Origin of the sequence: Bifidobacterium ramosum, assembly GCF_009299505.1 — a bacterium.
Taxonomy (GTDB): Bacteria; Actinomycetota; Actinomycetes; order Actinomycetales; family Bifidobacteriaceae; genus Bifidobacterium; species Bifidobacterium ramosum.
Window position 1 is genome coordinate 1 of the sequence record NZ_WBSM01000014.1, and the last position, 57,671, is coordinate 57,671.

Annotated in this window: 51 protein-coding genes and 3 pseudogenes (1 of these 54 running past the window's edge); 32 read left to right on the top strand and 22 right to left on the bottom strand. The window is 63.0% G+C overall.

The window, feature by feature from the left end:
- Positions 1-262 precede the first annotated feature (262 nt).
- Positions 263-2,296, bottom strand: a complete 2,034-nt coding sequence (locus DSM100688_RS10565) for an AMP-dependent synthetase/ligase (RefSeq protein ID WP_152359062.1) — start codon at positions 2,294-2,296, stop codon at positions 263-265.
- 271 nt (positions 2,297-2,567) lie between these two features.
- Here DSM100688_RS10565 and DSM100688_RS10570 point away from each other — a divergent pair, with 271 nt between their 5' ends.
- The 3 genes from DSM100688_RS10570 to DSM100688_RS10580 are packed head-to-tail and all read left to right on the top strand — an operon-like array spanning position 2,568 to position 5,502.
- On the top strand, positions 2,568-3,710 hold the full coding sequence (locus DSM100688_RS10570) for an NAD(P) transhydrogenase subunit alpha (protein WP_152359063.1): 1,143 nt from the start codon (positions 2,568-2,570) through the stop codon (positions 3,708-3,710).
- A gap of 22 nt (positions 3,711-3,732) precedes the next feature.
- Positions 3,733-4,050, top strand: coding sequence for an NAD(P) transhydrogenase subunit alpha part 2 (locus DSM100688_RS10575; protein ID WP_152359064.1), 318 nt, complete (start codon positions 3,733-3,735; stop codon positions 4,048-4,050).
- Positions 4,051-5,502 carry an NAD(P)(+) transhydrogenase (Re/Si-specific) subunit beta gene (locus tag DSM100688_RS10580; protein ID WP_152359065.1) on the top strand — a complete coding sequence of 484 codons (1,452 nt, stop codon included), beginning with the start codon at positions 4,051-4,053 and terminating at the stop codon, positions 5,500-5,502.
- Between the two features lie 213 nt (positions 5,503-5,715).
- Here the strand turns inward: DSM100688_RS10580 and DSM100688_RS10585 are convergent, their stop codons facing one another.
- On the bottom strand, positions 5,716-6,714 hold the full coding sequence (locus DSM100688_RS10585; RefSeq protein WP_152359066.1) for an alpha/beta hydrolase: 999 nt from the start codon (positions 6,712-6,714) through the stop codon (positions 5,716-5,718).
- A gap of 326 nt (positions 6,715-7,040) precedes the next feature.
- On the opposite strand from DSM100688_RS10585, the gene DSM100688_RS10590 reads away from it, so the two are divergent.
- The 5 genes from DSM100688_RS10590 to DSM100688_RS10610 all read left to right on the top strand — a co-directional run bounded on the left by DSM100688_RS10590 (position 7,041) and on the right by DSM100688_RS10610 (position 13,386).
- Entirely contained in the window at positions 7,041-7,670 is a 630-nt protein-coding gene (locus DSM100688_RS10590) for a 50S ribosomal protein L25/general stress protein Ctc (protein ID WP_152359067.1), read from the top strand.
- 332 nt (positions 7,671-8,002) lie between these two features.
- Positions 8,003-9,130, top strand: coding sequence for a branched-chain amino acid aminotransferase (locus tag DSM100688_RS10595; RefSeq protein WP_152359068.1), 1,128 nt, complete (start codon positions 8,003-8,005; stop codon positions 9,128-9,130).
- 134 nt (positions 9,131-9,264) lie between these two features.
- Positions 9,265-11,151, top strand: coding sequence for an ATP-binding cassette domain-containing protein (locus DSM100688_RS10600; protein WP_240811859.1), 1,887 nt, complete (start codon positions 9,265-9,267; stop codon positions 11,149-11,151).
- Between the two features lie 95 nt (positions 11,152-11,246).
- A complete protein-coding gene (locus DSM100688_RS10605; RefSeq protein WP_204316741.1) occupies positions 11,247-12,023 on the top strand; it encodes an SDR family NAD(P)-dependent oxidoreductase in 777 nt (258 codons plus the stop codon).
- 142 nt (positions 12,024-12,165) lie between these two features.
- Entirely contained in the window at positions 12,166-13,386 is a 1,221-nt protein-coding gene (locus tag DSM100688_RS10610) for a Fic family protein (protein ID WP_240811860.1), read from the top strand.
- Between the two features lie 582 nt (positions 13,387-13,968).
- Here DSM100688_RS10610 and DSM100688_RS10615 read toward each other — a convergent pair.
- The 3 genes and pseudogenes from DSM100688_RS10615 to DSM100688_RS10630 all read right to left on the bottom strand — a co-directional run bounded on the left by DSM100688_RS10615 (position 13,969) and on the right by DSM100688_RS10630 (position 16,717).
- The gene (locus tag DSM100688_RS10615; RefSeq protein ID WP_239519449.1) at positions 13,969-14,856 is read right to left on the bottom strand and encodes an ABC transporter ATP-binding protein; all 888 of its coding nucleotides are present in this window, start codon (positions 14,854-14,856) and stop codon (positions 13,969-13,971) included.
- A pseudogene (locus DSM100688_RS12290) lies at positions 14,853-16,100 on the bottom strand (CynX/NimT family MFS transporter). Before DSM100688_RS12290 ends, DSM100688_RS10615 begins: the two are co-directional and overlap by 4 nt.
- Positions 16,101-16,171: 71 nt before the next feature.
- Positions 16,172-16,717: a TetR/AcrR family transcriptional regulator gene (locus DSM100688_RS10630; RefSeq protein WP_152359071.1), complete on the bottom strand. Its 546-nt coding sequence runs from the start codon at positions 16,715-16,717 to the stop codon at positions 16,172-16,174.
- Between the two features lie 191 nt (positions 16,718-16,908).
- Between DSM100688_RS10630 and DSM100688_RS10635 the strand changes: the two genes are divergently transcribed.
- Positions 16,909-18,321 carry a DHA2 family efflux MFS transporter permease subunit gene (locus DSM100688_RS10635; RefSeq protein ID WP_152359072.1) on the top strand — a complete coding sequence of 471 codons (1,413 nt, stop codon included), beginning with the start codon at positions 16,909-16,911 and terminating at the stop codon, positions 18,319-18,321.
- 48 nt (positions 18,322-18,369) lie between these two features.
- Positions 18,370-19,389 carry a lipocalin family protein gene (locus tag DSM100688_RS10640; protein WP_152359073.1) on the top strand — a complete coding sequence of 340 codons (1,020 nt, stop codon included), beginning with the start codon at positions 18,370-18,372 and terminating at the stop codon, positions 19,387-19,389.
- 186 nt (positions 19,390-19,575) lie between these two features.
- Here the strand turns inward: DSM100688_RS10640 and DSM100688_RS12250 are convergent, their stop codons facing one another.
- Both DSM100688_RS12250 and DSM100688_RS10645 read right to left on the bottom strand, forming a co-directional pair.
- Positions 19,576-19,698, bottom strand: coding sequence for a hypothetical protein (locus DSM100688_RS12250; RefSeq protein WP_275575922.1), 123 nt, complete (start codon positions 19,696-19,698; stop codon positions 19,576-19,578).
- Positions 19,699-19,749: 51 nt separating this feature from the next.
- Entirely contained in the window at positions 19,750-20,628 is an 879-nt protein-coding gene (locus tag DSM100688_RS10645; RefSeq protein WP_152359074.1) for an SDR family NAD(P)-dependent oxidoreductase, read from the bottom strand.
- Between the two features lie 175 nt (positions 20,629-20,803).
- Between DSM100688_RS10645 and DSM100688_RS10650 the strand changes: the two genes are divergently transcribed.
- Both DSM100688_RS10650 and DSM100688_RS10655 read left to right on the top strand, forming a co-directional pair.
- On the top strand, positions 20,804-21,355 hold the full coding sequence (locus DSM100688_RS10650) for a DUF3592 domain-containing protein (RefSeq protein WP_163146963.1): 552 nt from the start codon (positions 20,804-20,806) through the stop codon (positions 21,353-21,355).
- 107 nt (positions 21,356-21,462) lie between these two features.
- Positions 21,463-22,221 carry a trimeric intracellular cation channel family protein gene (locus DSM100688_RS10655; protein WP_163146964.1) on the top strand — a complete coding sequence of 253 codons (759 nt, stop codon included), beginning with the start codon at positions 21,463-21,465 and terminating at the stop codon, positions 22,219-22,221.
- A gap of 304 nt (positions 22,222-22,525) precedes the next feature.
- Here the strand turns inward: DSM100688_RS10655 and rpsT are convergent, their stop codons facing one another.
- Entirely contained in the window at positions 22,526-22,786 is a 261-nt protein-coding gene (rpsT, locus tag DSM100688_RS10660) for a 30S ribosomal protein S20 (RefSeq protein ID WP_152359076.1), read from the bottom strand.
- Positions 22,787-22,961: 175 nt separating this feature from the next.
- Between rpsT and lepA the strand changes: the two genes are divergently transcribed.
- Positions 22,962-24,842, top strand: a complete 1,881-nt coding sequence (lepA, locus tag DSM100688_RS10665; RefSeq protein WP_152359125.1) for a translation elongation factor 4 — start codon at positions 22,962-22,964, stop codon at positions 24,840-24,842.
- A gap of 339 nt (positions 24,843-25,181) precedes the next feature.
- Entirely contained in the window at positions 25,182-26,435 is a 1,254-nt protein-coding gene (gene hemW, locus DSM100688_RS10670; protein ID WP_152359077.1) for a radical SAM family heme chaperone HemW, read from the top strand.
- Between the two features lie 4 nt (positions 26,436-26,439).
- Here hemW and DSM100688_RS10675 read toward each other — a convergent pair whose 3' ends face one another.
- The gene (locus tag DSM100688_RS10675; protein WP_152359078.1) at positions 26,440-27,075 is read right to left on the bottom strand and encodes a TetR/AcrR family transcriptional regulator; all 636 of its coding nucleotides are present in this window, start codon (positions 27,073-27,075) and stop codon (positions 26,440-26,442) included.
- Positions 27,076-27,299: 224 nt separating this feature from the next.
- Between DSM100688_RS10675 and DSM100688_RS10680 the strand changes: the two genes are divergently transcribed.
- On the top strand, positions 27,300-28,001 hold the full coding sequence (locus DSM100688_RS10680) for an ABC transporter ATP-binding protein (protein ID WP_152359079.1): 702 nt from the start codon (positions 27,300-27,302) through the stop codon (positions 27,999-28,001).
- 5 nt (positions 28,002-28,006) lie between these two features.
- A complete protein-coding gene (locus DSM100688_RS10685) occupies positions 28,007-31,444 on the top strand; it encodes an FtsX-like permease family protein (protein WP_239519450.1) in 3,438 nt (1,145 codons plus the stop codon).
- Here the strand turns inward: DSM100688_RS10685 and DSM100688_RS12395 are convergent.
- Complete coding sequence (locus DSM100688_RS12395; protein WP_240811861.1) at positions 31,433-31,705, bottom strand: FAD:protein FMN transferase; 273 nt, start codon at positions 31,703-31,705, stop codon at positions 31,433-31,435. The two genes, DSM100688_RS10685 and DSM100688_RS12395, sit on opposite strands and share 12 nt — an antisense overlap.
- Before the next feature lie 285 nt (positions 31,706-31,990).
- Positions 31,991-32,413, bottom strand: a pseudogene (locus tag DSM100688_RS12400) (FAD:protein FMN transferase); the annotation flags it as partial.
- Between DSM100688_RS12400 and DSM100688_RS10695 the strand changes: the two are divergent.
- The 4 genes from DSM100688_RS10695 to DSM100688_RS10710 all read left to right on the top strand — a co-directional run bounded on the left by DSM100688_RS10695 (position 32,301) and on the right by DSM100688_RS10710 (position 35,158).
- Complete coding sequence (locus DSM100688_RS10695) at positions 32,301-32,786, top strand: hypothetical protein (protein WP_239519455.1); 486 nt, start codon at positions 32,301-32,303, stop codon at positions 32,784-32,786. The pseudogene DSM100688_RS12400 and the gene DSM100688_RS10695 sit on opposite strands and share 113 nt — an antisense overlap.
- An 18-nt stretch (positions 32,787-32,804) precedes the next feature.
- Complete coding sequence (locus DSM100688_RS10700; protein ID WP_152359081.1) at positions 32,805-33,140, top strand: hypothetical protein; 336 nt, start codon at positions 32,805-32,807, stop codon at positions 33,138-33,140.
- A gap of 140 nt (positions 33,141-33,280) precedes the next feature.
- The gene (locus tag DSM100688_RS10705) at positions 33,281-33,718 is read left to right on the top strand and encodes a MarR family winged helix-turn-helix transcriptional regulator (protein WP_152359082.1); all 438 of its coding nucleotides are present in this window, start codon (positions 33,281-33,283) and stop codon (positions 33,716-33,718) included.
- Positions 33,719-33,781: 63 nt separating this feature from the next.
- Positions 33,782-35,158, top strand: coding sequence for a DHA2 family efflux MFS transporter permease subunit (locus DSM100688_RS10710; protein ID WP_152359083.1), 1,377 nt, complete (start codon positions 33,782-33,784; stop codon positions 35,156-35,158).
- Here the strand turns inward: DSM100688_RS10710 and DSM100688_RS10715 are convergent.
- Positions 35,094-36,095: a helix-turn-helix domain-containing protein gene (locus DSM100688_RS10715; protein ID WP_152359084.1), complete on the bottom strand. Its 1,002-nt coding sequence runs from the start codon at positions 36,093-36,095 to the stop codon at positions 35,094-35,096. The genes DSM100688_RS10710 and DSM100688_RS10715 overlap by 65 nt on opposite strands.
- Positions 36,096-36,282: 187 nt before the next feature.
- Between DSM100688_RS10715 and DSM100688_RS10720 the strand changes: the two genes are divergently transcribed.
- Positions 36,283-36,909, top strand: a complete 627-nt coding sequence (locus tag DSM100688_RS10720) for a sugar O-acetyltransferase (protein ID WP_152359085.1) — start codon at positions 36,283-36,285, stop codon at positions 36,907-36,909.
- A 28-nt stretch (positions 36,910-36,937) separates the two neighbouring features.
- On the opposite strand, the gene DSM100688_RS10725 is transcribed toward DSM100688_RS10720, so the two are convergent.
- Positions 36,938-37,516, bottom strand: a complete 579-nt coding sequence (locus DSM100688_RS10725; RefSeq protein ID WP_152359086.1) for a TetR/AcrR family transcriptional regulator — start codon at positions 37,514-37,516, stop codon at positions 36,938-36,940.
- A 100-nt stretch (positions 37,517-37,616) separates the two neighbouring features.
- Between DSM100688_RS10725 and DSM100688_RS10730 the strand changes: the two genes are divergently transcribed.
- The 3 genes from DSM100688_RS10730 (at position 37,617) to DSM100688_RS10740 (ending at position 40,448) form a co-directional block, all read left to right on the top strand.
- Positions 37,617-38,933: an NADH:flavin oxidoreductase/NADH oxidase family protein gene (locus DSM100688_RS10730; RefSeq protein ID WP_152359087.1), complete on the top strand. Its 1,317-nt coding sequence runs from the start codon at positions 37,617-37,619 to the stop codon at positions 38,931-38,933.
- 177 nt (positions 38,934-39,110) lie between these two features.
- On the top strand, positions 39,111-39,950 hold the full coding sequence (locus tag DSM100688_RS10735; RefSeq protein WP_152359088.1) for a class I SAM-dependent methyltransferase: 840 nt from the start codon (positions 39,111-39,113) through the stop codon (positions 39,948-39,950).
- Positions 39,951-40,088: 138 nt separating this feature from the next.
- Entirely contained in the window at positions 40,089-40,448 is a 360-nt protein-coding gene (locus DSM100688_RS10740) for a cupin domain-containing protein (RefSeq protein ID WP_152359089.1), read from the top strand.
- Positions 40,449-41,258: 810 nt separating this feature from the next.
- Here DSM100688_RS10740 and DSM100688_RS10750 read toward each other — a convergent pair.
- A complete protein-coding gene (locus DSM100688_RS10750) occupies positions 41,259-41,783 on the bottom strand; it encodes an NAD(P)H-dependent oxidoreductase (protein ID WP_152359090.1) in 525 nt (174 codons plus the stop codon).
- A 216-nt stretch (positions 41,784-41,999) separates the two neighbouring features.
- Between DSM100688_RS10750 and DSM100688_RS10755 the strand changes: the two genes are divergently transcribed.
- Positions 42,000-42,638 carry an SGNH/GDSL hydrolase family protein gene (locus DSM100688_RS10755; RefSeq protein WP_152359091.1) on the top strand — a complete coding sequence of 213 codons (639 nt, stop codon included), beginning with the start codon at positions 42,000-42,002 and terminating at the stop codon, positions 42,636-42,638.
- A 224-nt stretch (positions 42,639-42,862) separates the two neighbouring features.
- Here DSM100688_RS10755 and DSM100688_RS10760 read toward each other — a convergent pair whose 3' ends face one another.
- Positions 42,863-43,582 carry an SDR family NAD(P)-dependent oxidoreductase gene (locus tag DSM100688_RS10760; RefSeq protein WP_152359092.1) on the bottom strand — a complete coding sequence of 240 codons (720 nt, stop codon included), beginning with the start codon at positions 43,580-43,582 and terminating at the stop codon, positions 42,863-42,865.
- A 104-nt stretch (positions 43,583-43,686) separates the two neighbouring features.
- The gene (locus tag DSM100688_RS10765; protein WP_163146965.1) at positions 43,687-44,202 is read right to left on the bottom strand and encodes a flavodoxin family protein; all 516 of its coding nucleotides are present in this window, start codon (positions 44,200-44,202) and stop codon (positions 43,687-43,689) included.
- Between the two features lie 165 nt (positions 44,203-44,367).
- On the opposite strand from DSM100688_RS10765, the gene DSM100688_RS10770 reads away from it, so the two are divergent.
- Positions 44,368-44,820: a winged helix-turn-helix transcriptional regulator gene (locus DSM100688_RS10770; RefSeq protein WP_152359094.1), complete on the top strand. Its 453-nt coding sequence runs from the start codon at positions 44,368-44,370 to the stop codon at positions 44,818-44,820.
- A 76-nt stretch (positions 44,821-44,896) separates the two neighbouring features.
- Here DSM100688_RS10770 and DSM100688_RS10775 read toward each other — a convergent pair whose 3' ends face one another.
- Together DSM100688_RS10775 and DSM100688_RS10780 are read right to left on the bottom strand one after the other, a co-directional pair.
- On the bottom strand, positions 44,897-45,553 hold the full coding sequence (locus DSM100688_RS10775; RefSeq protein WP_152359095.1) for a sugar O-acetyltransferase: 657 nt from the start codon (positions 45,551-45,553) through the stop codon (positions 44,897-44,899).
- A gap of 123 nt (positions 45,554-45,676) precedes the next feature.
- The gene (locus DSM100688_RS10780; RefSeq protein WP_152359096.1) at positions 45,677-46,246 is read right to left on the bottom strand and encodes a DUF1349 domain-containing protein; all 570 of its coding nucleotides are present in this window, start codon (positions 46,244-46,246) and stop codon (positions 45,677-45,679) included.
- A 246-nt stretch (positions 46,247-46,492) separates the two neighbouring features.
- Between DSM100688_RS10780 and DSM100688_RS10785 the strand changes: the two genes are divergently transcribed.
- Together DSM100688_RS10785 and DSM100688_RS10790 are read left to right on the top strand one after the other, a co-directional pair.
- Positions 46,493-47,434 (top strand): AraC family transcriptional regulator, encoded by a 942-nt coding sequence (locus tag DSM100688_RS10785; protein ID WP_163146966.1) that lies wholly within the window; start codon positions 46,493-46,495, stop codon positions 47,432-47,434.
- Positions 47,431-48,000, top strand: coding sequence for a GNAT family N-acetyltransferase (locus tag DSM100688_RS10790; protein WP_152359098.1), 570 nt, complete (start codon positions 47,431-47,433; stop codon positions 47,998-48,000). The genes DSM100688_RS10785 and DSM100688_RS10790 overlap by 4 nt, the downstream gene beginning before the upstream one ends.
- 85 nt (positions 48,001-48,085) lie before the next feature.
- Here the strand turns inward: DSM100688_RS10790 and DSM100688_RS10795 are convergent, their stop codons facing one another.
- Complete coding sequence (locus tag DSM100688_RS10795; protein WP_152359099.1) at positions 48,086-48,526, bottom strand: GNAT family N-acetyltransferase; 441 nt, start codon at positions 48,524-48,526, stop codon at positions 48,086-48,088.
- Positions 48,527-48,728: 202 nt separating this feature from the next.
- On the opposite strand from DSM100688_RS10795, the gene DSM100688_RS10800 reads away from it, so the two are divergent.
- Entirely contained in the window at positions 48,729-49,526 is a 798-nt protein-coding gene (locus DSM100688_RS10800) for an aldo/keto reductase (protein WP_476727152.1), read from the top strand.
- Here DSM100688_RS10800 and DSM100688_RS12405 read toward each other — a convergent pair.
- The 3 genes and pseudogenes from DSM100688_RS12405 to DSM100688_RS10815 form a co-directional block, all read right to left on the bottom strand.
- A pseudogene (locus tag DSM100688_RS12405) lies at positions 49,511-49,738 on the bottom strand (aldo/keto reductase); the annotation flags it as partial. The gene DSM100688_RS10800 and the pseudogene DSM100688_RS12405 sit on opposite strands and share 16 nt — an antisense overlap.
- Positions 49,653-50,132, bottom strand: coding sequence for an aldo/keto reductase (locus DSM100688_RS10810; protein ID WP_152359101.1), 480 nt, complete (start codon positions 50,130-50,132; stop codon positions 49,653-49,655). The pseudogene DSM100688_RS12405 and the gene DSM100688_RS10810, both read right to left, overlap by 86 nt.
- A 154-nt stretch (positions 50,133-50,286) precedes the next feature.
- Entirely contained in the window at positions 50,287-50,934 is a 648-nt protein-coding gene (locus DSM100688_RS10815) for a sugar O-acetyltransferase (protein ID WP_204316744.1), read from the bottom strand.
- Between the two features lie 132 nt (positions 50,935-51,066).
- Here DSM100688_RS10815 and DSM100688_RS10820 point away from each other — a divergent pair, with 132 nt between their 5' ends.
- The 3 genes from DSM100688_RS10820 to gltB form a co-directional block, all read left to right on the top strand.
- Positions 51,067-51,963 carry a LysR family transcriptional regulator gene (locus DSM100688_RS10820; RefSeq protein ID WP_163146967.1) on the top strand — a complete coding sequence of 299 codons (897 nt, stop codon included), beginning with the start codon at positions 51,067-51,069 and terminating at the stop codon, positions 51,961-51,963.
- 367 nt (positions 51,964-52,330) lie between these two features.
- Positions 52,331-53,851: an aminotransferase class I/II-fold pyridoxal phosphate-dependent enzyme gene (locus DSM100688_RS10825; protein ID WP_163146986.1), complete on the top strand. Its 1,521-nt coding sequence runs from the start codon at positions 52,331-52,333 to the stop codon at positions 53,849-53,851.
- Positions 53,852-54,064: 213 nt separating this feature from the next.
- Positions 54,065-57,671: the 5' portion of a glutamate synthase large subunit gene (gene gltB, locus DSM100688_RS10830; protein WP_152359104.1), read on the top strand. It continues 965 nt past the right edge of the window; only the first 3,607 of its 4,572 coding nucleotides appear in the window; it begins with the start codon at positions 54,065-54,067; its stop codon lies off the right edge, out of view.

The window sequence follows — 57,671 nt, forward strand, 5'->3', positions numbered from 1 at the left end:
CCGAGGAAGACACTCGGATTCCGGAAGCCTTCCGAGGTTATCCTCGACCTGATCAACGCAGCATGATACGATTCACGCAATCAAATCAGAAGCAACACAGGTGTTGCAACGATCACTAGAACCCGCCCCTCACTACTTTGGCTCCCCTCTGTGAGGGGAGCTGTCCGCGTAGCGGACTGAGGGGAGTAATACCGACGGATAACAAATGTGGGTCGTGCGTTGCCGCACGACCCACAGCGATGTCGCCGTACGAGGCGAATGGCTACTTCTTCTTGGTGTACATCTGGGTGTTGAGGAGGGTGGCGTAGCGCTTGATGACCTTCGGGCGGATCACCTTGAGGGAGGCGGTCATCAGGCCGTTCTCCTGGGTGAAGTCCTCGGGCAGGATGATGAACTTGCGCACCGACTCGGCGCGGGAGACGCCCTCGTTGGCTTGATCGACCCACTTCTGCACCTCGGCGCGCACGGCCGCGTTGGCCGCCGCGTCCTCGAGCGACATGTCGCGGTCGAGGCCCTTCGCCTCAAGCCACGGGCGCAGCGTCTCCTCGTCCAGCGTGATGAGCGCGGAGATGAACGGGCGCTTGTCGCCGAGCACGAGTGCGTGCGAGACGAACTCGCAGCGCTGGATCACCTCTTCGATCGGACCGGGAGCCACGTTCTTGCCGCCTGCGGTGATGATGAGGTCCTTCTTGCGGCCGGTGATGTACAGGAACCCGTCGTCGTCCAGCCGGCCCAGGTCGCCGGTCGCATGCCAGCCGTCCGGCGTGAACGCGTTCTCGGTCGCCTCGTCGTTCTTGTGATAACGGTGGAACACGACCGGGCCGCCGACCTGGATCTCGCCATCCTCGGCGATGCGGATCTTGAAACTCGGGAACGGCACACCAACCGAGCCTTCGTGGAACGGCACGCCGAGCGGGTTGAACGCGCACGGCGCGGTCGTCTCCGTCAGGCCGTAGCCCTCGTAGACCGGGATGTTCGCGCCGCGGAAGAAGTTCATGAGCTCCGGGTCGAGCGGGGCGCCGCCCGAGACGATCCACTTGGTGCGGCCGCCGAGCGCCTCGCGCAGCGACTGGTAGACGATCGGATCGAACGAGGCGCGGCGCACGGCGGTGAGCTTCTTGGCCTTGCCGAACTCGCTGACCTCCTTCATGTACTGCTGCGCCGCGGTGACGGCCGCCGCGAACACGACGCCCCTCGCGCCGTGACCGGCCTTCTGCGAGGCCGCGTTGTACACCTTCTCAAGCACGCGGGGCACCACGATCATCACGGTCGGGCGCGCGACCTGCAGGTCGGCGAGCAGCGTCTTGATGCCGGTCGCGATGTAGATGCGCATGCTGCTGGCCACGCAGATGTAGTTGATCGCGCGTGCGAACGTGTGCGCCTGCGGCAGGAACAGCAGGATGGAACCGGACTTGTCGTGCTGCAGCAGGTCGGGCATGTAGTCGCGCAGGTTGAACGCGTCCGTGCAGTAGTTCTCGTGCGTCATCTCGACGCCCTTCGGCGCGGACGTGGATCCGGACGTGTAGATGATCGAGCACAGGTCGGTCTTCTTGAGTGAACCGATGCGCTCGTCGAGCTGCTCGTCGCTCACCGAGCTGCCGTAGGCCGCGATCTCGTCGAGGCCACCCGTCTCGATGCAGATGATGTGCTCGAGCGACGGGCATTCCTCGATCGCGCCGTCCGCCTTCTCGCGCATGGCGGTGTCCTGCACGATGAGCAGTCGGGCGTCGGAGTTGTTCACGATGTTGCGGATCTGCTCGGCCGAATCGGTGTCGTAGATCGACGCGAGCACGCCGCCGCACGCCATGATCGCCGCGTCGGCGAGATCCCACTCATACGAGGTGCGGCACATGAACGCGACCGCGTCACCCTTCTTCAGGCCGTAGTGGATCAGGCCCTTGGCGACCTTGCGCACTTCGGCGAGGAACTCGTTGGCGGTCTTGGTCACCCATTCGCCGTTCGCCTTGAATGTGTACAGCGGTTCGTCGCCCATGCGCTGCGCGCGGTCCTCGTACACGCTGTAGATGGTCGTGTGCTCGTCGAGCGGCGGGTTGCCTGCGGTTTCGGCGGTCAGCAGTCCCGTCGTCGGGTCGATGAACGTGGTGGTCGGGTATCCCGGGCCCCATTCGTCGGTGTGCGGCAGATCGCGGTTCTCGTCGACGATGTCGTCGGGGGAGACGTAGTCCGGCGCGTCGGATGTGTCGTCGCTGACCGGGTGGACGAAGTCGCCGCCCAATCGCAGCGCCTTCTGCACGAGACCGGCCGTTCGTTTGTTCAGTGAGGTGATGACGGACACGAAAACTCTCCTTGACGTTCTCAAACCATTGCGATGGTCAATCAATCTTCACATCTTAATCGTTCTTCGCCGACCCGTCACCTTACGGTAGCGTAGGGAAGGGCCATATCTCGCCGTTTTCGGATGACATACCGTCGCGCAGACGATTGGCGCGCGTCGTTGCAGCATGTTGCATACGTATTCACTACGTGGGACGTCCACGCCGAAGTTCCGCTGAACCGCTACACTGGGGCGGTGTAAGCAATGGTTGCTTAGGAAAGAAAGGGCTCTCATGGCTGAAACCCAGGAAGCCACCGTGTCGTTTGGTGTTCTCAACGAAACATCGGAGCATGAGTCGCGCGTCGCCCTGACGCCGGACATCGTCGCACGGTTGCGCAAGGCGGGCGTGTCCTGTCTGATCGAACGCGGCGCGGGACTCGCCGCACAATATACGGATGATGATTATACGAAGGCCGGTGCGTCCGTACTGCCGGCCGACGAGGTGATCGCCAAGGCCGACGCGCTCGGATTCGTCGACCGGCCGTCCACGGAACTGCTCGGACGGCTCAAGCCGGGCACGTGGGTGATCGGCATGCTCGGCTCCTTCACCGACGCCGAGTACGTGGCCGCGCTCGACAAGGCCGGACTGGTCGGTGTGGCGATGGAGAAGCTGCCGCGTCAGCTCAGCTCCGCGCAGTCGATGGACGAGATGACCTCGCAGAACTCCGTGATGGGCTACAAGGCCGCGCTCGTCGCCGCCAACGCCTACGGATCGTTCTTCCCGATGATGACCACCGCCGCCGGCACCATCCGCCCGGCCAAGGTGCTCATCCTCGGCGCCGGCATCGCCGGCCTTCAGGCCATCGGCACGGCGCGCCGGCTCGGCGCGGTCGTCACCGCGTACGACGTGCGCCCGGCCTCGCGCGGCGAGGTCGAATCGCTCGGCGCGAAGTTTCTCGATCTCGGCCTCGACTTTTCGGCAGGCCAGGGCGAAGGCGGCTACGCGCGCGCCCTCACCCCCGAGGAACAGGCCGCCCAGCAGGCGGCGGTCGACCAGAAGGCCGCCGGCTTCGACGTCATCATCACCACCGCGAAGGTGCCCGGCCGCAAGCCGCCGGTGCTGCTCACCAAGGCCGGCGTGGACGGCCTCAAGCGCGGCGCCGTGATCGTCGACTGCGCGGCCAGCGACCTCGGCGGCAACGTCGAAGGCTCCACGGTCGGCACGAGCGTCACCGACGGCGGCGTCACCATCATCGGCGCGCCGTATCTGGCCAGCGACGTCTCCAACACCGCCGCGAACCTGCTCGCCCGCAACGTCGGCGACGTGCTCGCACACTTCGTCAAGGACGGCAGGCTGAGCATCGACCTGAACGAGGAACTCGACGACGCGCTCATCGTCGCCGGTCGGCCCGCTGCGGCCCCGGCGCAGGCGTAAGGGAAGAAAGGGGAACCCAATCATGGATATCGTCGTAGCGATCACCCTGTTCGTACTGGCGCTGCTCATCGGCGTCGAGGTCATCGGCAAGGTGCCGGCGACCCTGCACACGCCGCTCATGTCCGGCGCGAACTCCATCCACGGCATCGTCATCGTCGGCGTCGTCATCGTCGCCGCGCACGCCACCAGCCCGCTCGCCTGGGTGTTCATCTTCCTCGCCGCGGTGCTCGGCACGATGAACGTCGTCGGCGGCTATGTGGTCACCGACCGCATGCTCGAGATGTTCAAGTCCGACAAGACCAAGAAGCAGGACGCCGACAAGAACGAGGAGGCCAAGTAAATGGGTACGCTGGAACAGACGCTGGGCACGCCGCTCGGCGTCGTCGAATGGTTCGTCTACCTGCTGGCCGCCGTCATGTTCGTCATCGGCCTGCACCTCATGAACTCGCCGAAGACCGCCCGCCGCGGCAACCTGATCTCCGCCGCCGGCATGGTCATGGCCTGCGTCATGGCGTTCATCGTGCTGTTCGCCGGCGAGATCGGCAACGGCTTCCAGCATGGCGTCGCCGTCGCGCTGCTCGTCGCCGGCATCGCGATCGGCGCGATCGCGGGCGTGTGGAGCGCCAAGAAGGTCAAGATGACCGACATGCCGCAGCTCGTGTCCGTGTTCAACACGGTCGGCGGCGGCGCGGCCGCGCTTGTCGCGCTTAACGACATCCTCAACTCCGAGGACGCCGCAGGCCCCGGCCTCGTCGTGCTCATCACCGCCGGTCTCGGCATCATGATCGGCTCGGTCACGTTCACCGGCTCGCTCGTCGCCGCCGGCAAGCTGCAGGGCGTCAAGTTCCTCAGGAAGCTCACCCTGCCGGCCAAGGGCGTGTGGAACATCGCGTTCATTGCGCTCACCGTCGTGGCGTTCGTCATGCTGTGCGTGCAGCCGTCCAACGCGGTGCTCTGGTGCATCCTGACCACCGTGTTCGCCCTCGGCTACGGTCTCGTGTTCGTCATCCCGATCGGCGGCGCCGACATGCCCGTCGTCATCTCCGTGCTCAACGCGTGCACCGGCACCGCCGTCGCCATGAGTGGCCTCGCGATCAACAACATCGCGCTCATCGTCGCCGGCGCGCTCGTCGGCGCGGCCGGCGTGACCCTGTCGCTCGCCATGAGCAAGGCCATGAACCGTCCGCTCATGAGCGTCCTCGCCGGCGGATTCGGTGGCGGCTCCGATGCGGCCGCGGGCGGCGAAGGCCCCGAAGGCACCATGAAGGAGACCTCGGCCGACGATGTGGCCGTCCAGCTCGTCTACGCCGACAAGGTCATCTTCGTGCCCGGCTTCGGTCTGGCGCAGGCGCAGGCGCAGCGCGAGCTCGCCGACCTGGGCGAGCTGCTCAAGGGCCACGGCGTCGAGGTCGAATACGCGATCCATCCGGTCGCCGGCCGTATGCCCGGCCATATGAACGTGCTGCTCGCCGAAGCCAACGTGCCCTACGAGGAGCTCGTCGACCTCGACGACATCAACCCGCAGTTCCCGAGCGCCAACGTCGCCCTCGTCGTCGGCGCGAACGACGTCACCAACCCGGCCGCCCGCCGGCCCGGCACCCCGGTTTCGGGCATGCCGATCCTCGACGTCGACAAGGCGCAGAACGTCGTCGTCATGAAGCGCGGTCGCGGCAAGGGCTACGCCGGCATCGAGAACGAGCTGTACTTCAAGGACAACACGCAGATGCTCTTCGGCGACGCGAAGGCGGGACTGCAAGCCGTCATCGCAGCCGTAAAGGAGCTCATCGCGTAACGCGTTCGACGCTGACGACAGTGGCTCCCCTCTGTGAGGGGAGCTGTCGAACGAAGTGAGACTGAGGGGAGCAGGCGGGTCGACCTCTTGCTCCCCTCAGTCAGCTTCGCTGACAGCTCCCCTCACGAGGGGAGCCACTGTGCAGGGTGACGGCTACTGCCATGTCACCGGGACGGCTCCCCTCAGAGAGGGGAGCCGCTGTCGTATGTGGGCTCAGAGCCCGAACGCGCCGCGCACGAAGCCGGTGACCTTGCGCCAGTAGACGTCCGGGGCGGTGCTGGCGCTCATTGCATGTCCGGCGCCGGCAATGAGCAGCCGATCCCGGTGCAGGCTCGCGCATGCCTGATAATTGCGATCAAGAAACGACGGGTCGACGAAGGCGTCGGCCGCGCCGTGGATGAACAGCATCGGGATCGTGGCATGCCTGAGCGACGCCACGCTCGACGCCTCTTCGAAGCCATATCCCGCCGTCCGACGGCATGCAGCGCTCATCGCCTTGACCACCGGCATGGCAAGCCATTTGTTCGGCAGCCGGTATAGGCCCTTCGCGTTGAACAGGAATTGATCCCACACGGACGTATATCCGCAGTCCTCGATTGCCGCGACCACGTTGCGCGGCAGATCGGGCTCGCCGACCGTCATCATCACGCACGCCGCGCCCATCGACAGACCATCCAGCAGAATTCGCGCGTCGGGATCGCTGTCGACGATCAGCCGTATCCACGCCATCAGGTCGCGACGCTCCAGCCAACCCATGCCGGTATACCGACCCTCGCTCAACTCATGGCCGCGCATCGCAGGAGCAAGCACCGTGAAGCCAAGGCGTGCGAACCGGTGCGCGTATTTCGCCATCTCGGCCGGCGTCCCCGTGTAGCCGTGCATGCAGATTGCATACAGATGCGGTTGCGGCGAAACGCAATCGGGGTCAAGCAGCCAGCCGTGCAGCCGCAGTTCATCCTCGCTGAACGTGACGACCGGCTGTTTCGACTCGTCAAACCATCGTGCGGCCTCGGCCTCCTCGCCGGCGTCCCGGTGCGGGCCCTCCAGATCCGCGCCCTTGACCTTGCCGGCTCTGACGAGTTTCATCATCGACCATGGGAACTGCGTGTCGATCGTGAATCGAAACATGATCTCGCCCGCCCCGCACAGCAGGCTGGCTGTTGCAGCGGCAACCCCGGTGCCGATCAGAACATTGCGTGTAACCAGCTTCATCGCATCCTCGATTCCCTGCCTGTCGTTCCGTTTGGATCGACTGAGCCCATCCTTCTCCGTGTGGCGGTTTTCGCTCGCTGACGATCCCGTCAGCGAGCGAAAACCGCCACACGCGGCGCTGCTTCCCATTGTAGGTCCGTCCTGCCCGCTCTGTCCGGCATCCGTGTATACTGGTGAGCTGTTGCTTTGGCGAGGGAAGAGCAGCTCGTAAGAGTCCTGTTCTTCCGTAATCGACTCGGCGTATGGCTCACCTCCTTGGTGCGTTCTGCGACGCGTCGTGGCGTCAAACAGACAGAACGACAAGTAACAAACCAAGGAGACCAATCATGGCTACCACCATCAAGCTCGAGGGCGAAGTCCGCGACGAGTTCGGCAAGGGCGCTGCCCGCCGTATGCGCGTCGCCAAGCAGATCCCGGCGACCATCTACGCCGGCGGCGAGGCCCCGGTGTTCGTCAAGCTCCCGATGAAGGAGACCACCCTGTCCCTGCGTCACACCAACGCGCTGTTCTCCATCGCGTTCGGCGACGAGACCAAGCTGGCCGTCGTCAAGGACGTGCAGCGCAACCCCGTCAAGCGCATCGTCGAGCACGTTGACTTCTACGAGGTCAAGGCCGGCGAGAAGATCGACGTCGAGGTGCCGGTGTTCGTCGAGGGCACCCCGAAGGGCGTCGCCGTCGCGTTCGTCGACGTGCAGGAGCTCAAGGTCCGCGCCGATGTCGCCAACCTGCCGGAGAAGATCGTCGTGAACGTCGACGGCCTGACCGACGGCACCAAGGTCCTGCTCAAGGACGTCGTCCTGCCGGAGGGCGTCGAGCTCGACATGGATGACCTCGAGGAGTCCGTCGTCACCGTCGAGGTGCCGGAGGATGCCACCGAGTCCACCGCCGCTCCGGAAGCCGACGCCGCTGCCGCCCCGGCTGACTCCGCTGCCGCTCCGGCCGCCGACGCCAAGTGATCCGTCCGGGCGAGTCCCGGGCAGCCGATGATTCGAGAGAGTCGATAGCATATTGATATATGCCGCATCGATAACGCGAAGGTCCGTACGAGACGAACTTGTACGGGCCTTCGTGCATTCGTACGACCCATCGACCCGCCGTACGAGCCGCCTCCGGACCATCCGCAACCGATATTCATAATGTGAAACTCACATGCCCGCCGGCGCGGGTATGTGAGAGAGTATCAACCAGAACCGGTGCCACAAGCGCCGATGTAACACCATCACATGCCGGCCGCGGCGTACGCAGCATAACGGGCACCGCGAGCGGCATCGTACAAAAGAAGTTAGCAATGACTGAACAATCCCATCACGATCCCGCGGCGCTCGACAAGCTCACCGAGCCGTTCACCGTGCTGCCGAACGACAACCCGGCCTCCGATGCGAAGCGCAACGAACTCATCGACAAGCCGGCCTTCGGTCAGGTCTTCTCCGACAACATGGCCCACATGACCTGGACCAAGGGCGAAGGCTGGGGCGACCGCCGCATCGAGCCGTACGCGCCGCTGAAGATGGACCCGGGCGCATCCGTGCTGCACTACGCGCAGGAATGCTTCGAAGGCCTCAAGGCCTACCGTCACGCCGACGGCTCCACGTGGCTGTTCCGCCCGGACGCGAACGCCGAGCGTTTCCAGAACTCCGCCAAGCGCTTGTACCTGCCGGAACTGCCGATCGACGACTTCCTCGGCTCCGTGGCCGCGCTCGTCAAGCGCGACGTGAACTGGGTGCCGTCTCGCCGTGAGTACACGCTGTACATGCGTCCGTTCATGTTCGCCTCCGAGCCGTTCCTCGGCGTGCGCGCCCCGCAGGAGGTCGACTACTGCGTGATCGCCTCCCCGTCCGGCCCGTACTTCCCGGGCGGCGTGAAGCCGGTGAGCATCTGGGTCGAGGACAAGTGGTTCCGCACCGGCCCTGGCGGCACCGGTTTCGCCAAGTGCGGCGGCAACTACGCGGCCTCCCTGCTCGGCGAATACACGGGCATCGCGAACGGCTGCGAGCAGGTGTGCTTCGTGGACGCCGCCACCAAGACCTACCTTGAGGAGCTCGGCGGCATGAACATGATGGTCGTGCACAAGGACGGCCATGTCGAGACCCCGTCGCTGACCGGTAACATCCTGCCGGGCGTCACCCGCCGCTCGCTGATCCAGCTGCTGCAGGACGACGGCCACGACGTCGTCGAGACGATGATCGCGCTCGACCAGCTGCTCGAGGACATCAAGTCCGGCGAGGTCACCGAGGTGTTCGCCTGCGGCACCGCCGCCATCATCACCCCGATCGGCCGCTTCAAGTCCGAGAAGTTCGACGTGACCGTCGCCGACGGCGGCTCCGGCGAACTGACCGTGGCGCTGCGCAACCAGCTGCTCGGCATCCAGCTTGGCGAGATCGAGGATCCGCACAACTGGATGTGGCGTGTATGCTGATTGAGATTCGTTCTCATTAACGAGTGATGAGGGACCCTTGCGGATAGTGATATTCGCAAGGGTTCTTTTCATATTCGGTACGGTGACGGTCGGCCGTAATTTTTTTTAACATTGACTTTCTATGCTGGCCGATTGTGTCTGAGAACAATGGTGAGAAGAAGGATATAAGCGGCCGTCTGCGGCCGTTCGCCGATGCGGTGATGACGTCGTGGCGGACAAGTGTGTATGCGTTGCGCAGGCGGCCGGCGCGTACGGTGGCGATGTGGCTGTCGATGCTGGTGATGATGGCGATGCCGTCGTTGCAGGTGTGGCTGATCGGCTGGGCGTGCGGACCGGACGGGCTTGGTTCCGGTAGCGAGCTTGGCGCCGGACGGTTCGCGGTGATCCTCGTGGTGCTGACGGTGGGCGCGGTGTTGATGTCGGTGTCGTCGTCGCTGGCGCAGAACATGCGTGATCTGTTGCAGGAGCCGTTGATGGCCGAATACCAGTCCGACCTGACCGACGCGCTGGCAGGTCTGACCCCGGCGCAGACGTTGGATGACGAGGTGACGACGCAGGTGCGTGCGGCGCGTGACGCGATCCCGTACAACGTGGCCTCGCAGGCTGCGGACGCGACTTCGGTGGTCGGCGCGCTCGTGTCGATGGTCATGCTGGCCGGCTCTTTGTGGCATATGCATCCGCTGGCCGCGGTCATGATCGCGTTGGCGATGATCCCCGAGCTGCTGGCGCAGTTCGGCGTGGAGAAGCTCACGAACGAACTGTGGCCGAAGCGCGGCCGGGAGTCGCGTCGCGCGAATTATTTCGAGCGACTGTTGGATTATCCGCCGTCGAGCACGGAGATCGCGGCCACGGCCGGCTCGTTCGGCATCCCCGAACAGGCTCGCGTTCGCTATTTCAACATGGCGGGCATGTGGGAGCGGATCTCGTGGCGCACGGTGCAGCTGACCGGCATCAGCTCGCTTGTGTTCGCGTTGCTGACCGGCGGCGCGTTCTGGCTGATATTGACGTCCGGCCGTGCGTCTTCGGCGAGCATCCCGGCCGCGCTGGTGGGTATCATGACCGGTTTGTCGGTGACGCGTACCACGGGCGAGGCGTTCGGCAACCTCATGGCGTCCACGCCGATGATCCTCGCCTACGAGCGGCTCATGAACCTGCTGCACGCGAACCCAGAGATTCCCGTGACTCCTGCGTCGGCCGGTTCGGTCGGCGTGCACGTGGAGCATCTGACCTACGCGTATCCGATTGCCGCGAAGGACGACGACGAGTCGGACGGTGGCGGTGATGCCGTGGAGGATGACGACAAGCCGGTGCCGGCCGTCCAGTCTCCGGCGTTGGACGACGTGTCGTTGAACGTCGAACCGGGATCGATCGTCGCGCTGGTGGGCGAGAACGGGTCGGGCAAGACCACGCTCGTTAAACTCATCGCCGGCATCCTCGATGCGCCGGACGGCGCTGTCGCACTGACTGCCGGCACGGCCGATGACAATCGTCGTGTCTTGCGTTCGTGGGCCGATCGGCTGGGCGCGTCAAGCATGGTGTTCCAGGACTTCACGCATATCGAGGTGACCGTGCGCGAGTTCATCGACCCCGCATCCCGTCACACGGACGACGAACTGCGCGACGGTCTGCAACTCGCCCGCGCCCTCGACATCGTGACCGGACTGCCGGGCGGGCTGGATGCGCAGCTCGGCCAGGAATGGGGCGGTGTGGGCTTGTCGGGCGGCCAATGGCAGCGTCTCGCGCTGGTGCGCACGTTCCTGTCCGGCAAACCGTTGTGGATACTGGACGAGCCGACCGCCGCGGTGGACGCGACCGCCGAGGCCGCGATCTACCATGACCTGATCGCCAACCGGCCGTCCGGCGTCACCGTGATCGTCATCAGCCACCGGCCACGCGTCCTGACCACCATGGACCGGATCATCGTCCTCGACCACGGCCACATCGGCGAAACCGGCACCTACCGTCAGTTGGTCGACCGCAACGGTGCCTTCGCTCGGCTCGTCAACGACAGTCTCGAATAGATCGTCGCGCGATCATCACGTATGTCACGTACGTCACGCACGTCGAACCGGTCATCGTGCCTATACTGAGCTGACATTCGCAGCAAGGAGGTTCGATGATGAACGATGCGATGACGAACGACAGTGGGATCGCCGGGCGATTCGCCGGCAAATACGCGGTGGTGACCGGCGGCGCGCGTGGCATCAGTTATGCATCCGCCGAACGCATGGCCGTGGAAGGACTGGCCGGCGTGATCCTGGCCGACCTCAACGGCGAACAGGCGGAGCAGAGCGCGTCGGCGCTCGACGAACGATACGGGTGCAAGGCGTACGGCATCAAGGTCGACGTGGCCAAGCCGCACAGCGTCGAAGCGTTGTTCGCCCGCACCGGAGAACTGTTCCCGCGGTTGGATATTCTGGTCAACGGCGCCGGCGCCTGCCCGACCACGCCGATCGAGGATCTGGACGCCGATCAGTGGGACTGGTGCATGAACATCAACCTGCGTGGCGCCCACCTGTGCGTGCGCGAGGCGATCACAACCATGAAGCCGCAACGCTCCGGGGCGATCGTGAACATCGCCTCGTTGGCCGCGCGCATCGGCGGCATCGCCTCGTCGGTCAGCTACGCTGCGTCCAAGGGCGGTCTGTTGACCGCGACGCGCAGCTACGCGAAGCTGCTCGGCCAGTACGGCATCCGCGTGAACGCCGTCTGCCCGGGCGTGATCAACACGGCGATGACCGCCGGCACCGGCTACACCGCGGCCGGCATCCCGCTCGGACGTCTCGGCGAAACCGACGACGTGGCCGGCGTAATCGCGTTCCTCGCCAGCGACGACGCCTGCTACATCACCGGCCAGGGCATCGACGTCAACGGCGGGGTTTACATGAACTGAGCAGTGGGGGTGTTGTTTGAAATAATGGCTGATGCGGAATGACAGAAATGCTGCGAGCGGTGCGTCCGCTAGTGCTAAGTGTGTCTCTCTCTTTTCTTAGCTACACTTATCGTGATAAGTGTAGCTAAGAAAAGAGAAAACCGTGGATAATGACGAAGTGCTGAAGATTCCGGCTACGATTTTGGAGCAGCACGTATGGCATATTGCGGATGACGCGCCGGTTTCTCGTTCTCGTCGTTCGCGAGACAATGACCAGTATGAGTCGACGATTCCCGCGACTTTGGCGGATTGGAATTTTTCCATACCGACCTCCATCGCCGCTCAAGCTGAGGACGCGGCCACGGCATTGGCTCGATTCGACTCGTATTCTTCTTCGCGATTGGGGGAGGGGAATCATGTACTTGGTCCTATGAGTGCGGTTTTGCTGCGGACGGAGGCAACGTCGTCGTCGCAGATCGAGCATCTGACGGTTGGCGCGAAGAATCTTGCCCTCGAAACCATTCATGAAGGAACGAGCGGCAATGCGGCTATCGTAGTGGGCAATGTGCGGGCCATGGAGGCTGCGCTCGAACTTGGCCGGTATATGGACGAGCAGCATGTGTTGGCAATGCATCGTGCGTTGCTGCTTGCTCAACCGGGATGGGAAGAACAGGCCGGGCAATATCGTACCGGGCTGGTGTGGGTCGGTACTGATTCATACAGTCCGAGAGGCGCGTCCCATGTAGCTCCGCAGCCGGAACGGGTCGGTGATGCGATGGCGGATCTGGTGCGGTTCATTGGCAGAGACGATCTGCCGGTAGTGGTGCAGTGCGCCATCGCCCATGCCCAGTTCGAGACGATTCATCCGTTCGCGGATGGCAATGGTCGACGCGGAAGGGCATTGGTGCACGCGATCCTGCGCAATAAAGGTCTTGTCCGCACTACGACTCCACCGGTTTCCGCTGGTTTGCTGCGTGACACCGAAGCATATTTCAACGCGCTGACGGCCTTTCGTAAAGGTGATGCGGCTCCCATCGTGGAATCGTTCGTGGAGGCGTGTCTGTTTGCGGCGGCGAGCGGACGGCAACTGATCGATGATCTGGTCGATCAGCTTGATACCGCGAAATCGGCATTGCGAGGAGTGCGCTCGGATTCTCCGGTGTGGCGAATCGTACCTCAGCTGATTGCCCAGCCCATCGTTACGACGGCGTATCTGTGCGATTCGCTTGGGTTAAGCAAGCCGCAGGCAGAGCGCGCGGTAAAACGTCTCGAAGAAGCCGGGGTACTGACGCGACGTGGTGGAGCACGTCGTAATGTCATCTGGGAGCATCGCGGAATTCTCGATGTCCTGGACGAGTACGCCGCCGGTCTGAGGAGAGGGTGAGTAATGTTTCCAAAGTTTATGACAGCTGCTATGTTGTCCATGAATGCCCCGGATCGTCACTCATGCGAAACATCATGAAACCCCGGGGATTTCTCGTTATTCAGTATTAGTGGGCGTGATATTAGCTTGTAGCCTAATCGCGTCGGCGTGTTCTTCGCGAAGTCTCTCCACTCATTCATCGGTTTCTTGTCGAATAAAGCGGGAAGAGATGCCGGGGGAATACCCCCGGCAACTTGGAACCTCACCCTTACGGGACAAAGCATATTCATTGTGACAAAACAGTTTATGTTACGCAAGTCGGGAATAACGAACGTAATCTGCTCAATATCCGATGACTGGGTAACCCCTTGCTGGTTTGAAGGGTTGATTCGTTGATTTCTGCAAGCTTCGTCAGTTGTGTTTTCGTTGCAATGAAGCTGTTCTGGTGACGCTCACGAGATTCGTTAATTGCCGTCGATTTCGCTGTTCTCCGCGGCCATTGTGTCCCGGTTGTGTCCGCATCGGTTCCAGTGCCCCCCAGTCGAATGCGACATAATGACTGAGGAGCACTGGAACCGGCGACGAGGCATTCATTCGGACCGCTCATGCGAAACGCAGCCGGTGCGAGGCCCTCCATCGCTGCCCGGTTCGCTCTACGTGTAGCGGGACGCCGAACATCGATTCGAGACGTTCGTCGATAAGTCCTTCGTCAAGTGGTCCGGTGAACGTGATGGTTCCCGGTGTCGTGTTGCCGTCAAGTGTGGCGTAGATGCGCGGATGCGTGTCGAGGTATGTCATGCACTCGTGTTCCATCATTCGGCCCATCATCGCGATATGGTCGAATCCGGCGGGGATGTCCTCCACCCGATGCGTGACGAGTGGCATCGTGCGCTCGTCCCCTCGCGAGGCCAGCGCCGACAGTTCTCGCAACACCGTTTCACGGCCACCCAGATCAAGGCCGGTGGTCGGTTCATCGAAGATCAGGAGATCCGCCGGCGAGACGAGCGCGCGGGAGATCATCACCCTCGTGCGCTCGCCTTCGGACAGGTTGCGCCACTGTTTGCCGGTCAGATATGCGATGTCGAGTCGGCGCATCATCGCGTACGCCTTCTCGTATGCCTCGTCGGCCGAATCCTTCGTTCCTCGTGGAATCCCCGAGGCGACGACCGTGAGCGGGTTCATTCCCGACCCGATGTTGTGCCCGAACGCCGCAGAGACGATGGCTATGCGGGTGCGACGGCGCTCCGGGTCCGAGCCCGCGACTGTTCGGTCCCCGAAGACGCGCAGTCCGCCGACGTTGGGGTAGGTGCGCATCGCGATCATTTCCAGCAGTGTGGATTTTCCCACTCCGTTCGGTCCGAACAGCACCCATCGTCCGCCGGTGGCAATGGTGAGGTTCACGTCGGCAAGGATTAGCCGCCGATTGCGATAGTAGCCCACCGACCGGGCTAGTACCATTGCGTCGTGGGTTGTTTCGCCGAGCATGGTCATTGCCCCACTTCCATATTCCGTCCGATGATGATGCCGATGGCGGTCTGTGCGACGGCCAGTACGGCCAGCATGATGAGCACCGTCCGCCATCCCGAGGTGATGTCGTAGATCGTTCCGGCCAACATGGGACCGACCGCGGCGAGCAGGTATCCGACGCATTGAGCCATGCCCGACAGTTGCGTCGTCTCCTCGGTGGTCGAGGTCTTCAATCCGATCAATGAGAGTGCCACGACCAGAGAGCATCCCGAGCCGATGCTGGTGACGATGATCCACAGCAGATCAAGCCGCGGCGCGAATGCCAGTCCGAGCGCGCCGATGGCCAATGGCACGCTGGCGACGACAACGGCGGCGACCTGGCTGTCGCCCTTCAGCAGCACGGGGATGAGCAGTCCCATGACGATGCCGACGAGCTGGAAGACCGCCAGATGCCAGCCGGTCCGGTCGGCGGGCACGCCGAAGGAGACCTCGATGGTGGGCAGCCAGGTGACGCACACGTAATAGTTCACGGATTGCAGCCCCATGAACAGGGCGACGGCCCATGCCTCCGGCCTTTTCCACATGGAGACTCGGAGTCGGGTCTCCGATGCCGTACTCCGTCGGCTGCGGGGCTGCGCATCGGCGGCGGTCTTCGCAGCCGGGGTCGTCCTTCGCGCATTCGCCCGTGAACGCCACAGCTATAGCAGCGTGACGATTCCGGCGGGAACGGCCCAGATGCCGAGCGTGCCCCGCCATCCGATCGCATCGGACAGGGGCAATGTCGCGGCCGAAGCGAACGCGGCCATGCCGGTCATACATGCGGAGTAGATGCCGGTGGCCAGTGATGTGCGACCGGGATGGTCGCGTTTGACTATGGCCGGCACCAGAACGTTGCCCACCGCGATCGAACAGCCGATGACAAGCGTGCCGACCCACAGTCCGGTGGTGCCGCACGTCGAACGGATCACGATGCCGATCGTCAGGAACGCCATCGCGGCCAGCACGGTCCGTTCGATGCCGAGGCGTTCGGCGGCGCGGTGCACCATCGGGGAAACGACGGCGAACGCGAGGATGGGCAACGAGCCGAGCAGCCCCTGCATCGTCGCGTTGAGATGTTCGGACGCCCCTATCCACGGCAGCAGCGGGCCGACGGACGTGAGTGGGGCGCGCAGGTTCAGCGCGACGACGAAGACCAATGCGGTCAGTATCGATGCGGCGAATCGCGATGCCGACGAGGGGATGGGATGATGTTCTGTTATCTGTTCCATGATGATTGACTAGATGGTTGAGAGTATCCGTGTGATGATGCCGTTGATGCGTATGGGTGGGAGGATGGCCGTCATCGCCCGCCGGGAATACGCGCGGCGATGGCGTTGAGGTTTTCGGCGACCGCCGCGATGATCTCGTCGTCGCTTTGTCCGCCCTCCAGCTTGAGCAGTCCGAGTGAGTGGAGCGCACCGGCTATGGAGAAGACGGCGGCGATGCGCTCGTGCTCGTTCGCCGCATGGGCGGAATACCGTTCGACGAGCATCGACTCGATCTTGCGGAACATGACTTCGGGGCGGTCGCCGAACAGGATGCGCAAATCGTCGATCTGGCTGTCGACGGCCGGTCTCCAGCCGTTGAGGAACGCGAGCGGATCGGACAGGATCTTGTCCTTGGCGGGGTAATGCTCCAGCATCGCGTCGATGGTTTCGTCCTCGAGTTTGTCGTTCAGGTCGTAGACGTCGAGGTAATGCTTGTAGAACGTGCTCGGGTTGACGAGCGCAAGGTCGCAGATGTCCTTGACCTTGACCTTCGATGCCGGAACTCCCGATGCCCGCAGGCGCAGAAACGCCTCGCGGATCGCCTTGCGGGTCTTGACGATGCGTAGATCGGTCATCATGCCCCTTTCGTCTGTTCATTTGTCGGTGGCGTCATTCCCTCGCCGACCATAAGCCGAGTGTTATGCGACGATTCGGGCAAATCGTCGCATAAGCGAGGAATGTCGCATATCGGTGGTTGCCGTCCGTTGCGTTTCGATAATAATTGATGCTCGTTGAATAATCAACAACTATTGTTTATCGGAGTATTATTGTGAAACTTGGCATCAACAGGAAACAATGGATCATGGTCATCGTGCTGCTCATGGGCACGTTGCTGGCCGTGCTCAACATGTCGGTGGTCACGCCGGCGTTGCCGTCCATCATGAAGGATCTCGGCGTGGATTCCACCACCGTGCAGTGGCTGTCCAGCGGCTACTCGCTGGTCGAGGCGATGGTCATCCCGCTCGCCGCGTTCCTCATGGGACGCTTCTCCACCCGCAGGCTGTTCATCGGCTGCATCTCATTGTTCGCGGCCGGCAGCCTCGTCGCCGCGTTCGCACCGACCTTCCCCCTGCTCATGGTCGGCCGGGTGCTGCAGGCCCTGTGCACCGGTGCGATCATGCCGATGGTCACCGCAGTGATCCTGCTCGTGTTCCCCAAGGAAAGCCGAGGCACGGCAATGGGAATCACCGGACTGGTCGTCGGCTTCGCGCCGGCGCTCGGCCCGTCCGTCTCCGGCGTGATCATCGACTCGTTCGGCTGGCGCACGCTGTTCGTCATCATGGCGGTCGTCTCGCTGATCGTCATTGCGTTGGCCGCCGTCTACCTGCGCAACTTCGACGGCTTCCAGCCGGGCGCGTTCGACCCCGTCTCCGTGCTGCTTTCCTCGATCGGTCTGGCATGCCTGCTGTACGGGCTGTCCACGTTCACGTCCACCAGCAACATGGTGCTCACCGTCGCGCTGATTGTCGTCGGCGTACTGCTCGTCGCCGTGTTCGTGCGTCGACAGCTCAAGGCGAAGGAACCGATGCTGCGCGTCGGCATCCTCGCCAACCGCACCTACGCGCATTCGGTGATCATCGTGGCATGCATGCAGGCCGCCCTCATGGGCTGCAACGTCATGGTGCCGATGTTCATCCAGACCGTACTCGGCGCATCCGCTACCGCCAGCGGGCTCGCCATGCTTCCCGGCGCCCTCATCGGCGCATGCTGCGGCATCGTCTCGGGCCGCATGTTCGACAAATACGGCATCCGCAAAGTCGCCCTGCCCGGCCTGACGGTCATGACCATCGGCGGCGTGCTCATGGCGCTGCTCGGCGCGGACGCCTCGGTCGTCCTCACGGCATGCGCCTACACCGTGCTCTACGCGGGACTCATGTTCGCCATGACCCCGGTGAACACCTGGGGCATCAACGCGCTCGACAACGAAAACATCGGACACGCACAGAGTGTCACCAACACCGTCGGACAGATCGCCTCCTCGATGGGCACCGCCCTCATCGTATCCGTCTCCGCGCTGTCCACCACACTCGCGCCCACCGCCACCGAACACGCGCAATCCATACTCGGCTCGACGCTGGCATTCGCCGCCATCGCGGTCATCCTCGCGGCCGCCCTCGTCACGGCACTTCTGGCGACTCGAACGCACCGAGGCACGACGAAACGGACTTTCGTCGGACAGTGACCGAAACGACAACGCATCAACAGACACGGAACCAAAACGAAACGAGACATGATGAACACCACGAACAACTCGCTGACCCACAACATCCGCACCTTCCACCACGGCACCGAACCGCTGGTGGATCCCATCCAAGACACATTCATACGCACCGACAAAGCCGGCAACTCATGGTTCTGGGTCGGTCATTTCGAGACGGGCGGCCACACCCTTGACTTCATGTACCATGTCAGCGTCCTGCAGCTCTCCAAATACCTGCCGGTGCGCATGATCAACAGCGTGCTGTCCATCACCGATGAGACCGGACGCATCTATCGTCACGAAGACCGCTTTTACAAGGTCAGGCGAGGACAGGTCGCAGGCCAGGGACTGCACATCCGCACCGACAAGGACGTCATCGAAGGCGACCTCGACAACATGCGCATCGCATCGGCCATGCCGGACGGATCCATCTATCTCGACCTGCACGGCACCGGATACCCGCTCTACAGTCTCGGTACCGGCTACTTCCAGATCGCCGGAGTGGCCAACTACCAATACTCGTTCCCGCACATGGCTGCCAAAGGCGTCATCACTCTCGACGGCCAGCGCCACGAGGTGGAGGGGATGGTATGGATGGACCGTCAGTTCGCCGGCATGCCCAAAGGCAGAAGCCTCAAGGACGGCTACAACTGCAAGTGGCTGTGGATGAACCTCTGCTTCGACAACGATCCCGACGTGATCAGCCTATGGGGTGTAACCGAACTGGCCACCGGCAGTGAACATTGCTGGGCCAGCGTCCTGCACGAGGACGGCACCCAATCTTCCGCCGGCGTGGATCCGATGGTCGACGACTCCTTCAACGTGTGGGAAAGTCCTGTGACCGGCATGAAATACCCAACCGGATGGACTATCTCCATCCCCGAATGGGACGCAAAACTCACCGTCACGTCCATCATGGACGAACAGGAAATCGCCTCGCCGAACCCCTCCGGCCGCAAATACGAAGGAGCAAGCCAAGTAGTCGGCACCTACCGAGGGCACTCGGTGACGGGCCGCTGCTGCCTCGAACTCGTCGGCGGATGGAACTGACAACACCGGCCCATTTTCCGAAAAACACCGGCATCGGGCTGATTCCGCCAACCCGCCGAAGAAAGTCACAACCCGACGAACCGGTGAACAAGGGATTTGAAATGGGCGCTGAATAGCCTTTCGGGGGCTCTCGCACAAGTTAAGCCCGTCTCGCGCACAACACGAGACGGGCTTAACTCCTTGTTTTTATTTGGCTTCACTGTCTTTGCTGAGCTTGCCGCTGAACGCTTGGTTCACCAAGGTGTAGACGGCTTGCGCGACGCCGATGACGCCGGTGAGGACGACGATGCCAGTGGCGAGGGCGGTCATCTCGGAAATATCCGTGGGGTGTCGGTCCTAGATGAATGTTGTTGCAGAGTATCACCGCATATAGATGCACCGCATGATGAGCTCGACTGCGCGGTCGGGGAGGAGTCGCTTGAGCTGCATGAGCGCCTGGTATGTGCCGCCGACGGCGACGCGGACCGGGGGATTGCGGCGAGCGAGCGTTGTAGCGATGACCTGCGCGACGGTGTCCGGGCCGGCGCCGGTCTGCTCGTCGTGTGCCATCTGACCGACTGAACGGCGACATTCGGCCAGGTAAGGCGAATTCGTCGGCTCGGCGGTCACGCGGGCTCCGGTGAATCCGGTCGCCAGATCGCCCGGTTCGATGATCGTGGCGACGATGCCGTGCCGGTGTCCCTCCAACCGCAACGCTTCCACATACATCTCCAACGCAGCCTTGGTCGACGAATAATGCGACTGGAACGGCAACCCGATCCGTCCTCCGATCGACCCGACGACGATCACCCGGCCACGGCGACGATTGCGCGACGCGGTGCGCCGCAGCAACGGCAACGCGATCTCGTCAACCTGCAATACGCCGAAATAATTCACCTCGAACTGCCGTCGCACCAAGTCCATCGGCGTACATTCCGCCGAGCCGGCGATGCCGAAACCGGCGCAATGCACGATCGCATCCAATCGAGGCAACGCGCCCACGACCGCGCGAATATCATCCGGTTTGGTGACGTTCATCTCCTCGGTGATCAGCTCGCCGCCGCGTTCGCCATCGCGCGCTCCATCAGCCCCGTCAGCTCCACCGAACCGCCGCACATGCGCGATCTTCGCCGCACCTAATCCGACCGCAACCACGCGCCAGCCGCGCCGTGCCACCAACTCTGCCGTCGCCTTGCCGATACCGCTCGTGCCGCCGGTCACCAGCGCCACGGCCCGCCCATCATCCTTGATCGCATCCATGCCCACCATTATAGGAATCCGCGAAACGTACGGACGTGATCGCGCGTTCGCGGTGCCCATATTGCACGGTGCTGCACGATATCTCCGATACCGTCGTACAATCCTGCCGCGAGAGTTCACCGCAGGTTCATGTTGGATTCGTGTGCCGGCGCGGTCGCGCTGGGATAATCGAACCATGATCGAAACGGTTGGCGCGGGTGCGGCCGTGGTGGCCGCGATGTTCGGGATAGCGGTGTCCGAAGGGGTCGACGCGGCGCGTACGGTCCATGTGGTCGCGGAATCGGATAGTTCCGTTTCGTTGGGGGATCCGATCATGCTGATCCCCGCGCTCGCTCCGATAATCGTCGGGCTGCTCATCTTGATTCCCTGCATCAGGGCGTTTCGTGAAAGGGGCGACCGCCACGAGCGCTGCACCGCCAAAGTCGACGGTGTTGTGAGCGAAGTGCTCGAAACCTCCGACAATGACGGCACGTTATGGTCGCCGGTGTTCTCCTACACGGTCGACGGCCGCGAATACAGCATCGAATCCGGAACGTGGTCACGTCCGTGCAAGCTGCATGAGGGCGATCATGTGACGGTGCTCTACGATCCGTTCGACCCGTCCGACGCATGGGTGAAAGAGGACCGCGGAGCTCCGATCCTACTCATCGCCTTCGCTGGGGCCGCGGTGGTGGACATCCTCGCCGGCGGTGCCCTCTTGGTGGCGTGGGTCCTCAACCAGCAGTGACGATCCGACAGTCGGCGGGGAGCGGATCGCGGGACAAGACCGTGGTGTACCCTCGTTACGGCACCGATGGGTTGCCGCAACGCATGACGTGACGAGGGGAGCGGCTCATGGAAGTGGCGTTGGAGAGCAATGCGTTCTTCATGGGGATCGAATATCTGGCCATCTTCTGCTCCGGGCTCATGGGCGGACTGTGCGCGGTCAAGAAAAACTACGATCTGTTCGCGATGATGATCACCGCATGGCTGACCGCGCTCGGCGGCGGCATCATCCGTGACGTGATGCTCGGCTCGCTGCCTCCGGTCGGTATCTCCGACAAGGGATTCGTGTTCACCGCGCTGGTTTCCGGGCTGGCCGTGGCCGTCTTCCATCCCGAGGTCGACAAGCTCAAATGGTCGATGCTCACCCTCGATGCGCTGTCGGTCGGTCTGTTCGCCGTCAACGGCACATCCAAGGCGATGCTCATGGGCACGTCCGGCATGACCGCTGCGTTCATGGGCATGTTCACCGCGCTCGGCGGCGGCCTGGTGCGCGACATGCTGCTCAACGACATTCCGCTCGTCATCCGCGACAAGCACTGGTATGCGGTTCCTTCCGCGGTCGGGTGCATCCTGACCGTGCTCGTCATGAAGGGTGCGCAGGCCGGGATCGTCGACTTCACTGGCGAGGTCATCCTCGACAGCGCGATCGTGGTGCTCGTCGTGGCGTTGCGACTGCTATCGGTCAAGTTCGACATCACGTTCCCCGGGGCGATGAAACGCAGCGAGGCGTTTCTGCCAAGCCAATCGCGGTATCTGCCTCGCCCGGTGATCCATCCGCATGCGGGGGAGCGCGACGTGGATCGTGAGGAACAGGATGGTCGGCGGTGAGTAGCCGTCCTGCTGGACCGTTCGTGCGGATATTCCTGCGGATATCGTGATGGACGGTGACGGAATCATCACTCTGTACGCGCAATCGGGAGACTGGCGCGCACTGAGTGATGGTTACGGGGACTGAATCGTCACTGAGTGCGCGTCGTCGTCGTGATTGCGCGCACTCAGTGACGATCAGTGCCGGTTGATGATGTTGGTGACGTCACATGCATACGATACGGCCGATGTATGGTCGGCATATGCAAAAGTCCCCGCAAACCATGACGGTTCACGGGGACTTTCGAACCCTAGTGGGTTATGATCACAGCGCGTTGATCGCGACGGCCAGACCGGACTTGCGGTTCGCGGCCTGGTTCTTGTGGATCACGCCAGCGCCGGCAGCCTTGTCGAGCTTCTGGGCGGCGACCTTGTAGGCGGCTTCCGCAGCGGCCTTGTCACCGGAGGCGATGGCCTCGCGGGTAGCGCGGATGGCGGTCTTCAGGGCCGACTTGACGGCCACGTTGCGGATGTGCGACTTCTCGTTGGTCAGCACGCGCTTCTTCTGCGACTTAATGTTTGCCACGTTTACTCCAAACGACGTTTGCTATAAGGACATACAAACGGTCATGATAACACGCCGTGCGGATAAAACATACGCCGCGTCAGGAGTGTCGCCGAGAAAAATGCCGATAGGCACCGGTAGACTAGAGTATTTGGCGAATACAACCGTGAACGACGACCGTAAGGAGACGGATCAGGTGATCGAACCGAAGAACAAGCCCGGATATACCGACCAGTCGCTGATCCGCAACTTCTGCATCATCGCGCACATCGACCACGGCAAGTCCACCGTGGCCGACCGCATCCTCCAGCTGAGCGGCATCGTGCCCGAACGCGAGATGCGCGACCGCTTCCTCGACCGCATGGACATCGAGCAGGAGCGCGGCATCACCATCAAATCGCAGGCCGTGCGCGTGCCGTGGACGTTCGACGGCACCGAATACACGCTCGGCATGATCGACACCCCCGGCCACGTCGACTTCACGTACGAGGTCTCCCGCGCGCTCGCCGCATGCGAAGGCGCGGTGCTGCTCGTCGACGCCACGCAGGGCATCGAGGCGCAGACCCTGTCGAACCTGTACATGGCCATCGACCACGACCTGACCATCATCCCCGTGCTCAACAAGATCGACCTGCCTTCCGCCGAGCCGGACAAGCACGCCGAGGAGATCGCCGGCCTGATCGGCTGCGAGCCGAGTGACGTGCTACGCGTGTCCGGCAAGACCGGCGAAGGCGTGGCCGAACTGCTCGACCGCATCGTCATGGAGATCCCCGCGCCGCACGGCGACCCGAAGGCCCCTGCCCGCGCGCTCATCTTCGATTCCGTGTACGACTCGTACCGCGGCATCGTCACCTACATCCGCATGGAGGACGGTGAGCTGCACGCCCGCGAGAAGGTGCACATGATGGGCATCGGCATGACGCATGATCCGATCGAGATCGGCGTGATCAGCCCCGACATGATGCCCACCAAGGCGCTCGGCGCGGGCGAGGTCGGCTACATCATCACCGGTGCGAAGGACGTAAGCCAGTCGAAGGTCGGCGACACGCTGACCTCTGCCGTGCGCCCCGCCACCGAGCCGCTGCCCGGCTACCGCGACCCGCAGCCGATGGTCTACGCCGGCCTGTTCCCGATCGACAACGCCCAGTTCCCCGAACTGCGCGACGCGCTCGACAAGCTCAAGCTCAACGACGCCGCGCTCATCTACGAGCCGGAGACGTCCGTCGCGCTCGGCTTCGGTTTCCGCTGCGGCTTCCTGGGGCTGCTGCACATGGAGATCGTCTCCGAACGACTCGATCGCGAGTTCGGTCTCGACCTGATTTCCACCGCGCCGAACGTGCCGTACGACGTGACTGCCGAGGACGGCAGCGAACACCATGTGACCAATCCGAGCGAGTTCCCGGACGGCAAGATCAAGAAGATCGTCGAACCGATGGTCGCGGCCGATATCATCACGCCGAAGGAGTTCATCGGCGCGGTCATGGACCTGTGCCAGGACCACCGCGGCATTATGGGCACGATGGAATACATCTCCGCGGACCGTGTGGAGATGCACTATCGCATCCCGCTTGCCGAGATCGTGTTCGACTTCTTCGACCAGTTGAAGTCGCGCACCAAGGGCTATGCGTCGCTTGACTACCACGAGGACGGCGAACAGGCCGCCGACTTGGTCAAGGTCGATATCCTGATCCAGGGCGAGAAGGTGGATGCGTTCAGCGCGATCGTGCACCGCGACAAGGCGTACTCGTACGGCGTGATGATGACGAAGAAGCTGCGCGAACTGATCCCGCGCCAGCAGTTCGAAATCCCGATCCAGGCGGCGATCGGCTCGCGTATCATCGCTCGCGAGAACATCCGAGCGCTGCGTAAGGACGTGCTCGCCAAGTGCTACGGCGGCGACATCTCCCGCAAGCGCAAGCTGCTCGAAAAGCAGAAGGCCGGCAAGAAGCGCATGAAGATGCTCGGCCATGTCGAGGTGCCGCAGGAGGCGTTCATCGCCGCCCTGTCCACCGGCGACGCCGGCAACGACCGCGACACCAAGGACAAGATCCGCGCCGCTCAGAAGACGGAGGGCTGATGCGTAAACGCGCAGTCCGGTGGACTGCGCGTAGCATCAGCCTGAGCGAGACGATAGTCGGAACGAAGGCAGTATTGAGTCCGAGCGCAGCGAGGTCCATAACTGCAGGGCCGAAGGCGAGCCGTTCAGCGGACAGCCGGATGGGCTGTGCGTAGGCTCAGTCTGAACGGGACGATAGTCGGGAAGGCTCCCCTCACTGAGGGGAGCCGACGTTATTGGTTTGGCTCACTCTCAGTGAGGGGAGCTTTCTGTCGGTGGGATAGAGCTTGAAAAATTCAGGACCTGGCTCCCCTCGCTGAGGGGAGCTGTCAGCGTAGCTGACTGAGGGGAGTCATACCCATGACCTACGAAATCTACATCCACGTTCCGTTCTGCCTTCGTCGCTGCGGATACTGCGATTTCAACACATACACGGCCGTCGATCTCGGCGCGGGGGCTTCGCGCGGCAACTACGCCAACATGGTCATCCGCGAGATGGAGCTGACCCGGCAATGGCAGCTCGACCACGACATCGAGGAGCCAGCGGCCGACACCGTGTTCTTCGGCGGCGGCACGCCCACGATCCTCTCCGCGGACGATCTCGTGGCCATGCTGGACACGATCCGCAAGACATGGGGTATCGCGCCGGACGCGGAGATCACCACCGAAGCCAACCCGGACACCGTCAATGAGTATTACATCAACCGGCTCGCCGAAGGCGGCTTCACGCGCATCTCTTTCGGCATGCAGTCCGCCGTGCCGCACGTGCTGCGCACGCTCGACCGCACGCACACGCCCGCAAACGTGGCCGCCGGCGTCGAAGCGGCGAACAAGGCCGGCCTGCGTTCCAGCGTCGACCTGATCTACGGTGCGCCGGGGGAGAGTCTCGACGACTGGCGGACGTCCGTGCGCACGGCCATCGACCTCGGCGTCAACCACATCTCCGCCTACGCGCTCACCGTCGAACCGACCACGAAAATGGGCCGGCAGATCGCCGCCGGTACCCTGCCCAAGCCGGATGACGACGACGAGGCCGCGAAATACGAGATCGCCGACGACCTGTTTACGACCGCCGGACTCGAATGGTACGAAGTCTCCAACTGGGCGAGACCAGGCTACGAGAGTCGGCACAACCTCGGCTACTGGCGTAATGTTGACTGGGCTGGGCTTGGTCCGGGAGCGCATTCGCACTACAATCACGTGGTCAATGGCGGTACGGACGGCACTGCCGCGGATTCGCACGAAACGCACGGCCTGCGCAGCTGGGACATCGCCCACCCGCGCCTATGGGGCACCGCCATCAACGAAGGCCGCATCCCGTGGGGCGGCAGCGAAACCATCGCATCGGGCGAGAACCTCGAGGAACTCATCATGCTCGGACTGCGACTGCGTGAGGGACTCGACCTGAACCGCATCAACCAAGCCGTTGCCGCGTCCGAATCCAACATCGAAACCGCGCCGTTCCGTCATATCGAGCCAGCCGACCTCCAGCCGATGGTCGACGACGGCCTCATCGTCATCGACCCTGCAACCAGCCGCATCGTTCCCACGCGAACCGGTCGTCTGCTCAACGACGCCGTCATCGAACGCTTCTTCGACCTCGCCGGCGTGTGAGCGGTCACCACAGCACATCGATGGGAGCAGTGGTCTTGTTCTTTTCGATGATGAGGCAGATCTCGTCGGGGGACTCCTTGCAGCCGCGGCGCAGCCACAGCCAGATGATCGAGGCGACGGCGGACACGAGGATCTCCATCGCGTAATCGGCGGGGATGCCGTTGTACGACGGCTGCGGCTGCGCGCCGAACCGTTTGGCCTGTGCGACGATGAGCCTTTTGAGCACGGCCTTGACCCGGTCGTACAGCTGGAAGTCGTTGCCGGACTGCGACACCGCGTCGAAGAACGCGAAATCATCCTTGATGTAGCGCAGCGCCTCGGCGATGGCGCGGGTCTGGAACGCATCGCAGATCGCCTTGCCGGTGCGCGTCGTGATCTGCATGTCCGTCTCGGAGTTGGCGATGAGGATCTCGGTCAGGTCGTCGATGGTGTCGTCGATGAGCTGACGGCGCAGGTCGAACTTATCGACGTAATGCATGTAGAACGTGCCGCGGTTGATGCCGGCCGTACGGGCGATGTCGCTGACGGTCATCGCGTCGAAGCCCTTCGATTTGACGAGCGTGGTGAACGCGGCCTTGATCTTGGCTTCGGTCTTCGTGTTGCGTTTGACCGGCGCGGATACCGCTGCTGCGACTGCCATGATGGGCTCCTTGGGGATGACGTGTTCGACTGATCCGGACGACGGATGATGCTGACCGCTATTCTATCAACACGTTGTCTGATTAGTGACGGAATCAACAGTATTTTCCATTGTGTTCAATCTGAACAGTTCGATAAAAACCGTTGATTGACTTGCGTTTGTTGGTGTTCTTACCATTGCGACAGTTAAATCAACATGTTGTTCATTCAAGAAGGACCCGTCACATGGCATACATCGAAATGGTGCATAGCTTCAAGCGCTACCACATGGGAGACACGACCATCACCGCCAACAACGACGTGAGCTTCGGCATCGAGAAAGGCGAACTCGCGATCATCCTCGGATCGTCCGGCGCGGGCAAATCGACCGTGCTCAACATCCTCGGCGGCATGGACACGAACAGCGAAGGTCAGGTCATCATCGACGGCAAGGACATCTCGAACTACACCGCCCACCAGCTCACCGACTACCGGAGATACGACATCGGCTTCGTGTTCCAGTTCTATAATCTCGTCGCCAACCTCACCGCCAAGGAGAACGTCGAACTCGCCTCCGAAATCGTCAAGGACGCGCAGGACCCGGTGCAGACGCTCGTCGACGTCGGGCTCAAGGACCGCATCAACAACTTCCCCGCACAGCTGTCCGGCGGCGAACAGCAACGCGTCGCCATCGCGCGCGCCGTCGCCAAGAACCCGAAGATCCTGCTGTGCGACGAGCCGACCGGTGCGCTCGACTACAACACCGGAAAACAGGTCCTCCAGATCCTGCAGGACCAGAGCCGCAAGAAGGGCGCGACCGTCGTCATCGTCACCCACAACTCGGCCATCGCGCCGATCGCCGACCGCGTCATCCACATGCACGACGCACGCGTCAAATCGATCGACGTCAACGAACATCCGATGGACATCAAGGACCTGGAGTGGTAACCGTCATGACCGAACTCACCGACTTCATCGAACCGGACGATGCGCAACTCCCGTCTCCCGCCGCACACCGCCGCGCCGCCACACGCAAACGCCGCCGCAACGGCGGACCTGTTCGCAAACGCATGCTGTGGAAGGACATCCGCGTCACGCTCGCCAAGTCGAAGGGCCGCTTCATCTCGATCGTCAGCCTCATGATGCTCGGCTCGTTCGCGCTCGTCGGCCTGTTCGTCACCGGCCCCGACATGCAGGCGACCGGCACCACGTTCTACAGCGAGCACAACCTCGCCGACGTGACCATCATCAGCGACTACGGGCTCAGCAAGGACGACGAAGCGATCATCCGCGGCACCGACGGCGTGCGCCAGGCTGAATTCGGCTACTTCAAGGACGTGACGATCAAGGGCAGCAACCACAGTCTGCGCATCTATTCCAAACCGAACGCCGTCTCCAGATACCGCGTCATCGAAGGACGGCTGCCGAACAAGAGCGGCGAAATCGCGCTCGACTCGGCTGAACGCGACCGGTACGCGATCGACAGCACCATGCAGGTCAGCGAACTGCCCGACATCGCCGGCGACACCATCCTCAAACAGACCACGTACACCGTGGTCGGCTTCGTTGACGCCAGCGAAATCGTTTCCAACCTCAACATGGGCCAATCCACGGCCGGCACCGGTGAACTCGACGGCTACGGCGTGGTCGTACCCGGCACGTTCGACTCGGACGTGACGATGATCGGTCGTGTCACCTTCGACGACACGCAACACGTCGACTACTGGACCAGCGCATACCGCGACCGCGTGCAGGCGCACAAAGACATGCTCACCAAACGTCTCGCCGGCCAGCCCAAGGCGCGCGAGGCCTCGATCCGCAACGACCGCCGTAAGCAGATCGACAAGGCGCAAGCCAAAGTCGACGATGCGAAACGGCAGCTCGCCGACGCCGAACAGCAGCTCACGGACGCGAAAACGCAGATCGAAACCGCCAAGGACCAGATGACCCAAGGCGAGATCACCGCCATCGACCAAGGCTCCGCCGCAGCCGCCGAACTGTCCGGAGCGCTCGCGCAAATCGCCTCGGCCGGCTCGCAGATCACCTCAGGCCAAACCCAGCTCGCAGCGGCCGCCCAACAACTCACCCAAGGCCAAACTCAACTCGACTCGTCATGGCAGCAGCTCACGCAGGCCAAAACGCAGCTCGACGCCGCGCGTACCGTCCTCGAATCAGCCGAACCGATCCTCGACAAAACCGGCGCGATACTGGCCGACTGGGCGAACAGCGGCCTGACCGGCAGCGTGTACAACACCGTCACAGCGCAATACGACAAGGCGCTCGCCGCCTACAACGAGGCCGTCGCGCAATATAACGCCCAGCTGAACGCCTACAACACCGCGCTCCAACAATGGGACGACGGCGCGAAGCAGCTCAAAGAAGGCACCGAGGAATATCGCAAGAACGCGGCCGCGCTCGCCGATGCATCCCGGCAGCTCGCCGCCAAGCAGGCCGAACTCGGCCAGACTGTCTCCACCGCGCCGGCCGGCACGTCAAGCGACGGCGGTGCCACGGCCAGCAGCAGCATCTCATCCGGTGCCGCGCAACTCATCCAAGGCCAGCGCGACATCGAAAAAGCTGAAGACCAGTACGCCGAACAACTCCAGAAATTCAACGACGCGAAACCCGCCGCCGAAGCGAAGATTACAACCGCCGAACATGAGATCGCGCTCGCCCGCGAGAAGGTCGACACGCTCGAAGTGCCCGCCTACTCGATCGACGGCCGCCGCGAAGGACTCACCTCCAACGGCTACCGTGTGTACGAGATCATCGCGAACATCGTCGGCAAGCTCGCCATGATCTTCCCGGTGTTCCTCTACTTCGTCGCCGCGCTTGTCACGTTCTCCACGATGGGCCGCATGGTCGACGAGGAACGCGTCAACTCCGGCACCCTCAAGGCGCTCGGCTACGGCAATGCGGACATCCTCAAGAAGTTCACGGTCTACGGTTTCGCGGCCTCCACCGTCGGCACGATACTCGGCGTCGCCGCCGGCCACACGATCCTGCCGCTCATCGTCTACCATGCGTACAGCGACGGATTTACCATGCCGCTCATCGAACTGAAATTCCACCCGGCCGTCACCGTGGCCGCGTTCCTGCTCGCGTGGACGAGCGCCGTCGTGCCGGCCGTGCTCGCCGCCGCGCGCGAACTGCGCGACAAGCCGGCCGCACTCCTGCTGCCCAAGCCGCCGGCGAACGGATCGAAGATTCTCCTCGAACGGTTCGGATTTATCTGGAATAGGCTCAGCTTCACACGTAAGGTCACCGCTAGGAATCTGTTCCGCTACAAGACGCGCGGTTTCATGACGATTTTCGGTGTGATGGGTGCGGTATCGCTGCTCGTTGCCGGACTCGGCGTGCAGGGTTCAATCAACCAGATCAACGAACGCCAGTTCGACGAGGTGATTCATTACGACATGATCGTTGCCGAAAGATCCGACGACAACGACGAGCAGCGCGACGCCGTCGCCAAGGACATGACTGACAAGGCCGTGGACGAGGCGATGCCGATCCGCTACGAGGAACTCACCAAAACCGCCGGCAAAACCAACGACAAGCAGTCGATCACGCTGCTCGTCACCGACGACGCGTACAACTTCAGCGACTACGTGACCTTGCGTTCGCGCGTGGGTCACAGGCCGCAGATCCTCACCGACCGCGGGGCGGTCATCTCCGAGCGCATGGCCTCGATGCTCGGCGCGAAAACCGGCGACACGATACGCGTCACCGGCGAGGACGGAGTCGAACGATCCGTTCGTGTCGACGGCGTGAGCGAAATGTATATCGGCCATCTCATGGTCATGACGTCCGGCGGCTACGAGCACGTGTTCGGCGAGGGTTACCAGTCGAACGCGTATCTTGTGCGACTCAAGGACAACTCGATCGAGAACGCCGAGAAGCAGGGCGCGCGGTTCATGGAAAACGACGGCGTGCGCGGCGTCGTGCAGAACACCACGATGAAGAACCAGGTCGCCACGATCGTCGACTCGCTGAACCAGATCATGGAGGTGCTCGTACTCGTGGCCGGCATGCTCGCCGTCGTGATCCTGTACAACCTCACCAACCTGAACGTGTCCGAACGCATCCGCGAGCTGTCGACCATCAAGGTGCTCGGCTTCCACTCGAACGAGACGACCATGTATATCTACCGAGAAACCATCGTATTGTCCGCGATCGGCATCCTCGCCGGCTACGGGTTCGGCGCGGGGCTGCACCGGTACATCATCGGCGAAGTGCCGCCGGACGAGGTCATGTTCGACCCCATGCTCGGCTGGCCCGCATTCGTGGTGCCCGCGCTGCTCGTCGCCGCGGTGCTGGCCGCGCTCGGTGTGGTCGTCTACCGGCAGCTTAAGAGCGTGGACATGCTCGCCGCGCTCAAATCAGTGGAGTGACATCGAAGAACCGTCGTCGCGTATCAGCAGCGCGGCGAGGATCTGCGGATGCGACTGCACGTATGCTGCGGCGCGTGTGGAACCGAGCGCGAGCAACGTGGTCGAATAGCCTTCGGCGTCCAGCGACGTGCGTGCGATGACCGTGGCGCTCGCCAGATCGGTGCGCATCGGATAGCCGTTGCGCGGGTCGAGGATGTGATGGTAGACCGTGCCGTTCGCGACGAAGCGACGCTCGTAGATGCCGCTGGTGACGACCGACACGTCCGATGGGATCGGGATCGCCGGTGCCAGCGACCGTAACTTAACAACATCGTCGGTCTTGTGTTGAGTTACGGTCGCGTGAAGCAGCTGAAACGACCGTAACTCAACAATATGGGCGTGATCATGTTGAGTTACGGCCGTTTGGCGGCCCGTTGGCGACCGTAACTCAACACAAGGCTGGGGATATTGTCGGGTTACGGTCGTTTCTTGGGATGATCGTGTCGAGGAGGATGCGTGTAACGTGACTGCGGCGGTGGCGGGATCGGATGGGTTCGAGATGGCGACTGTCCAGTCTCGGCTGGGCGAAGGATTGCCGTGCATGACGACGTTGCCGCTCAAGTCGATGAGAAAATCAGCGTATCCGGCGGACTTCAGCTCCTCGGCAAGCCGGTCAGCGATCCAACCCTTGGCAATGCCACCCAGATCGATGGTCGCCTGAGGATCACGCAGCCGACACGACGCCTTACCGGTGCCGACGCCCCGGCGAACCTCGATGCCACGGAAGCCCGCATGCTGCAGCGCCTCCGCAATGGCCTCGTCGGTCGGAACGATCCGCCGTCGCCAGTTCCACAACCGTATCAACGGCCCGACCGTGATGTCGAACATGCCCTCGCTCGCCGCACAATACCGTAACGCCGCCTCGATCAGCTCGGCAGTTCGCGGATCGATGCGCGTCCACGCGCCGCCGGCCCGGTTGATCCGCGACACGTCGGAATGGGGGAGCGTACGCGAGAACCGCCTCTCGAACGTGCGGCACATGCCAATGAGCCGTTCGATCGCGTCCGTGGCGCGTACTGTGTGGGGTGTCCTGTTCGGTTTCGGCAACAATCTTCAGCGGTACATCGTGACCGCTTCCATGCCGGGTGCCCCCGACTTCGCCAACGGCATGTCGATCGCCTTCGGCAACGTCGGCATCGCCGTGGGTACGGCCGTCGGCGGCATGGCCATCACCATGTTCTCCATCCGCGCGGCCGCGAGCGTCGCATGCCTGTTCGCCGCGATCCTGCTTGCGCTGCTGCCGGCACGCGTACGACTCGGCGATCGCTCTCGGCGCAATCCGTCCAATCAACCGACCATCTGAACGGCAAGGAATCCAATCATGACCTCACCAAACGTGCTCATCATCACCAGTTCGCCCACCATCAACGGCAACGGCGACATCATCGCCGCGATCGACCGCATGTATTATCCGATCGCCCTGACGCCCGGCTACAAGCGCGGTCCGCAGAAGAAACTCGGCGTGATCCTCACCTGTGCGGGATCCAGCGCCGAATGGCTCGAGCTCCTGATCGACCGCACGCTGACCGCATCCTTGCGCGCCAGCGTGAGCGACCTGAACATCGCAGTATTCGACCATTGCCCGCCGCTCTACGGCCGTTCCCTGGATGCCGGCTACCGCAAACAGGTCGTCGATCTGGCCCGCTGGTGTGTGTGAACGGCGGGGCGCGATGCGTGGTTGATATGCGCGCATTGGCGTGATGCCGGTGTTGCCGACTTGCATTTTGCTAGGTACCTTGTATTATTTGCGAGGTACCTAGCAATTTTTGTGTTCGGGAGGCCGAGCGAATCATGTCGATGGATGATCGGGAACTGGTGGAGCTGTTCCATGACGTGGCGCGCATCAGCCATCAGCGGGAGGTGCGCAACAACGATGCGCTCGCGCACGGCAGCGGGCAGTCGCGCTGTCTGCTGACGCTCAGCGGCCTCGGGCCGGTCAGCCAGCGCCGGCTTGCGGCGATCCTGGGCATCCGGTCGGCGTCGCTGAGTGAGCTGCTCGGCAAGATGGAGACGCGTGGCTGGATCGTGCGCACCCCGCATCCCGAGGACGGGCGCACGTACATGGTCGCGCTCACCGAGGAAGGCAAGGCCGAGGCGATGCGCCGTCGGTCGGCCGATAACGGCGCCTCCGGCGAACTGCTCGCGGCGCTCACCAAACCCCAACGCGAACAGTTCGGCGAGATACTCGCCGCGATCAAACGCCACTACCAAGAGCTTGATCGCCACGACCATTAGTTCTCTGTCTTTCGTCCTCGCGCACGTCGTCGCCACACAACATCAACCATAAGAAGCAGCACCATGTCCAATTCCGAACAGCTCTCACTGAGCGACCGCCGTCGCGCGCTCATCTTCGTCAACATCATGCTCTCGTGCATCGCCACCACCATCATGGCGACCGCCCTCACCACGGCCCTGCCGCCCATCGTCGCCGACCTCAGCGTCGACGTGCAGACCGGCCAGTGGCTCACCAGCGGTTACTCGCTCGCGATGGGCATTGTCATGCCGCTGACTGCGTTCCTCATCACGCGGTTCCCGACCAAACCGCTGTATCTCGCCGGCGCGGCGCTGTTCATCATCGGTTCGCTGGTTTGCGTGGCACCGGTGCCGTTCGCCGTCATCATGATCGGCCGCGTGATCCAGGCGTGCGGCAACGGACTGCTCATGTCGATGGCGCAGGTCGTGCTCATGACCATCTACCCGGACAACCGCGGCACGATCATGGGCTGGTACGGTCTCGCCGTCGGCGTCACGCCGGTGATCGCGCCCACGTTGTCCGGTCTGATGGTCGACGCGTTCGGCTGGCGGTCGATCTTCTATCTGGTGATCGCGGTGATGGCGATCTCGCTGATCGCGGCATGCTTCGTGTTCGGCAACGTGCTGAGAACATCGCAACGCTCCTTCGACGTGTTGTCGTTCGCGGTGAGCGTCGTCGCGTTCGGCGGCGTAACGCTCGGCGTCGGCAACATCGGCTCCATGCCGTTCGTAAGCACGGCGGTGCTACTGCCGTTGGCGCTCGGCGTCGCGACGTCCGTGTGGTTCGTGATGCTGCAACTGAAGCGCGAACGCCCGTTCCTCGACGTACGCATATTGCGCAACCGCGGCTTCGCACTGAGCGTGATCGGCAGCATGCTGCTGTACTTCGCGATGATGGGTTCGTCGGTGATGCTGCCGCTCTACGTGCAGACCATCAAAGGCGGCTCCGCGTCGATGGCCGGGCTGGTGGGTCTGCCCGGCTCGCTCGCGATGGCGATCATCAGTCCGATGGCCGGCCGGCTCTACGACCGGTTCGGCGTGAAGCGGCTGTTCCTCATCGGCGGCATCTGCCTGACGCTCAGCAACCTGTGCATGGGACTGCTGCCATTGGCGGCATCGATCTGGGTGGCCGCCACGATCAACGTGGCGCGCTCGCTCGCGATCGGCTGCCTGATGATGCCGCTCGTGACCTGGGGCACCGCTTGCGCAGGCGAAGGGCGGCTGGCGGACGCGAACGCGCTGCTCACCGCGCTGGCGGCCTCCGCGCACGCCGGCGGCATGGGTCTGGCTGCGGCGGACATGCGCGGCATGAACCTGACCTATCTGGCGATGGGTGCGTGCGCGGTCCCGCTGATCCTCATCCCGCTCGCGTTTCTGCGCGGTAAGGGGACAAGTCGTTTCGCAACTGCTTGCGATAGGTGAGCGGCGATACGCCGATGACGCTACGGAAGGTGCGTGAAAAGAAGCCCGGGGAGCGTAGTCCGCAACGGATTCCCACTTCGGATATCGGCAGTTCCGTGCCACTCAGCAGTTCTACGGCCTTACGAATACGCACGTCTGTGACGTACTCGATCGGCGACTGGTTGAGATAGTCTCGGAAAATCGACGCACATGTACTCCGTCCGACCGTGCCGGCGCTCGCGATCTCGGCTAATGTCAGCGGACGGGAGAAATTCGACTGGATAAAATCAACCATTGCCGTCAATGATGCGATTCGGCCGGTGCGATGACGTTCCTGATATGCCGTGCCGGCGTGGATCGTAAGCGGGAGGGGGCCTGATATGTGCATCCGCTTGACATCGGCGTCGTCCATCATCGTTGTCAACCGTTGTGCGATGGCATAGAAACAGCTCAATATCGTCAACTGGGCGGCCGGCATCTCAGATTCGTTAGCGGCGGAGATCGTCGTCAGCATGTGCAGGATGACATCGGCATTCCCGTCGGCGGCGTCAAGCAGCAGATATGGCGGTCGCGACGTATCTCCGATCGGCAGCAGGTATCGTTCCAGCACATCCTTCGTCGCTCCCGCGCGCATCTGGTTGAGCAGCATGCACAGGAACTCGCAATCCGAACCATCCTCCGAATATCCGTAATGCAAGCGTCTGGCATTGACGAAAATGCCCTGCCCCTCGCGAATCGTCACGCGCTCGCCGTCCACGAAATACGTCAGATGACCGTGCTCGGCGACCAGAAACTCCCAATCGTCATGCCAGTGACATTCCGCGCGCATCGACGGATATGAAGACAGCCGTCCACGATGCGCATAGGAGAAGAACGACGGATAGTCATACCGTACCCGCTCCGAACCGTCCGTGCGGACGACAAAAGGCCCGCCTCTTTCACTGTGTTTCTCGATCATGATACCTGGTATGTAGATCACCTTTCGGTAAATAATGCAAAAACTATCGCATATTCTACCGGTAATTGTGTTGATTATGGCATATACGTTATGTGTAATAGTTCATGACATCAATGACGTGGGCTTGTGGACGATATGAACGAGCATCGCGCGCGAAGACAAGCCGTTTATGCGGGAAGGAGCCATCATGCAGGAAACCATGCGCCAGCGCATCGCTGAAGGCAAACTGTTCACCGATTATTGCGAGGGGCTGCCAAAGGATCGGCTGAACGCTAAACGTCGTATGAAAAGGTTCAATGATCTGGAGCCGGATGACAAAGATGGTCGCGTCACGCTGATCAACGCCATCTTTGGCCGGCCGACCCAAGCGTGGATCGAACCACCGTTCTACTTCTGTTATGGGCGGAATATCACCATCGGAGAAGGCACATACGTCAACGTCAACTGCTCGTTCATCGACGACGGTCGCATCACCATCGGCAAGCGCGTCATGTTCGGCCCATCGGTGAACATCGCAACCGTCAGCCATCCGATCAACCCGGCCATGCGCGGGTTCATGTTCGCCGATCCGGTCGTGATCGGCGACGACTGCTGGATCGGCGCGAACGTGACGATCTGTCCCGGCGTGACCGTCGGCGAAGGCACGACGATTGGTGCGGGTTCGGTCGTCACGCATGACATCCCCGCACACGTCGTCGCGGTCGGCGTACCCTGCCGCGTGCTACGCGAGATCAACGAACTCGACATGACCGAATACCGTCCCGGCATGACCTTCGCCGACGACGAACTCGTGTGCGAGACTCGCGGCAAGTGATCTCTGGTGTGGAGGAGAATGGCGTGATCTACGCGGCCTCCACGCCGCGCAGCAGGGTGTGCACATAGTCGTGGAGCTGTTCGCGGGTGAGTGTGTGGCCGCGCAGGTATGCCCAGTCGAGTATGAGCATCACGGTGTTCGCGTAATGGTCGGCGATCAGATCGGCCGGCAGTGTGAACCGGTCGCGGTCGATGCAGGTGCGGATGATCTCACTCGCCTGACGTTTGATGAACGTGTGCAGGCTGGAGAACAACGGGCCCTCTGGTGGATTGTTGGCCAACACCTGCCGCAGCATGTCTGCGTTGGATTCCAGCAGGTCGGCCATCGCGTCGAGCGCCGTGTCCACGCGATGTGCCGGATTAGTTGATGCGAGATCGGCGAGATTGGCTTGTCTGGACAGTGCGGTCCAGCAGTAGGTGAGCAGGTCGTCGCGATCCTCGAAATAGTTGTAGAACGTGGCGCGTGGATAGCCGGCGCGCTCGCATAGTTCGTTGACGCTGATGTCGGCGAACGACTTGGTTTGCAGCAGTGCCGTCATCGCGTCGAAGAACGCGTCGAGCGTGCGTTGCGTGCCGCGTGTGATCTTGCCGTTGAGGTCTTTCTTCATGACCGTTCATCATAGTCTAACGTCCATAATTTTGCAGATGTCTAAAAATATGTTATTTTTGACAACTGTACAAATATAGACGTTTGGAAAGTTGAATATCATGACGAATGACACGAGTGTGACCAAGGCGGCAATCCCGGAGACACTGGTAGCCGAACCGCTGACCCTGCCCTGCGGCGTGACGGTCAAGAACCGCTTCTACAAGTCCGCGATGAACGAGGCGCTCGCCGGACGCGACTGCGCGCCGAGCGAAGCGCATGTGCGCCTGTACCGCGCATGGGCGCAAGGAGGCACCGGCGTGCTCGTCACCGGCAACGTGATGGTCGACCATACGCAACTGGGGGAGCCCGGCAACGTCGCCGTCGAGGACGAACGCGACCTTGTGATGCTGCGCCGCTGGGCGGCGGCCGGCACCGAGAACGGCGCACACTGCTGGATGCAGATCAACCACCCCGGCCGGCAGTCGCCCATCACCATCAACCCGCATCCGCTCGCGCCGAGCGCCGGCAAAGTCGACGGCGAATACGGCCATTTCTTCGCCGAACCGACCGAACTGACCCGAGACCAGATCCGCGACATCATCCACCGATTCGCCAACACCGCGCGCATCGCCAAAAAAGCCGGCTTCACCGGCGTGGAGATCCACGCGGCGCACGGCTACCTCATCAACCAGTTCCTCTCACCGCTCGACAACCAACGCACCGATGAATACGGCGGCAGCCTCGCCAACCGAGCACGCTTCCTGTTTGACGTGTTCGACGCAGTGCGCGAAGCCGTCGGCCCGCGGTTCCCGATCGCGGTGAAACTCAACTCGTCCGACGTGCCGATCGCCATCAAGGTCAACGAACGCGACGGCGCGCCGGGCGGCTTCAGCGAAGAGGAATCCATTTGGGTCATGAAGCGGCTGGAAGCGCGCGGCGTCGACCTCATCGACATCTCCGGCGGCACCTACGCGAAACCGGTCATCCAGACCAACAGCGGTGCGGCCGAAGACCGCCGGCGCGGCGTCTACTTCACCGATTTCGCACGCCGAGTCAAAGGCGAGCTGACCGTACCGGTCGCGCTGACCGGCGGCTTCCGCAACGCCGCCGACATGAACCGCGCGCTGAGCGAAGGCATCACGCAGATGATCGGCATCGCGCGCCCGCTCGCGCTCGTGCCCGACCTGCCAAACCGCATCATCCGCGACGGCTGGCAGGGGTCCGTCGATCTGCCGCGCGTGGCGACCGGCATCACGCCGCTCGACAAGGCGTTCGGCGGCATCCTCGTCATCAGCTGGTTCGAACTGCAGATGCACCGCATCGCACGCGGCCACCGCCCAGACCCGCGCATCGGCGGCATGCGCGCGCTCCTGTTCGCCGTCAAGCAGCACGGCCCAGCCGCACTCTCCCCGCGCCGCCGTAAAGGCCGGCAGTGATCGCGACCGATGAGCTCGGTAATCGGGGGACTTGTCATTGACAAGTCATGAGACATTCATCGTTGTCGAACATGACGATGCCGTGCGATGATCCGATCGATGGGGCCGCCATATACCACAATCCGGCGCGGGACACCAGTCTGTTGCATGGCGAATCGATCCCGTAAGCTGGGACGAATGAGCGAACATACAAAGACCGAACGTGCCGCGGGAACCGCGGACATCCCGCCCGCGAGCCTGCCGCAGGCCGACCGAGACGCGGAACACATGCAGGGACACTGGGTGCTGGCCCAGCTGGGCAAACGCGTGCTCAGGCCGGGCGGCGAACGGCTCACCAAGCGCATGCTCGCGCAGGTGACGATCGCCGGACGGTGCGTGGTGGAATTCGCGCCGGGACTGGGCCGCACCACGCGGCTGATCATGGAAGCCGGTCCGTCGGCATACACCGGCGTCGACCGAGACGACAAGGTGGTGGACATCATCAAACCGCTGGCGGCCTCGGTGAACGGCACCTGCGTGCTGGCCGACGCCGCGCAGACCGGATTGCCGGACGCGTCCGCGGATGTGGTGATCGGCGAGGCGATGCTCACCATGCAGTCCGAACGCGGCAAGCGGGCGATCATCGGCGAGGCGCATCGCCTGCTCGCCCCGGGCGGACTGTATGCGATCCACGAAATGGGCCTCGCGCCGGACGATCTCGACGAATCCGTCAAGGATGCGATCCGCAAGGATCTCGCCCGGGCCATCAAGGTCAACGCCCGTCCGCTGACTGAGGCCGAATGGCGCGCATTGCTCGAATCCGCCGGCTTCGACGTGCTGTGGAGCGGCAGCGAGCCGATGGCATTGCTCAAGATGCGCCGCAATCTGGCGGACGAGGGCGTGGCCGGCGTGCTGCGCATTATACGCAACGTGCTGACCCATCGTGATCTGCGGGCGCGCGTCATGCAGATGCGTCGCGTGTTCAACACGTACGGTGACAAGCTGACCGGCGTCGCGTTCGTGGCACGCCGACGGTAGCGTTTTGTGTGATAGCGGATACGCTGGAAGGATGCGCGCGGCGACGGGTCGGTCGCTGCGCGAAGATTGATCGTATGACCATGCCGATGCCGGTGTTGTTCGCAACGTCGGCATCGGCGATGACCATGAAGGAGCTCGATGATGAGCGAACAGACGAACAATGCGAACGAACCACAGCCGTCTGCGGTGATGGAGTTCATCGACGATCTGAAGCCGCTGGTCGAAGTGCAGCCCGAGGCAACCGTCTCGCGCACCGTGATGCAGGTGGAGGGCGCCAACGTGGTGCTTTTCTCCTTCGACAAGGGGCAGGAGCTGAGCGAGCACACCGCCGCCATGCCGGTGCTCGTGCAGTGCCTTGAAGGCCATCTCAAAGTGACCGGTGGCGGCAGAACCGTGGATCTTGTACCGGGTGGCATCCTGCACTTTCCGACCCGGCTGCCGCACGCAGTCTACGCCGTGGAGGCATCCAAGATGATGCTTATCATGATGCGACGCTGAATGTCCGCCTATCGGAAGCGTCGTCGCGCTTACCGGGGCAATGACTGTCGCTGGACGGTTGTTTGATCGGATTGGTCCGTTCCGTAACATTCCGCAACGCACTCTCGGAGCGTGACGTGGAGTGGCCCGACGATCGGTGATCGCCATGCGGACGGCATTATGGACGTGCGGCAAGCGCGGGACTAGCGTGAGCCGCATGGTCGTATGAGATTCCCAACAATATCTGCGATTCGGCAAGGAGCGCACGCAGCCGTCACGCGATCTCGCCGCGCAACTGCCGCCGGACAACGATACGTGCCTCATCCCGGCGATGCTCGGTCTGCTGCGCGAAGGCGGCATGCTGGCCGTGCAGACCCCGATGAACTACGAGGAGCCGATCCGCCGCATCATCGCCGAGCTTGTGCACTCGCCGGCCTATGCGGACCGGCTGCCGCAGAGCCGCGTGTTCCACAACCTCACGCCGCCCGAATACTGGAACTGCTGCACGCGAACGCCGAAACGTTCCGCATCTGGAAGATCACGTACTTGCACACGCTGCCCTCGCACGAGGCCGTCATGGACTGGCGCCGCGGCACCGGGCTGCGCCCGTACCTGCAGGCGCTTGCGGATGACGGCGAACGAGCGGCATTCGAACGCACGGTGTTCGAACGAGTCCGCGACGTATACCCAACGTATACCCGACACAGTCGGACGGCAGCGTCATCTTCCCGTTCCCGCAATTCCTCCTCACCGCCGTCCGATAACTTCGGACACCGGCAATGCTGGGGCCGGTCGACGATCATCGACCGGCCCCAGCATGACTTCCGATACTTATTCTGCGGTCAACGCATCCTGGTACCGCCGTCCCGCGTCGGCGAGCGCCGCGTCGTCCAGTTCCATCGACTCGAACACGACGAACGGCTCGCGCCACACGGCGTGCGTGTACCGGGCCATCATGCGGTATGGCGAAAGCACTTCGCCGATCGTCGCGCCGTTGTCGACCGGCTGGTATTCGGATTCCGGCCCGCCAGCGGTCGTGGCGACCATGATCTGTTTGCCGACGAGCGCCTCGCCGTCCGTGCCGTACGCCCAGCCGTATTCGAGCACCTTGTCCTCCCACTCCTTGAGCAGCGCGGGGGAGGAGTACCAGTACAGCGGGAATTGCAGCACGATGCGGTCGTGCTCCTCGACGAGCTGCTGCTCGGCGGCCACGTCGATCTTGCCGTTCGGGTAGAGCGCGTATTCGTCGCGCACGGTGACCGTATCGGCCGGCAGTTCGCGTGCGGCCGACAGCAGCGCGGCGTTCGCGCGGGAACGGCTCAGATCGGGGTGAAAGACAAGCACCAGCGTCTTCATGATGTCTCCTTCGACTGTTGATGTGACTGTGATGGAATAGGCATACGTTTCATGCGTATTGACATCACTGTACCGCACGGCGGCATTGTTGCCGCACATGCCGTGCCGATCGACGGGCGGCAAAAGTTGGCACGGGATCGGCCGACGCGCAACGGCGGTCGTATGCTCGGCATCGGTTCCGGTCCATTCGCAAGTCGTAAGGAGAGACGATCGGTCATGATCAACGTACTGTGTTTCGGTGATTCCAACACGAACGGCTCGAATCCGGCCGGCGGCCGTCATCCGCGCGACGTGCGTTGGGCCGGCCGTCTGCAACGGCTGCTCGGCGACGACTGGTACATCATCGAGGAAGGGCTCGGCGGGCGCACCACCGTGTTCGACAATCCGATCGAACCGCATCGCAACGGGCTTGCGGCGCTGCCGGGCGCGCTCATCACGCACCGGCCGCTCGACTACGTCATCATCAGCCTCGGTACCAACGACATGAAAGCCATGTTCCATGCGGACGCGCGCGTGATCGCCGCCGGACTCGACATGCTCGTCCACGAGGTCAAGATCACCGACAATCGTGGGGCGCCGATGCCGCGCATCGTCGTCGTCTCGCCGATCCATATCAAGCCCGGCATCTCGACCAGCGGGTTCATCGGCTTCGACGAGCACGCGGTCGAACTGTCGCATCAGCTGGCGGGGGAGTACCGGCGCGTGGCCGAACGCGAGGGATGCCTGTTCTTCGACGCCGCGCAGGTCGCCGAACCGAGCGACCTCGACCAACTGCATATGGACGGCGCGAACCACGCCAAATTCGCCGACGCGATGGCCAAACTGTTACGTGACGACTGGGCGGCGCGTCACTGAACCACACTTGGATCGCCGCAACCGTCACTCGGTGCGCGCAATCGCAACATGGGCGCGCACCGAGTGACGGTTCGGTCGTCGTCATCATCACTCAGTGCGCGCGGTCCTCGTCGTTGCGCGCACTGAGTGACGGTCGAATGGTGTCGGTTGATGATGCCGCGGCGGGCGGGCGACGTGACTAGCGTGCGGGATCGGCATCACCGGTGCTGTTCAGGACCCGCCCCTTACCACGGCAGCGGTTGGCCGTCGCGGAAGAAGCCGCCGGTCGGGCCGTCGTCGGGCAGCGTCGCCGCCCAGGTCACGCTTTTGGCGCTCACCTCGACCGGTCGGCCGAACATGCCGGATCCGTAGGTGTCGGTGATGTCCGGGCAGACCGCGTTGACGAGGATATGGTCGGCGGCGAGCTCCTTCGCCGTTTTGATCGTCAGCCCGTTGAGCGCGAGCTTGGAGATGCCGTAACCGGATGCGGGAATGCCCATCGAGCCGTGCAGGAAGCCGTACTGCGGGTCGCCGTACGAGCCGGCGCCGCTGGACACGTTGACGATGCGGCCGTGTTCCGACTTGCGCAGCAGCGGGATGAATTGTTGCGTCACGATCCACGTGCCGATGACGTTCGTGTCGAGCACGGCGCGCATTTCGGCGATGTCCTGCCGTTCGACGGACGCGCCGGCGCGCATGGACGCCGCGTTATTGATGAGTGCGTCGAGTCGGCCAAAGCGACGGTCGACTTCCGCGGCCGCCGCGGCGACGGATGCTTCGTCGGTGGTGTCGAGCCGCACGTAACTGGCGGAGATATCCTGATCGATCAGTTCCTGCGTGAGCTGCGCGATTTCCGGCCGGCGTGCGGCGAGGATGACGTGATAGCCGGCCTCGCCGAGCTGGCGGGCGGTCTCGTAGCCGAGGCCGCCCTTGCGGCCCGAGCCGGTGATGAGTGCGATCTGCATGATGATGTCCCTTCGTTGCGTGTTCTGTTGATATGCCTTGACGTGGCTGGTGCCGTAGAGGTTGACGTGGCTTGTGGTATGCCGTGCGACACGGGATGCGCGGCTCAGAACTCGCGGCCGAGTTCACGGGCCTTGTCGAGGTATGGCGTCGAGGCCACCTGGCCGGGCGCGAACACGCCGGCGGCGAGGACGGAACCGCGAATCTTCCAGCCGAGGCTTTCGCCAAAGCACATCTGGTAATAGCCGAGCACGTTCTTGGCGAGCACCTCCTCGGGGCTGGCGCCGGCGACCAGCAGCGCCGACTCCTTGCCGGCCAGATCGTCGTGCGCGTCGAACGGCAGACGGTCCATCATCGCCTTGATCTGCGCCGAGAACTGCATCCAATAGGTCGGCGTGGCGATCACGATGCCGTCCGCCGCCTTCATCTGCTCCATCACGGTCGTCATGTCGTCGGCCGGCTGGTCGTAGCCGGTGAACGGCGCGATGTTCATGTCGGCAAGCGTGAGTTTGGTCGCGGTGTTGCCGGCGGCCTCGGCGCCTTCGATGAATGCGTCGGCGAGCATGTCGGCGTTGCCGCCCTTGGTTGGGCTGCCCTGGATGACGAGGATGTGCTTGGCCATGATCTGTCCTTTCGATCGGTTTGGTGTTTGCTGTCTTGCCGTGGCGGGCGCTGTATGTTCCTGCCATGATCCGATAAGGACAGTATGCATGAGTACATATACTTTTCGTTCTTAGAATAAAAAACTGATTTTTGGAATATGACAGCGATGTTAGGATGGGGAATCATGAATGAGCAGGTTGAATCCAATGGAACGGCAGCACGGTCCGATGCGGCCTCCGTCTCCGGCACGGTTACTTGGGCGGCGTCGCGTGCCGGCGAGGCCACTGGCGACGATGCCGGGAACCTCACCGCGCCCACCTGCGCCATCGGCTACGCGTTCAAGGCCATCGAAGGCAAGTGGAAACTGCCGGTCATGTACGTGCTGTCCGTACGCGGCGCCGCCCGATACAACGAGATCAAACGCGAGCTCGGCATCACCAACATGATGCTTACCAACACGCTGCGCGACCTCGAGGAATACGGCCTCGTCAGCCGCACCCAATACAACGAGGTGCCGCCGCGCGTCGAATACGCGCTCACCGCCAACGGCTACGCCATCATCCCCGCCCTCAAAGAATTCGAAAAGTGGGGCCAGCGTCTGCTCGACGCGCGTGGTTCCGCCGGCCAATCGGCATGACGCCCGCGGGGGCTCCTCCGTCTGTCCGCATGACCTCGATGTTCGTGCGGACAGACGGAGGTGAAAGGGAATGTCGTCAGCGGGCCGCGTCTCGTGCGGCGATACGCTCGCAGAAGCCGGTCTTGTCCGCGTCGGTGATCGGACGCAGCACGCGGGCCGGATTGCCCACGGCGATCACGCCGGCCGGAATGTCATGCGTGACGACCGATCCCGCGCCGATCACCGCACCGCGGCCGATGGTCACGCCGCCGAGCACGGTCACGTGGCCGCCCAGCCACACGCCGTCCTCGATCACGATCGGCTTGGCCTGGCATGCGCCTGCTTTACGCTCCTCGAAGTCGAGCGCATGGTTCGTGGCGAACAGGCCGACCATCGGCGCGATCCACACGTAATCACCGATCGTGATCGGCGCATTGTCGAGCATCACGCAATCGAAGTTGATGTATGCGTGCGAGCCGATCGAGATGTTGCGGCCCATCTCGCAGCGGAAGTTCGGTTCGATGAACACGTCGTCGCCGACCGCGGCGAACAGTTGCTCCATGATCGCGCGGCGTTCGGTCTCCTGATCGTAGTCGAGCGCATTATAGGCGCGGAACAGCTTCTTGGCCTCCACTCGCTTGCGTTCGATCTCCGGGTGCGAGTCCTGATAGACCTCGCCGGCCACCATGAGATCCCATTCGACGCGCCCCTCGGGCGTGAGGTCGGCGGTGACGTCGTAGTTGTTCTGGGTCATGGTTGTTCGCTCCTTTGCTGATGCTGCGTATACGATATTGTGTACGATCGTACATTATAGATGGCGTGTCCGATGTATCCGAATCGGATCGCGTGCACCGATGCCGGTCCGGGACTCGCATGGTCACTGTCCGGCCCGCGGATCGGACAGTCGATGGTCGAGGATCTCGAAGTCGGTGAAGGTGCGTGTGCCGCCTTCACCGTTGGGGGACTGGGCTTCGAACCCAACCTTGAGCAGCTGGTCGAACGTCATGGAAGAGCACAGGCGCGACATGAACCACTGCATGCCGTCGAAAGAGTAGTGGATCGAAAACACGTCGTCGGTGCGGGCAAGCTGCAGCCAGACGAAATCGCCGTGGACGGTAACGCCGTAGCAGTCGTCCGAAACGCCGTCGGTCGCCACGGTGACCACCGACTTGAACCCGTAGTCGCCCTGCTCGAAGCACGCCTTCACCCAATGCGCGTCGTCCTGATAGGCGAACAGCGCGCCGCCGTCGAACTTCGCCTTGTGCTCGAGCGAGATCTTGGCGCGGCAGACGAAGTCGCCCACGACCGGACGGTAGACGAAGGCCGCGTCGGCGACCACGCTGCCGTCCACCGGGTTGACGAAGAAGTCCTTGCCCGGTATGGATTCTATGGTCAGCACGCTGCCGCTGATCTTGAATGTGACGTTGTCCGAGTTTGCGCACAGCATGATGGAATTCCTTTCGGTCGGTGGTCCGGGTCGAGTCCCGCTCCGGTCTGTGCCGGTGCGTTCGGGATCGGTACCCGGCGTTGCGTATCCCCGTTTGACTGGGGTGATTGATTATGATGATAATTCCGTACATGCTTCCAAAAAGCGTTTATTATGGCGAAATATTGGTATGATGATTCCTGAGTATGGGAGAATCGTTCCATGATGGCGGATTCGATACGTGAAGATGCATGGAGATGGGGTGACATGGCGAACATCGCGGTGCAAGTAAACTCCGACTATCTGGAGGACGTGCGGTACGCCGATCCCACCCTGCCGATCCACTTCTGCATGGACTACTTCGACACGCTTGCCGGTCATGAGATCAACGTGCACTGGCATCGCGACTTCGAATTCGCGATCATGCTGCGCGGCGGATGCGACTATCATCTCGCCGGCGGCGACGCGATACGACTCGAACAGGGCGACGGTATCTTCGTCAACTCCGAGGCGCTGCATTCGGCCGACAATCCCACTCCAGGTGCGATCATGAGCTGCGTCACGTTCTCGCCGCTGTTCTTCACCGGGCAGCCGTCCGGCACGATCTACGGCCAGTACGTCCTGCCGGTCGCGAACCGGCCGCTCGCCGGACTGCGTCTCGACGCGACCCGAGACCATGACATACTTGCGGAAATACTGACGGTCACGTCGACCGGCAAACGCGGGACGACCACGCCGCTGGAATACGTCGAGCACGTGGCGAAACTGTGGCGACTGATGTTGTCGGCGCTCGACAAGGTGCCGGACGAGCGGCCTGACGAGACGGAACTACTTCGTGAACGGCGCATGCGCACCATGATGACGTTCGTTCAGCGGCATTTTGGCGACGGCATCGATGTGGCCGACATCGCGGCCAGCGCCGGCGTCGGCCGCACCGAATGTTTCCGACTGTTCACGCGTCTCGCCGCAGTCAGCCCGGGGGAGTATCTGATCTCCTACCGTCTGCGCCGGGCTGCGGTGATGCTCGTCTCCGGCGACGATTCCGTCGCGCGTGTCGCCCACGTCTGCGGGTTCAACGACGCCAGCTATTTCGCCAAACGATTCCGACAACGCTACGGATGTACGCCAAGGGACTATCGTGCCAGACAACGCGGCACGTCGGCGCAGAACATCGCAATGCCGTCCGGAGAGGACGTATGTGACGGATGAAGGATCGGAGGGATGTGATGATCTTGGTGCAATATCCGCAGACGGATTGCGGTGCGGCGATTCGGGACTTGGAACGCATGGCTTGGGATGACGGCGGGCAGGACGGGGCATTCCCGTCGGCTCCGGATACGTATGACACCTCGTTCGTCTGGATGGATGGCGACGTTGCGGTCTGCCACGTCGGCATCAGGAAAACCGAATTCCTGCACCGCGGGCAACGGTATCTCGCCTATGGGCTGAGCGAAGTGGTGACACGGCCAGAATATCGGCGCAGGGGACTCGCGACCACGACCATTCGCCGAGCCGCGCGGTACATCGCCGACCGGCGACCGGACCTCAGCGTCTTTACCTGCGAGCCTGACAAGATACCCCTGTACGAACGCGGCGGTTGGAACATCGCCAAGGACGTCTGCCTTGTCGGAGGCACCAGAGAGCGGCCATTCCGCAGCGACAGCCTGCACCTGGCCACCATGATCAGATTGCTGTCTCCGCGCGCGAAGGCACATGCGGCCGACTTCGAACATGCGGACATCGTCCTCGAGCTCGGGGAAGGACAGCTATGGTGACTGGTCAGGATATGACGAACCGCCGTCCGCATACGATCCGCACCTGACGACAAGTCCGCGGTCGTGATCGCATGATTCGCACGGATTATTGCGCGCGCCAGACCATGATGATATGGGGGATGCCATCCTCAAGGAACTCGTCGGAGACCTGTGTGAAGCCGAACTGCTCGTACAGGCCGCGCGCGTAGGTCTGCGCCTCGATGCGCACGACGCTGGCGTGCTCGCGTTCCTGCGCCACGCGCAGTCCTTCGCGCACGATCCGCGTGCCGAGACCCTGCCGGCGACGGGTCGCTAGCACGCGGCCGATCGAGACTTCAGGGAACGTGACGCCCGGATCGACCACGCGGCAATAGGCGGCGATGCCGTCCTCGTCATGCAGGAACACGTGCCAGCAATGCGGGTCCGCATCGTCGATCTCCTGATAGGCGCACTGCTGCTCCACCACGAACACCGCCACGCGCACGCGATAGATCTCGTGAAGCTCCGCCACGCTCAACTCTGCAAACCGTTTCACTGTCAACTGCATGAGACCATGGTATAAGTTGCCGGAGATTCCATGTCCGAACCGTATGGCAGGCCATCGAACGAACCTATTGGACATGGCGTGCCGAGTGCGATGTAATGCACCATAGCGGACGGCGGACGTCCGTGACGACGAGCCGGAAAGGAATCGACCAATGGAATACGCCACACTGGGTAACAGCGACGTGACCGTGTCCCGCATTTGCATGGGTTGCATGGGATTCGGCGATGCGACCAAGGGGTATCATTCGTGGATACTCGACGCCGACCGGTCGCGAGAGATCATCCGGTACGGCTTCGAACGCGGCATCACGTTCTACGACACGGCCATCGGTTACGCGGACGGCACCAGCGAGGAATACGTCGGCCGCGCGCTGCGCTCCATCGCCGGCAAGCGCGAAGACTACCAGATCACCACCAAGTTCCTGCCGCGTACGGACGCCGAACGCGAAGCCGGCGTGAGCGGCCAGCAACACGTCATGAACAACCTCGACGCGAGCCTCAGGCACCTCGGCCTCGACTACGTCGACCTGTACATCTGCCACATGTGGGACTACCACACCGACATGGCGGAGATCATGGAAGGCATGAACGAGGCCGTCAAGGTCGGCAAGGCGCGCTCCATCGGCATCTCCAACTGCTACGCCTACCAGCTCGCCACAATGAACGATCTCGCGGAAGCCAACGGCTGGGCCAAGTTCGTGTCCATCCAAAGCCACTACAACCTCGGTGAGCGCTTCCTGCGTGGGAGCGTATCGAGCGCCTTCGATGGTGATCGAATCGAGCGTGCGGTTGATCTCGGCCTGCTCGTCCGGCGTGAACGTGACGGCCGTGCCGCCGAGGTTCTGCCGCAGACGGTCGACGTGCTTGGTGCCGGGAATCGGCACGATCCACGGGCGTTGCGCGAGCAGCCAGCCGAGTGCGATCTGTGTGCGGGCGCGACGCCACGCTCGTCCGCCAATGACTGCACATATTCGCTCATGCGGATGTTGTGCGTCATGTGATCGAGGGAGAAACGCGGAATTTTGCTGCGATAGTCGTCGTCGGCGAACCGTGTGGTCGCGGTGAACCGGCCTGCCAGCATCGCCTTGCCGAGCGGACTGAACGGCACCAGCCCGATGCCCAGCTCCTCAAGCACCGGCATCAGCTCCCGTTCGGGGCGCCGCCACCACATCGAATACTCGTTCTGCACGGCCGTCACCGGCGGTGACCGCATGCGCGCGGCGCACGGTGGCTGGTGCGGCCTCTGACAGTCCCCCGTGCAGGATCTTGCCTTCGGCCATCAGTTCGCCCATCACGCCGGCCACGTCCTCGATCGGTACGGTCGTGTCCACGCGATGCTGATAGTACAGGTCGATATGATCGGTGTGCAGTCGTTTGAGCGAACCCTCGACCGCCTTGCGTATCGTCGTGGGTCGCGAATCGGTCTGCTGCACTCGACCGGACGCGTCCAGCGCCGCACCGCTACTGGATTCGCCGCCGTTCGGGCCGCCTTGCAGGGCGAAACCGAACTTGGTGGCGATCACCACGTCGTCGCGGCGATGGTCGTACTGTTCGTTGCCATGATGCGTTCCTTTCGTAATATCACTGTGTACGCGCGATCGTGACATGGGCGCGCACTGAGTGATGGTTAACGGGCCGGAACCGTCACTGCGTGCGCGTCGGCATGTCGATTGCGCGCACTGAGTGACGGTTCCGACGGTATGTGCATCGGCTTATCGCGTGACGTCACATGATGTCACGCGACGTCACGCGGTGCCGCGGTCAGACGTGGCCGATGACGCGGGCCGGGTTGCCGGCGACGATCGCGCCGGCCGGCACGTCGTGCGTGACGATCGCGCCCGCGCCGACGATCGCGCCGTCGCCGACCGTCACGTGCTGCAGGATGATCGCCCCCGCGCCGATCCACACGCGTCTGCCGATCGTGATCGGCCGGCTCACGGTGGTCGCGCGATGCGCCGGGTCCTTGAGATGATTGATGGTGATAAGCTGCACGTTCGGCCCCAGGAACGAGTCGTCGCCGATGCTGATGCCGCCGCGGTCCATGAGCGTGCACCCCCAGTTGATGAACACGTTGCGTCCGAGCGTGATGTTGCGACCGAAATCCGTGTAGAACGGCGGGTTGAGCCGGAACGACGGGTCCACGCGGTGTCCGACGATCTTCTCGAAGAGCGCGTGCGTCTCCTCAGGTTCGTGGTATCCGGTGTTGAGTTCGATGCACAGTCGTTTCGTGGTGCGGATGATGGCGCCGATAACGGTGTCGTAGCCGGGCTCGTGCGGGTCGACCGGTTTGCCGCCGCGGTCGCGGGCGAGTAGATCCGCGGCGGGGGAAAGCGGTTCCTCCGATGTCGTCTTGGCGGTGTCGTTTGTCGATGTATTGGTCATGTCGCTGACGATGGCATTGGCTGTCATGGGATATTCCTTCCGATTGCTGTCATCATTGAACCGCCGCACACATCTATTGTCCAATAGCATGGCTACATGCTCTACTATGCTTGAACCGTATGGGTTATGTGCCGGCGTTTGCGATGGAACGGAGCTGATGTGGAACTGCGTGTACTGCGGTATTTTCTGGCGGTGGCCGAAGAGGGCAGCATCACCGGCGGCGCCGAACTGTTGCGCATATCCCAGCCCACGATGTCGCGTCAACTGCAGCAGCTCGAACGCGAGCTCGGCGTGACGTTGTTTGAACGGGGCCAGCGGTCCATCGCGTTGACTCCCGAGGGCATGCTGCTGCGCGACCGGGCGCGGGCGCTCATCGAACTCGCCGACAAGACCGTGAATGACGTGACGAACCGTTCGACCGAGGATCTGGACGGCGAGATCGCGATCTGCTGTGGCGAACTGCGCGGCGTCGACTGGCTGGCCGACCGTATGGTCGCGTTCCGTGCACGGCATCCGCGCGTGCGGTTCGCGTTGTTTTCCGCAACGGCCGATGTGATGCAGGAACGGCTGGAACAAGGGCTGTCCGACGTCGCCGTGATGGGTGGAGCGATCGACGCGGAACGGTTCGACTTCCTGCATCTGCCGCAGTCGGACCGTTGGGGTGTGATGATGCGCGACGACGACGCACTGGCCGATCGCAACGAGATCATGCCCGTCGATCTCGCGGGGCGGGATGTGCTGATGCAATACCGGCCGCAGATGCGCGGCATGCTGGACAACTGGCTCGGCGGCGTTCGCGACGAAATCACGGTCGCCGGCACCTACAACCTGCCGTTGAACGCGGCGACCGCGGTGCGGCACGGTCTTGGCATCGCTCTGTGCATCGACGTCGGCCAGATCGGCGACGGCCTGCAATTCGTGCCGTTGACACCGCGCCTCGACGTGCCGTCCGCCGTCGTGTGGCGACGCGGTCGCACGCTCAACTCTTCGGCCGCCGCGTTCGTCAAGTCGTTGCGCGATGCCGGCGCATCCGACCTGCTCGATCCGGCCGATTGACGGGGTTGGACGCCATCCGCCGATCTGATCCGTGCCATGCGCCGCGTCCGAACGTGGGTTTCCGCTGGTTGCACACGATCGGCCGGATCCTGGCGTGTGCAGCCAGCGGAAACCCACCGCCGCATCCGTGGGAAACACACGCTGAGGCGGTGTCCAGCGTGTGTTTCCCACGGATGCACATGGTCTGCAGGGGAGAGGCGCGCGCCGACCAGAAGGTTCAATTTAGACGGCGAAGCGCCAAAAATTGAACTTTTGGCGTTTCGTTACATGATGCGGTGCTATGGTTTGAACCAACGATTTTGAACTTTGAACTTTCTGGGATTGGGGGAGTGACGTGGAAAGTTTCTCCGCACGGTTGAAGACGGCGATGGACGCCCGCCATCTCAAACAGATCGACATCGTCCACGCAGCCGAACGAGCCGGGGTCAAACTCGGTAAAAGCCACATCAGCCAGTACGTCGGCGGCAAGACCATACCGCGCACGGAAACGCTGCGGTTCCTCGCCGATACGCTCGGCGTCGACGAGGAATGGCTGCTCGGCCACGACACACCGGAGACAAGCCATCCGCAACCGCCCGCGATCCTCGCCGAGACGGCGCAATCCGATCGCCCGCAATCACAACGCAACACCACATCAAACCATCCGACCATCCTCACGGAAGAAGGAATCCCCATGCGCCAGTTCCACAAATCCACCAAACTCGACAACGTCCTCTACGACGTGCGCGGCCCGGTCGTCGACGAGGCCGCCCGCATGGAGGAGGCCGGCATGCACGTGCTCAAGCTCAACATCGGCAACCCCGCGCCGTTCGGCTTCCGCACGCCCGACGAGGTCGTCTACGACATGGGCCGCCAGCTCACCGACACCGAAGGCTATTCGGCGTCCAAGGGCCTGTTCTCCGCCCGCAAGGCCATCATGCAGTACGCGCAGCTCAAGAACATCCCCAACGTCGGCATCGAGGACATCTATACCGGCAACGGCGTGAGCGAGCTCATCAACCTGTCCATGTCTGCGCTGCTCGACAACGGCGACGAAGTGCTCGTGCCGAGCCCCGACTACCCGCTGTGGACCGCCTGCGTGAACCTCGCCGGCGGCACCGCCGTCCACTACACGTGCGACGAGAAGTCCGAATGGTACCCGGACATCGACGACATGCGCGCGAAGATCACCGATCGTACGGTCGCGATCGTCCTGATCAACCCGAACAACCCGACCGGCGCGCTCTACCCGCCCGAAGTGCTCCAGCAGATCGTCGATCTCGCCCGCGAGCACCAGCTCATGATCTTCTCCGACGAGATCTACGACCGCCTCGTCATGGACGGCCTGAAGCACGTCTCCATCGCGTCGATGGCGCCCGACCTGTTCTGCGTCACGTTCTCCGGCCTGTCGAAGTCGCACATGATCGCCGGTTATCGCATCGGCTGGATGGTCCTGAGCGGCAACAAGCGCGTCGCCAAGGACTACATCGAAGGCCTGAACATGCTCACCAACATGCGCATCTGCTCGAACGTGCCCGCCCAGTCGATCGTGCAGACCGCGCTCGGCGGCCACCAGTCCGTCAACGACTACATCGTGCCCGGCGGCCGCATTCACGACCAGCGCGACTACATCTACGAGGCGCTCAACGCGATCGACGGCGTCACCGCGGTCAAGCCGAAGGCCGCGTTCTACATCTTCCCGAAACTCGACGTGAAGAAGTTCAACATCACCGACGACGAGCAGTTCGCGCTCGACCTGCTGCACGACAAGCGCATCCTCATCACGCGCGGCGGCGGCTTCAACTGGCAGGAGCCGGACCACTTCCGCATCGTCTACCTGCCGCGCATCGAAGTGCTCAAGGACGCGGTCGACAAGCTCGCCGACTTCCTGAGCTACTACCATCAGTGATCCCAATGATCCGTCCGCATGACGGACGACGGGTGCCGCCGCGCATGTCCGCGGCGACATCCGCATAAAATTGGGTATTGACATTTCGCCCGACTCGGTATATGGACACCGAAACGTGTTTGACATGCCCGAGCGGTACTCTGTCCAACGCATTACATAAAGAACCGTAGGTTGTCAAGACCTGCCGAAAAAGAACATATGAAGGTGGTTTCGGTGACTTTCCACGCCCCGCTCGATCTGAGCATTCATTCATCACAAGGTCTGTACGACCCCAGCGCCGAACACGACGCCTGCGGCGTGGGCATGGTCACCACGCTCAACAAGAAGCCGGAACGCAAGATCATCGACGACGCCATCGAGGTGCTCGTCAATCTCAACCACCGCGGTGCGGTCGGCGCCGAGGAGAACACCGGCGACGGCGCGGGCATCCTCATGAGCATGCCCGACGAGTTCATGCGCGCCACCGTCGGCGTCGATCTGCCCGAAGCGGGTCATTACGCGGCCGGCATCGCGTTCCTCGACCGCGACATCGCCACCTCCGGCCAGCAGGAGCGGGCCATCGCGAACATCGTGCGCGAGGAGGGCCTCGACGTGCTCGCATGGCGCGTCGTGCCGACCAACCCGGACGGCCTCGGTCTGCAGGCCCTCGCCTCCATGCCGAGCTTCAAGACGCTCGTCGTGGCCGACCCGGACGGCAAGCTCGCCGGCATCGACCTCGACCGCAAGACGTTCCGCATCCGCAAGCGCGTCGAACACGAGGTCGGCATCTACTTCGCGTCGCTGTCGGCCCGCACCATCACCTACAAGGGCATGCTCACCACGATGCAGCTCACCCCGTTCTTCCCCGACCTGAGCAACCCGCTCATGAAGGCGAAGATCGCGATCGTGCATTCGCGCTTCTCCACCAACACGTTCCCGAGCTGGCCGCTCGCCCAGCCGTTCCGCCTGCTCGCCCACAACGGCGAGATCAACACCATCCAGGGCAACCGCAACTGGCTGTCCGCGCGCGAAGGCCGCCTGAGCTCCGAACTGCTCGGCGAGTTCAAGCCGCTGCTGCCGATCACCACGCCCGGCTACTCGGATTCCGGCACGTTCGACGAATGCCTCGAACTGCTGCACCTCGCCGGCCGCTCCCTGCCGCACGCGATCTCGATGATGCTGCCGCCGGCGTGGGAGAACAACGACCAGCTCGACCCGGACGTCAAGGCGTTCTACGAATACAACAACACGCTGATCGAGCCGTGGGACGGCCCGGCCGACATCATCTTCACCGACGGCACGCAGGTCGGCGCGCTGCTCGACCGCAACGGCTTCCGCCCCGGCCGCTGGCAGCTCACCGACGACGGCTACCTCGTGCTCGCCTCCGAGGCGGGCGTGCTGCCCGAGATCGACGACGCGCACGTGGTCGAAAAGGGCCGTCTGGAGCCGGGCAAGATGTTCCTCGTCGACACGAACGAGGGCCGCATCATCCCCGACGAGGAGATCAAGAAGAACCTCGCCGCACAGCATCCGTACCGCCAGTGGGTCGAAGGCAACTCGGTCGAGATGAGCGACCTGCCGCAGCGCGAGCACGTGAGCCACTCCGGCCAGTCCGTGCAGCGCCGCCAGCGCGCGTTCGGCTACACCGAGGAGGACCTCAAGCTCCTGCTCGCCCCGATGGCCAACACCGGCAAGGAGCCGCTCGGCTCGATGGGCAACGACAACCCGCTGCCGGTGCTCTCCAAGCGCAGCCGCATGCTGTTCGACTACTTCCACCAGAAGTTCGCGCAGGTCACCAACCCGCCGCTGGACTGGGAACGCGAGGAGATCGTCACCTCGCTCGAATCCGCGATCGGCCCGGAGCCGAACCTGCTCGAGGATTCCGAACTGCACGCCAAGAAGATCCTGATCCCGTTGCCGGTCATCAACTCCGACGAGATGGCCCAGCTCAAGCGCCTCGACAAGGCCAAGGTGCTCGGCGGCTACTACCGTCCGTTCGTCGTCAAGGGCCTCTACCAGGTTGCCGGCGGCGGCAAGGCGCTCGAGGAACGTCTCGAGGAGATCTTCGCCGAAGTCGACGAGGCGATCGCGAACGGCTGCAACTTCATCGTGCTGTCCGACCGCGAATCGAACCACACGTGGGGCCCGATCCCGTCGCTGCTGCTCACCGCGGCCGTGCAGCACCACCTGCTGCGCCGCCACACCCGCACGCAGATCTCGATGGCCGTCGAGGCCGGCGACGTACGCGAGATCCACCATGTCGCCCTGCTCATCGCGTACGGCGCGGCCTGCGTGAACCCGTACCTCGCGTTCGAATCCGTCGAGAACCTCGCCCGCACCGACTACCTCAAGGTCGACGCACCCACCGCCGTGAAGAACCTCACCAAGGCGCTGTCCATCGGCGTGCTCAAGATCATGGCCAAGATGGGCGTCTCCACGATCATGAGCTACCGCGGCGCGCAGCTGTTCGAGGCCGTGGGCCTGAGCAAGGAGACCGTCGACAAGTACTTCACCGGCACCGTCTCCCAGGTCGGCGGCGTCGGCCTCGACGAGATCGCCGAGGAGGTCGCCATCCGCCACCGCGTCGCCTACCCGAACCAGTGGACGGCCACCCCGCACATGAACCTCGAGACCGGCGGCGAATACAAGTGGCGCCGCACCGGCGAGGACCACCTCAACGACCCCGAGGCGATCTTCCTGCTCCAGCAGTCCACCGCTCGCGGCGACTACCAGATGTTCAAGAAGTACTCGGCGCATATCAACGACACGTCGAACCGCATCATGACCCTGCGCGGCCTGATGAAGTTCAAGCACGACCGCAAGCCGATCGACATCTCCGAGGTCGAACCGGCCAGCGAGATCGTCAAGCGTTTCTCCACCGGCGCGATGAGTTACGGCTCCATCTCGCAGGAGGCGCACGAGACGCTCGCCATCGCCATGAACACGCTCGGTGCGCGCTCCAACTCCGGCGAGGGCGGCGAATCCGACGACCGCATCGAGGACCCGCTGCGCTACAGCCGCATCAAGCAGATCGCGTCCGCCCGCTTCGGCGTGACTTCCGACTACCTCGTGCACGCCACCGACCTGCAGATCAAGCTCGCGCAGGGTGCCAAGCCCGGCGAGGGCGGCCACCTGCCCGGCGCGAAGGTTCCGCCGTGGATCGCCAAGGTCCGTCACGCGACCCCGGGCGTTGAGCTCATTTCCCCGCCGCCGCACCACGACATCTACTCGATCGAGGATCTGAAGCAGCTCATCAACGACGCGAAGATGGCGAACCCGAAGGCGCGCATCCACGTCAAGCTCGTCTCCGAGTTCGGTGTCGGCACCATCGCCGCCGGCGTGGCCAAGTGCCATGCCGATGTGGTGCTGATCTCCGGCTACGACGGCGGCACCGGCGCGGCCCCGCTCAACGCGATCCGCCACGCGGGCACCCCGTGGGAGATCGGCCTGTCCGAAACCCAGCAGACGCTGATTTTGAACGGCCTGCGCTCCCGCATCGTCGTGCAGTGCGATGGCGAGCTGAAGACCGGCCGCGACGTGGTCATCGCCGCGCTGCTCGGCGCCGAGGAATTCGGCTTCGCGACCGCCGCGCTGATCGTCGAAGGCTGCGTCATGATGCGCGCCTGCCAGAAGAACACCTGCCCGCAGGGCATCGCCACCCAGGATCCGGAGCTTCGCGCCCGCTTCCGCGGCAAGCCCGAATCGGTCATCAACTTCTTCATGTACATCGCCGAGGAAGTGCGCGAGATCCTCGCCGAGCTCGGCTTCCGCACGATCGAGGAGGCCGTCGGTCACGTCGAATGCCTCGACCAGAACGAGGCCATCAAGCGCTGGAAGGCGG

Coding starts and splice junctions, on each gene's coding strand:
- DSM100688_RS10695 (WP_239519455.1), top strand. CDS start 32,301: ATGTCGAACATGCCCTCGCTCGCCGCACAATACCGTAACGCCGCCTCG.
- DSM100688_RS10590 (WP_152359067.1), top strand. CDS start 7,041: ATGGCTACCACCATCAAGCTCGAGGGCGAAGTCCGCGACGAGTTCGGC.
- DSM100688_RS10585 (WP_152359066.1), bottom strand. CDS start 6,714: ATGAAGCTGGTTACACGCAATGTTCTGATCGGCACCGGGGTTGCCGCT.
- DSM100688_RS10750 (WP_152359090.1), bottom strand. CDS start 41,783: ATGAAGACGCTGGTGCTTGTCTTTCACCCCGATCTGAGCCGTTCCCGC.
- DSM100688_RS10605 (WP_204316741.1), top strand. CDS start 11,247: ATGATGAACGATGCGATGACGAACGACAGTGGGATCGCCGGGCGATTC.
- DSM100688_RS10735 (WP_152359088.1), top strand. CDS start 39,111: ATGAGCGAACATACAAAGACCGAACGTGCCGCGGGAACCGCGGACATC.
- DSM100688_RS10780 (WP_152359096.1), bottom strand. CDS start 46,246: ATGCTGTGCGCAAACTCGGACAACGTCACATTCAAGATCAGCGGCAGC.
- DSM100688_RS10785 (WP_163146966.1), top strand. CDS start 46,493: ATGGCGAACATCGCGGTGCAAGTAAACTCCGACTATCTGGAGGACGTG.
- DSM100688_RS10795 (WP_152359099.1), bottom strand. CDS start 48,526: ATGCAGTTGACAGTGAAACGGTTTGCAGAGTTGAGCGTGGCGGAGCTT.
- DSM100688_RS10645 (WP_152359074.1), bottom strand. CDS start 20,628: ATGGATGCGATCAAGGATGATGGGCGGGCCGTGGCGCTGGTGACCGGC.
- DSM100688_RS10790 (WP_152359098.1), top strand. CDS start 47,431: ATGAAGGATCGGAGGGATGTGATGATCTTGGTGCAATATCCGCAGACG.
- DSM100688_RS10775 (WP_152359095.1), bottom strand. CDS start 45,553: ATGACCCAGAACAACTACGACGTCACCGCCGACCTCACGCCCGAGGGG.
- DSM100688_RS10740 (WP_152359089.1), top strand. CDS start 40,089: ATGATGAGCGAACAGACGAACAATGCGAACGAACCACAGCCGTCTGCG.
- DSM100688_RS10685 (WP_239519450.1), top strand. CDS start 28,007: ATGACCGAACTCACCGACTTCATCGAACCGGACGATGCGCAACTCCCG.
- DSM100688_RS10825 (WP_163146986.1), top strand. CDS start 52,331: ATGGACGCCCGCCATCTCAAACAGATCGACATCGTCCACGCAGCCGAA.
- DSM100688_RS12250 (WP_275575922.1), bottom strand. CDS start 19,698: ATGACCGCCCTCGCCACTGGCATCGTCGTCCTCACCGGCGTCATCGGC.
- DSM100688_RS10655 (WP_163146964.1), top strand. CDS start 21,463: ATGGAAGTGGCGTTGGAGAGCAATGCGTTCTTCATGGGGATCGAATAT.
- DSM100688_RS10650 (WP_163146963.1), top strand. CDS start 20,804: ATGATCGAAACGGTTGGCGCGGGTGCGGCCGTGGTGGCCGCGATGTTC.
- DSM100688_RS10710 (WP_152359083.1), top strand. CDS start 33,782: ATGTCCAATTCCGAACAGCTCTCACTGAGCGACCGCCGTCGCGCGCTC.
- hemW (WP_152359077.1), top strand. CDS start 25,182: ATGACCTACGAAATCTACATCCACGTTCCGTTCTGCCTTCGTCGCTGC.
- DSM100688_RS10595 (WP_152359068.1), top strand. CDS start 8,003: ATGACTGAACAATCCCATCACGATCCCGCGGCGCTCGACAAGCTCACC.
- DSM100688_RS10800 (WP_476727152.1), top strand. CDS start 48,729: ATGGGTTGCATGGGATTCGGCGATGCGACCAAGGGGTATCATTCGTGG.
- DSM100688_RS10615 (WP_239519449.1), bottom strand. CDS start 14,856: ATGACCATGCTCGGCGAAACAACCCACGACGCAATGGTACTAGCCCGG.
- DSM100688_RS10640 (WP_152359073.1), top strand. CDS start 18,370: ATGATGAACACCACGAACAACTCGCTGACCCACAACATCCGCACCTTC.
- DSM100688_RS10705 (WP_152359082.1), top strand. CDS start 33,281: ATGGATGATCGGGAACTGGTGGAGCTGTTCCATGACGTGGCGCGCATC.
- DSM100688_RS10760 (WP_152359092.1), bottom strand. CDS start 43,582: ATGCAGATCGCACTCATCACCGGCTCGGGCCGCAAGGGCGGCCTCGGC.
- DSM100688_RS10570 (WP_152359063.1), top strand. CDS start 2,568: ATGGCTGAAACCCAGGAAGCCACCGTGTCGTTTGGTGTTCTCAACGAA.
- DSM100688_RS10815 (WP_204316744.1), bottom strand. CDS start 50,934: ATGACAGCCAATGCCATCGTCAGCGACATGACCAATACATCGACAAAC.
- DSM100688_RS10730 (WP_152359087.1), top strand. CDS start 37,617: ATGACGAATGACACGAGTGTGACCAAGGCGGCAATCCCGGAGACACTG.
- DSM100688_RS10770 (WP_152359094.1), top strand. CDS start 44,368: ATGAATGAGCAGGTTGAATCCAATGGAACGGCAGCACGGTCCGATGCG.
- DSM100688_RS10715 (WP_152359084.1), bottom strand. CDS start 36,095: ATGATCGAGAAACACAGTGAAAGAGGCGGGCCTTTTGTCGTCCGCACG.
- DSM100688_RS10675 (WP_152359078.1), bottom strand. CDS start 27,075: ATGGCAGTCGCAGCAGCGGTATCCGCGCCGGTCAAACGCAACACGAAG.
- DSM100688_RS10810 (WP_152359101.1), bottom strand. CDS start 50,132: ATGTCACGATCGCGCGTACACAGTGATATTACGAAAGGAACGCATCAT.
- DSM100688_RS10720 (WP_152359085.1), top strand. CDS start 36,283: ATGCAGGAAACCATGCGCCAGCGCATCGCTGAAGGCAAACTGTTCACC.
- DSM100688_RS10725 (WP_152359086.1), bottom strand. CDS start 37,516: ATGAAGAAAGACCTCAACGGCAAGATCACACGCGGCACGCAACGCACG.
- DSM100688_RS10755 (WP_152359091.1), top strand. CDS start 42,000: ATGATCAACGTACTGTGTTTCGGTGATTCCAACACGAACGGCTCGAAT.
- DSM100688_RS10700 (WP_152359081.1), top strand. CDS start 32,805: ATGACCTCACCAAACGTGCTCATCATCACCAGTTCGCCCACCATCAAC.
- DSM100688_RS10765 (WP_163146965.1), bottom strand. CDS start 44,202: ATGGCCAAGCACATCCTCGTCATCCAGGGCAGCCCAACCAAGGGCGGC.
- DSM100688_RS10680 (WP_152359079.1), top strand. CDS start 27,300: ATGGCATACATCGAAATGGTGCATAGCTTCAAGCGCTACCACATGGGA.
- DSM100688_RS10575 (WP_152359064.1), top strand. CDS start 3,733: ATGGATATCGTCGTAGCGATCACCCTGTTCGTACTGGCGCTGCTCATC.
- DSM100688_RS10630 (WP_152359071.1), bottom strand. CDS start 16,717: ATGATGACCGATCTACGCATCGTCAAGACCCGCAAGGCGATCCGCGAG.
- DSM100688_RS10580 (WP_152359065.1), top strand. CDS start 4,051: ATGGGTACGCTGGAACAGACGCTGGGCACGCCGCTCGGCGTCGTCGAA.